50 protein-coding genes (2 of these 50 cut by a window edge) are annotated in these 56,761 nt (G+C 59.4%); 29 read left to right on the top strand and 21 right to left on the bottom strand.

Going from position 1 to position 56,761, the window contains the following annotated elements:
- Positions 1-49, top strand: partial view of an ABC transporter transmembrane domain-containing protein gene (locus tag AC1Q6D_RS19645; RefSeq protein WP_178083085.1) — the 3' end only. It extends 1,733 nt beyond the left edge of the window; the window shows 49 of its 1,782 coding nt (coding positions 1,734-1,782); its start codon lies off the left edge, out of view; its stop codon occupies positions 47-49.
- Positions 50-126: 77 nt separating this feature from the next.
- Here AC1Q6D_RS19645 and AC1Q6D_RS19650 read toward each other — a convergent pair whose 3' ends face one another.
- Positions 127-2,055 (bottom strand): transglycosylase SLT domain-containing protein, encoded by a 1,929-nt coding sequence (locus AC1Q6D_RS19650; protein ID WP_103402664.1) that lies wholly within the window; start codon positions 2,053-2,055, stop codon positions 127-129.
- Between the two features lie 214 nt (positions 2,056-2,269).
- Between AC1Q6D_RS19650 and AC1Q6D_RS19655 the strand changes: the two genes are divergently transcribed.
- Complete coding sequence (locus AC1Q6D_RS19655) at positions 2,270-4,189, top strand: ATP-binding cassette domain-containing protein (protein ID WP_047531378.1); 1,920 nt, start codon at positions 2,270-2,272, stop codon at positions 4,187-4,189.
- A 183-nt stretch (positions 4,190-4,372) separates the two neighbouring features.
- Here AC1Q6D_RS19655 and AC1Q6D_RS19660 read toward each other — a convergent pair whose 3' ends face one another.
- The gene (locus tag AC1Q6D_RS19660) at positions 4,373-4,813 is read right to left on the bottom strand and encodes a universal stress protein (protein WP_047531376.1); all 441 of its coding nucleotides are present in this window, start codon (positions 4,811-4,813) and stop codon (positions 4,373-4,375) included.
- Positions 4,814-4,916: 103 nt separating this feature from the next.
- Here AC1Q6D_RS19660 and AC1Q6D_RS19665 point away from each other — a divergent pair, with 103 nt between their 5' ends.
- The 7 genes from AC1Q6D_RS19665 (at position 4,917) to AC1Q6D_RS19695 (ending at position 13,383) form a co-directional block, all read left to right on the top strand.
- Complete coding sequence (locus AC1Q6D_RS19665) at positions 4,917-5,354, top strand: hypothetical protein (protein ID WP_103402665.1); 438 nt, start codon at positions 4,917-4,919, stop codon at positions 5,352-5,354.
- A 594-nt stretch (positions 5,355-5,948) separates the two neighbouring features.
- Positions 5,949-8,096, top strand: coding sequence for a fatty acid oxidation complex subunit alpha FadB (gene fadB, locus AC1Q6D_RS19670; RefSeq protein ID WP_047531373.1), 2,148 nt, complete (start codon positions 5,949-5,951; stop codon positions 8,094-8,096).
- Between the two features lie 29 nt (positions 8,097-8,125).
- Complete coding sequence (gene fadA / locus AC1Q6D_RS19675; RefSeq protein WP_047531371.1) at positions 8,126-9,301, top strand: acetyl-CoA C-acyltransferase FadA; 1,176 nt, start codon at positions 8,126-8,128, stop codon at positions 9,299-9,301.
- Between the two features lie 100 nt (positions 9,302-9,401).
- Positions 9,402-9,638 carry a DUF1653 domain-containing protein gene (locus tag AC1Q6D_RS19680; RefSeq protein WP_034147901.1) on the top strand — a complete coding sequence of 79 codons (237 nt, stop codon included), beginning with the start codon at positions 9,402-9,404 and terminating at the stop codon, positions 9,636-9,638.
- A gap of 113 nt (positions 9,639-9,751) precedes the next feature.
- A complete protein-coding gene (gene topA, locus AC1Q6D_RS19685; protein WP_103402666.1) occupies positions 9,752-12,379 on the top strand; it encodes a type I DNA topoisomerase in 2,628 nt (875 codons plus the stop codon).
- A gap of 151 nt (positions 12,380-12,530) precedes the next feature.
- Positions 12,531-13,055 carry a DUF6586 family protein gene (locus AC1Q6D_RS19690; RefSeq protein WP_047531367.1) on the top strand — a complete coding sequence of 175 codons (525 nt, stop codon included), beginning with the start codon at positions 12,531-12,533 and terminating at the stop codon, positions 13,053-13,055.
- A gap of 94 nt (positions 13,056-13,149) precedes the next feature.
- Positions 13,150-13,383 (top strand): hypothetical protein, encoded by a 234-nt coding sequence (locus AC1Q6D_RS19695; RefSeq protein ID WP_047538925.1) that lies wholly within the window; start codon positions 13,150-13,152, stop codon positions 13,381-13,383.
- Positions 13,384-13,476: 93 nt separating this feature from the next.
- On the opposite strand, the gene sulA is transcribed toward AC1Q6D_RS19695, so the two are convergent.
- Both sulA and lexA read right to left on the bottom strand, forming a co-directional pair.
- Positions 13,477-13,950, bottom strand: coding sequence for an SOS-induced cell division inhibitor SulA (gene sulA, locus AC1Q6D_RS19700; protein WP_047531365.1), 474 nt, complete (start codon positions 13,948-13,950; stop codon positions 13,477-13,479).
- Between the two features lie 10 nt (positions 13,951-13,960).
- The gene (gene lexA, locus AC1Q6D_RS19705; RefSeq protein ID WP_047531364.1) at positions 13,961-14,569 is read right to left on the bottom strand and encodes a transcriptional repressor LexA; all 609 of its coding nucleotides are present in this window, start codon (positions 14,567-14,569) and stop codon (positions 13,961-13,963) included.
- A 229-nt stretch (positions 14,570-14,798) separates the two neighbouring features.
- On the opposite strand from lexA, the gene AC1Q6D_RS19710 reads away from it, so the two are divergent.
- From AC1Q6D_RS19710 to AC1Q6D_RS19720, 3 genes are all read left to right on the top strand, one after another.
- The gene (locus AC1Q6D_RS19710) at positions 14,799-15,506 is read left to right on the top strand and encodes a TetR/AcrR family transcriptional regulator (RefSeq protein ID WP_047531361.1); all 708 of its coding nucleotides are present in this window, start codon (positions 14,799-14,801) and stop codon (positions 15,504-15,506) included.
- A 158-nt stretch (positions 15,507-15,664) separates the two neighbouring features.
- Entirely contained in the window at positions 15,665-16,675 is a 1,011-nt protein-coding gene (gene nagZ / locus AC1Q6D_RS19715) for a beta-N-acetylhexosaminidase (protein WP_103402667.1), read from the top strand.
- A gap of 12 nt (positions 16,676-16,687) precedes the next feature.
- A complete protein-coding gene (locus AC1Q6D_RS19720; protein WP_103402668.1) occupies positions 16,688-17,425 on the top strand; it encodes an S-methyl-5'-thioinosine phosphorylase in 738 nt (245 codons plus the stop codon).
- A gap of 115 nt (positions 17,426-17,540) precedes the next feature.
- Here the strand turns inward: AC1Q6D_RS19720 and AC1Q6D_RS19725 are convergent, their stop codons facing one another.
- From AC1Q6D_RS19725 to mfd, 3 genes are read right to left on the bottom strand one after another with little or no spacing between them, the layout of a single operon-like run.
- Positions 17,541-20,234, bottom strand: coding sequence for a DEAD/DEAH box helicase (locus AC1Q6D_RS19725; RefSeq protein WP_103402669.1), 2,694 nt, complete (start codon positions 20,232-20,234; stop codon positions 17,541-17,543).
- Positions 20,235-20,244: 10 nt separating this feature from the next.
- Positions 20,245-20,811 (bottom strand): CsiV family protein, encoded by a 567-nt coding sequence (locus tag AC1Q6D_RS19730; RefSeq protein ID WP_103402670.1) that lies wholly within the window; start codon positions 20,809-20,811, stop codon positions 20,245-20,247.
- A 10-nt stretch (positions 20,812-20,821) separates the two neighbouring features.
- On the bottom strand, positions 20,822-24,271 hold the full coding sequence (gene mfd / locus AC1Q6D_RS19735; protein WP_103402671.1) for a transcription-repair coupling factor: 3,450 nt from the start codon (positions 24,269-24,271) through the stop codon (positions 20,822-20,824).
- A gap of 364 nt (positions 24,272-24,635) precedes the next feature.
- Here mfd and AC1Q6D_RS19740 point away from each other — a divergent pair, with 364 nt between their 5' ends.
- The 5 genes from AC1Q6D_RS19740 to AC1Q6D_RS19760 all read left to right on the top strand — a co-directional run bounded on the left by AC1Q6D_RS19740 (position 24,636) and on the right by AC1Q6D_RS19760 (position 32,746).
- On the top strand, positions 24,636-26,099 hold the full coding sequence (locus AC1Q6D_RS19740; protein WP_103402672.1) for a glyceraldehyde-3-phosphate dehydrogenase: 1,464 nt from the start codon (positions 24,636-24,638) through the stop codon (positions 26,097-26,099).
- 599 nt (positions 26,100-26,698) lie between these two features.
- Positions 26,699-27,904: an HlyD family secretion protein gene (locus AC1Q6D_RS19745; protein ID WP_103402673.1), complete on the top strand. Its 1,206-nt coding sequence runs from the start codon at positions 26,699-26,701 to the stop codon at positions 27,902-27,904.
- Positions 27,901-29,145: a hypothetical protein gene (locus AC1Q6D_RS19750; RefSeq protein ID WP_103402674.1), complete on the top strand. Its 1,245-nt coding sequence runs from the start codon at positions 27,901-27,903 to the stop codon at positions 29,143-29,145. The genes AC1Q6D_RS19745 and AC1Q6D_RS19750 overlap by 4 nt, the downstream gene beginning before the upstream one ends.
- A 1-nt stretch (position 29,146) precedes the next feature.
- The gene (locus AC1Q6D_RS19755; RefSeq protein WP_103402675.1) at positions 29,147-31,297 is read left to right on the top strand and encodes a glycosyltransferase family 2 protein; all 2,151 of its coding nucleotides are present in this window, start codon (positions 29,147-29,149) and stop codon (positions 31,295-31,297) included.
- A gap of 9 nt (positions 31,298-31,306) precedes the next feature.
- The gene (locus tag AC1Q6D_RS19760; RefSeq protein ID WP_103402676.1) at positions 31,307-32,746 is read left to right on the top strand and encodes an efflux transporter outer membrane subunit; all 1,440 of its coding nucleotides are present in this window, start codon (positions 31,307-31,309) and stop codon (positions 32,744-32,746) included.
- Between the two features lie 102 nt (positions 32,747-32,848).
- Here the strand turns inward: AC1Q6D_RS19760 and AC1Q6D_RS19765 are convergent, their stop codons facing one another.
- On the bottom strand, positions 32,849-34,147 hold the full coding sequence (locus AC1Q6D_RS19765) for an MFS transporter (protein WP_047531340.1): 1,299 nt from the start codon (positions 34,145-34,147) through the stop codon (positions 32,849-32,851).
- A 276-nt stretch (positions 34,148-34,423) separates the two neighbouring features.
- Between AC1Q6D_RS19765 and AC1Q6D_RS19770 the strand changes: the two genes are divergently transcribed.
- Complete coding sequence (locus tag AC1Q6D_RS19770; protein ID WP_178083086.1) at positions 34,424-35,449, top strand: FAD:protein FMN transferase; 1,026 nt, start codon at positions 34,424-34,426, stop codon at positions 35,447-35,449.
- A 207-nt stretch (positions 35,450-35,656) separates the two neighbouring features.
- Complete coding sequence (gene sthA / locus AC1Q6D_RS19775) at positions 35,657-37,051, top strand: Si-specific NAD(P)(+) transhydrogenase (RefSeq protein ID WP_047531336.1); 1,395 nt, start codon at positions 35,657-35,659, stop codon at positions 37,049-37,051.
- Positions 37,052-37,093: 42 nt separating this feature from the next.
- Here the strand turns inward: sthA and AC1Q6D_RS19780 are convergent, their stop codons facing one another.
- Positions 37,094-37,816 (bottom strand): glycerophosphodiester phosphodiesterase, encoded by a 723-nt coding sequence (locus AC1Q6D_RS19780; protein WP_047531334.1) that lies wholly within the window; start codon positions 37,814-37,816, stop codon positions 37,094-37,096.
- 14 nt (positions 37,817-37,830) lie between these two features.
- Positions 37,831-38,412 carry a PilZ domain-containing protein gene (locus AC1Q6D_RS19785; RefSeq protein ID WP_103402677.1) on the bottom strand — a complete coding sequence of 194 codons (582 nt, stop codon included), beginning with the start codon at positions 38,410-38,412 and terminating at the stop codon, positions 37,831-37,833.
- Positions 38,413-38,506: 94 nt separating this feature from the next.
- Here AC1Q6D_RS19785 and AC1Q6D_RS19790 point away from each other — a divergent pair, with 94 nt between their 5' ends.
- The 3 genes from AC1Q6D_RS19790 (at position 38,507) to AC1Q6D_RS19800 (ending at position 41,759) form a co-directional block, all read left to right on the top strand.
- Positions 38,507-39,757 carry a lipoprotein-releasing ABC transporter permease subunit gene (locus AC1Q6D_RS19790; RefSeq protein WP_103402678.1) on the top strand — a complete coding sequence of 417 codons (1,251 nt, stop codon included), beginning with the start codon at positions 38,507-38,509 and terminating at the stop codon, positions 39,755-39,757.
- Positions 39,758-39,764: 7 nt separating this feature from the next.
- Positions 39,765-40,448, top strand: coding sequence for a lipoprotein-releasing ABC transporter ATP-binding protein LolD (lolD, locus tag AC1Q6D_RS19795; protein ID WP_178083087.1), 684 nt, complete (start codon positions 39,765-39,767; stop codon positions 40,446-40,448).
- Between the two features lie 66 nt (positions 40,449-40,514).
- Positions 40,515-41,759 (top strand): lipoprotein-releasing ABC transporter permease subunit, encoded by a 1,245-nt coding sequence (locus AC1Q6D_RS19800; RefSeq protein ID WP_047531327.1) that lies wholly within the window; start codon positions 40,515-40,517, stop codon positions 41,757-41,759.
- Between the two features lie 104 nt (positions 41,760-41,863).
- Here AC1Q6D_RS19800 and AC1Q6D_RS19805 read toward each other — a convergent pair whose 3' ends face one another.
- Positions 41,864-43,213 (bottom strand): heavy metal sensor histidine kinase, encoded by a 1,350-nt coding sequence (locus AC1Q6D_RS19805; RefSeq protein WP_103402680.1) that lies wholly within the window; start codon positions 43,211-43,213, stop codon positions 41,864-41,866.
- Positions 43,213-43,893 carry a heavy metal response regulator transcription factor gene (locus tag AC1Q6D_RS19810; RefSeq protein WP_047531323.1) on the bottom strand — a complete coding sequence of 227 codons (681 nt, stop codon included), beginning with the start codon at positions 43,891-43,893 and terminating at the stop codon, positions 43,213-43,215. Before AC1Q6D_RS19810 ends, AC1Q6D_RS19805 begins: the two co-directional genes overlap by 1 nt.
- A 155-nt stretch (positions 43,894-44,048) precedes the next feature.
- Here AC1Q6D_RS19810 and copI point away from each other — a divergent pair, with 155 nt between their 5' ends.
- Both copI and queF read left to right on the top strand, forming a co-directional pair.
- Positions 44,049-44,585 (top strand): copper-resistant cuproprotein CopI, encoded by a 537-nt coding sequence (copI, locus tag AC1Q6D_RS19815; protein WP_103402681.1) that lies wholly within the window; start codon positions 44,049-44,051, stop codon positions 44,583-44,585.
- Positions 44,586-44,646: 61 nt separating this feature from the next.
- The gene (gene queF / locus AC1Q6D_RS19820) at positions 44,647-45,477 is read left to right on the top strand and encodes an NADPH-dependent 7-cyano-7-deazaguanine reductase QueF (protein WP_103402682.1); all 831 of its coding nucleotides are present in this window, start codon (positions 44,647-44,649) and stop codon (positions 45,475-45,477) included.
- Between the two features lie 46 nt (positions 45,478-45,523).
- On the opposite strand, the gene AC1Q6D_RS19825 is transcribed toward queF, so the two are convergent.
- Both AC1Q6D_RS19825 and pcrP read right to left on the bottom strand, forming a co-directional pair.
- A complete protein-coding gene (locus AC1Q6D_RS19825) occupies positions 45,524-45,787 on the bottom strand; it encodes a DUF4404 family protein (RefSeq protein WP_103402683.1) in 264 nt (87 codons plus the stop codon).
- 109 nt (positions 45,788-45,896) lie between these two features.
- Positions 45,897-46,517: an HAD superfamily inactivated hydrolase PcrP gene (gene pcrP / locus AC1Q6D_RS19830; protein WP_103402684.1), complete on the bottom strand. Its 621-nt coding sequence runs from the start codon at positions 46,515-46,517 to the stop codon at positions 45,897-45,899.
- 201 nt (positions 46,518-46,718) lie between these two features.
- Between pcrP and AC1Q6D_RS19835 the strand changes: the two genes are divergently transcribed.
- Positions 46,719-47,408, top strand: coding sequence for an MlaA family lipoprotein (locus tag AC1Q6D_RS19835; RefSeq protein ID WP_103402685.1), 690 nt, complete (start codon positions 46,719-46,721; stop codon positions 47,406-47,408).
- Positions 47,409-47,472: 64 nt separating this feature from the next.
- Here the strand turns inward: AC1Q6D_RS19835 and AC1Q6D_RS19840 are convergent, their stop codons facing one another.
- Positions 47,473-47,772, bottom strand: coding sequence for a PilZ domain-containing protein (locus tag AC1Q6D_RS19840; protein ID WP_103402686.1), 300 nt, complete (start codon positions 47,770-47,772; stop codon positions 47,473-47,475).
- Between the two features lie 275 nt (positions 47,773-48,047).
- Here AC1Q6D_RS19840 and rssB point away from each other — a divergent pair, with 275 nt between their 5' ends.
- Complete coding sequence (rssB, locus tag AC1Q6D_RS19845) at positions 48,048-49,229, top strand: two-component system response regulator RssB (protein ID WP_047531309.1); 1,182 nt, start codon at positions 48,048-48,050, stop codon at positions 49,227-49,229.
- Complete coding sequence (rssC, locus tag AC1Q6D_RS19850) at positions 49,229-49,711, top strand: anti-sigma factor antagonist RssC (protein ID WP_047531307.1); 483 nt, start codon at positions 49,229-49,231, stop codon at positions 49,709-49,711. The genes rssB and rssC overlap by 1 nt, the downstream gene beginning before the upstream one ends.
- A 96-nt stretch (positions 49,712-49,807) precedes the next feature.
- On the opposite strand, the gene tal is transcribed toward rssC, so the two are convergent.
- Positions 49,808-50,734, bottom strand: a complete 927-nt coding sequence (tal, locus tag AC1Q6D_RS19855; RefSeq protein WP_103402687.1) for a transaldolase — start codon at positions 50,732-50,734, stop codon at positions 49,808-49,810.
- 177 nt (positions 50,735-50,911) lie between these two features.
- A complete protein-coding gene (gene dusA, locus AC1Q6D_RS19860) occupies positions 50,912-51,907 on the bottom strand; it encodes a tRNA dihydrouridine(20/20a) synthase DusA (RefSeq protein WP_103402688.1) in 996 nt (331 codons plus the stop codon).
- A 602-nt stretch (positions 51,908-52,509) separates the two neighbouring features.
- Here dusA and AC1Q6D_RS19865 point away from each other — a divergent pair.
- Positions 52,510-52,731: a hypothetical protein gene (locus AC1Q6D_RS19865; protein ID WP_047531303.1), complete on the top strand. Its 222-nt coding sequence runs from the start codon at positions 52,510-52,512 to the stop codon at positions 52,729-52,731.
- A gap of 144 nt (positions 52,732-52,875) precedes the next feature.
- Here AC1Q6D_RS19865 and AC1Q6D_RS19870 read toward each other — a convergent pair whose 3' ends face one another.
- The 4 genes from AC1Q6D_RS19870 to AC1Q6D_RS19885 all read right to left on the bottom strand — a co-directional run bounded on the left by AC1Q6D_RS19870 (position 52,876) and on the right by AC1Q6D_RS19885 (position 55,385).
- Positions 52,876-53,640, bottom strand: coding sequence for a transporter substrate-binding domain-containing protein (locus AC1Q6D_RS19870; RefSeq protein WP_371919873.1), 765 nt, complete (start codon positions 53,638-53,640; stop codon positions 52,876-52,878).
- Positions 53,641-53,818: 178 nt separating this feature from the next.
- On the bottom strand, positions 53,819-54,088 hold the full coding sequence (locus AC1Q6D_RS19875; RefSeq protein ID WP_047531299.1) for a heavy-metal-associated domain-containing protein: 270 nt from the start codon (positions 54,086-54,088) through the stop codon (positions 53,819-53,821).
- 112 nt (positions 54,089-54,200) lie between these two features.
- On the bottom strand, positions 54,201-54,593 hold the full coding sequence (locus AC1Q6D_RS19880; protein ID WP_103402690.1) for a hypothetical protein: 393 nt from the start codon (positions 54,591-54,593) through the stop codon (positions 54,201-54,203).
- 87 nt (positions 54,594-54,680) lie between these two features.
- Positions 54,681-55,385 (bottom strand): murein L,D-transpeptidase catalytic domain family protein, encoded by a 705-nt coding sequence (locus AC1Q6D_RS19885; protein WP_103402691.1) that lies wholly within the window; start codon positions 55,383-55,385, stop codon positions 54,681-54,683.
- Between the two features lie 83 nt (positions 55,386-55,468).
- On the opposite strand from AC1Q6D_RS19885, the gene AC1Q6D_RS19890 reads away from it, so the two are divergent.
- A protein-coding gene (locus AC1Q6D_RS19890; RefSeq protein WP_103402692.1) for a L,D-transpeptidase family protein crosses the window boundary here: on the top strand, positions 55,469-56,761 show its 5' portion. Its footprint extends 459 nt past the window's final position; the window shows 1,293 of its 1,752 coding nt (coding positions 1-1,293); the start codon lies at positions 55,469-55,471; its stop codon lies beyond the right edge, outside the window.

Below are 56,761 nucleotides of genomic sequence, written 5' to 3' on the forward strand. Positions count from 1 at the left end.
GCTGGCGGCGTTGCAGTTCAGTGATGGCAAGGCACTGGTCGAGCTCTAGGGGCTGGCTTGCCAGCGAAAGCGGTGCATCACGTGCACCGCGTTTCGCCATTCGTCAGTACGTCGACGCCCACACGATCATTGATCGTCGAAGTACCGCTCGTGCCAATCCACCAACGGTTGCGGTGAGTTGAGTTTCTGGCCGTAGATCACCGAATAAGACAGCACGTTCTGTACATACTGACGGGTTTCGTCAAAGGGGATGCTTTCCACCCATACGTCGAAACTCAGGTGGTCGGCGCCGCGCAGCCACTGGCGTACACGGCCGGGGCCGGCGTTGTAGGCGGCGGAGGCGAGGACGCGGTTGCCGTTGAATTGACTGTGGACCTGGCTCAGGTACGCGGCACCGAGCTGGATGTTCTTGTCCGGCTCCAGCAACTGCTGCGGCGAGGCAAAGGGAATGCTGAACTTGCGCGCAGTTTCCTTGGCGGTCCCGGGCATCAGTTGCATCAAGCCCGACGCGCCGACACCGGAGCGCGCGTCGTCCATGAAGGCGCTTTCCTGGCGAGTGATGGCGAATACCCAGCTCGAATGCAGGCCACGGTTTCTGGCTTCACGCACCAGGGATTCGCGGTGCGCCATCGGGAAGCGGATGTCCAGGTCGTCCCAATACTGAGCCTGACTGATTGTACGGATCGCCGGGAAATACCATTTCAGGTCGTAGGCCAGTTTGGCCTGGGCAACCATTTCCTCGCGACTGAAGTGGCGGCTGACGTGGTACCACTCGCGACGGCCGTCGACAATCTGCCCGCGGGCATGAAACTCCAGGGCTCGGCGAATACCGGGGGTGTTGCGCACTTTGTTGATCGTCGCCTGGCTCAGCACCAGCGGTTTGTTGACCAGTGAATAGGGCGATTGCGAACGATCGGCGGCGAGGAAACCATAAAAGTCGCGTTCGCGGGCGAGGGTTTTATAGAGCGTCTGCGCTTCAGGGTTCTGCGGTTGTGCCAGTTCCAGGCTGCGGGCCTGCCAGTAGCGCCAGCGGTTGGTGGTGGCCAGGTCTTGCGGCAGGCGACGGGTCAGTTGATAGGCGTCGTCCCAGCGGGCCAGGCGCAGCAGCAGGCGCAAGCGCCATTCGGAAACGGTGTTGTCCCGCAGTTCGGGGTCGTACTTGGTCATCACGTCCAGCGCGCGACTGTCGAAGCGGCGCGCGAGTGTCAGGCCGATTTCACGGGCAATCGCCACTTTTTCGTCACGGGAAAAGTGCATGCTGCTGGCATAGCCATCGAGCAGATCCATGGCCTTGTCCGGATCCTGGCGGGCGAGGCGGCGCAGGCCAAGGCTGACGATGTCCGACATCGGTTCGTCGGCCGGCGTGAAACGCGACGGCTGATTGAGCAGCTCGGGCTTTTGCGCCACATCGATCAACAAGCGACCGCGAGGGGCGAGGGTGGTCAGGCCGTTGGCCAGGCTGCTGGCCAGCGGGTAGTTGCGCGACTGGGCGGCAAGCTTGGCGCGCTCCCAGCGTTTTTGCTCTGTCAACTGACCTTCGGCGGCCCACATGCCGAACAGTGCATCACAGGCGGCCGGCAGGGATTTGCCTGTCAGCCAGAGTTTGTTGGTGTTGGCGTAACCTTCGGACTTGAGGTTATGGCTGATCTGATACTGCGCATTCAGGCAGTCCAGTTCGGTGAAGTTCATCTTGGGGTCGTAATATTTGACGAACGTCTGCCAATCGCCGCGATCGGCCATCCAGCGCAGCCAACGCAATTTCATCCAATTGGCTTGTGGCAGGTCGCCATGCTCGGCGAGGAATTTTTCAATTTCGTCATTGCTCGCGGTTTTCAGGCGCGCGGTCAGTTCGTCATAGGCCAGGTAGGGTTCCAGCGGGTAATCGCTGAGGGCCTGGCTGTAGCGGAAATAAGGACCGCTATCGCCCTTGGCCAGGGCACGTTTGGCTTCGTCGTAATATTGGCGCTGGGTAGACAGGTCTACCGCCTGGGCGGAGTTAACGGCAGCGGCAGACAGTAAAAGACATGAAAAAAGCTTGAAAATGCGACTGCGCATGGGACATCCGGGCAGAGAAATCATGAACAAGTGCAGACAATGCCAACACTTAATTAACTGTAGCTTAGCCTTTTGCCAGCAGGGGACGAAAGCTTTGCCCACCTGTCTGTATAAGTTCGCAACATTTGTTGTGCAGAGTGCTTCGACAGTGAAATTGCCGGCCTTCTGAGGCCTCAAGTCAGGTAGAATGCGCGCCCGGTTTTTGGAGAAGCTCATGACCCTGCTCAAATTCAGCGATGTGTCCCTTGCTTTCGGCGCTATGCCGTTGTTGGACAAGGTGTCCTGGCAGATCGCCCGTGGAGAGCGGGTGTGCATCATCGGCCGCAACGGCACTGGCAAGTCCAGCATGATGAAGCTCGTCAAGGGCGACCAGAAGCCCGATGACGGCTCCGTTTGGCGCGCACCCGGGCTCAAGATCGGCGAATTGCCGCAAGAATTGCCGGTAGCCGACGAGCGGACCGTGTTCGACGTGGTGGCCGAAGGCCTGGACGGCGTGGGCGCATTGCTCGCCGAATATCACCACCTGAGCCAGAACATCGTCACTGACGCCGACCTGGACAAGCTGATGCACGTCCAGCACGATCTCGAGGCCCGCGACGGCTGGCGTCTGCAGACCCTGGTCGACAGCACCCTCAGCCGCCTGCAATTGCCCGCCGACAAGACCCTCGCCGAGTTGTCCGGCGGCTGGCGTCGTCGCGTGCTGCTGGCCCAGGCACTGGTTTCCGAACCTGACCTGCTGCTGCTCGACGAACCGACCAACCACCTGGACATCGGTGCGATCGCCTGGCTCGAAGAAGCGCTCAAGGACTTCCAGGGCGCCGTGCTCTTCATCACGCACGACCGTTCCTTCCTGCAAAACCTCGCGACCCGAATCCTCGAGCTGGATCGCGGTGGCTTGATCGACTGGAACGGCGACTACGCCAGTTTCCTCGTGCACAAAGAGGCTGAGCTGGCCGCCGAGGCGACCGCCAACGCACTGTTCGACAAGCGTCTGGCTCAGGAAGAAGTGTGGATTCGCCAGGGCATCAAGGCTCGTCGCACCCGTAACGAAGGTCGCGTGCGCGCCCTGAAGGCGTTGCGTGTCGAGCGCAGCGAACGTCGTGAGCGTACCGGCAAGGCCAATATCCAGTTGGAAACGGCCGACAAGTCTGGCAAGCAGGTGATGGTCCTCGAAAATGTGAGCTTCGCTCACCCGGGCGGCCCGTTCCTGATCAAGGATTTCTCGATGGTGCTGCAACGCGGCGACCGCATCGGTCTGCTGGGTGCCAACGGTACCGGCAAGACCACGCTGCTGAAACTGATGCTCAGCGGCTTGCAGCCCACCAGCGGCAAGGTGGAAGAAGGCACGAAGATCGATGTCGCCTACTTCGACCAGTTGCGCCATCAACTGGACCTGGAAAAAACCGTGATCGATAACGTCGCTGAAGGTCGCGACTTCATCGACATCGACGGCCAGAGCCGCCATGTCCTGAGCTACCTCGGCGATTTCCTGTTCAGCCCGCAGCGTGCCCGTACGCCGGTCAAGGCGCTGTCCGGTGGTGAGCGTGCCCGTCTGTTGCTGGCCAAACTGTTCAGCAAGCCGGCGAACCTGCTGGTCCTCGACGAACCGACCAACGACCTCGACGTCGAAACCCTCGAACTGCTGGAAGAGGTCTTGCTGACCTTTAACGGCACCGTGCTGATGGTCAGCCACGACCGGGCATTCCTCGATAACGTGGTGACCAGCACCCTGGTTTTCGAAGGTGAAGGCAAGGTTCGCGAATACGTCGGTGGTTATCAGGACTGGCTGCGTCAAGGCGGCTCGCCGCGCCTGTTGGGCGTGACCGAGAGCAAGTCCGGCAAGGCCGACCTGAACTCAGCCGTCGTCAAAGCCGAACCTGCGCCCGTCGCGGTGGCGGTCGAAGCGCCGGTGGCGAAGAAAAAGCTCAGCTACAAATTGCAGCGTGAGCTGGAAGCTTTGCCGGGGCAGATCGAAGCCATGGAGCAGCAGATCGCTACCGTCGAGGCGCAGATGGCTGATGCTGGTTTCTACCTGCGTCCGGCCGCTGAAACCGCTGCGGTGATCGCTCAATTGGCGCAGTTGCAGGCTGAACTCGACGTGATGGTCGAGCGTTGGGCCGAGCTGGATGCCTGATTGATCCTGCAATGAAAAGGCCCGGCTTCATTCGCATGAACGCCGGGCTTTTCATATGCCGTGCTGAATATCCTGTAGGAGCGAGCTTGCTCGCGATGAATCCGGGAGCTCCGCGGGGTGTCAGGCTTTTCGCGTTACCGTTGACGACCCTCGCGAGCGAGCTTGCTCCTACAGGAGGTGTTGTCAGCTTTTGTTTTGCAGGCGCACTGCCAGTACATCGCAAGGCGCACCGTGCAGTACATCGTTGGCGGTTGAGCCCAGCAGCAGTGCCAGGCCGTGTCGCCCGTGACTGCCGACCACGATAATGTCGCACCCTTGCTCCTTGGCCAGGTGGTGAATTTCCTGGCGTGGCTGGCCGTAGGTCAGGTGGCTGTACTCCCTGGACAGCTCCGGGTATTTCACGATCAACCGGTCAAGACGCTCTTTGGCCTGATCGAACTGCTGTTGTTGCAGTTGTGACAGGTCCATCGGCACGTCACCGCCAAAGGCCATGGCCATCGGCTCGACAATGTGCACCAGGGACAATTTCGCACTATTGCTCACTGCCAGTTCGCGAGCACGGTGGATTACAGGGTCGCACTCTTCGGTTAGGTCTACAGCGACCAGAATGTGGTGGTAGGGCATGAGGTGCTCTCCTGAGGGTTGCAATATTGATAAGTATGGCTGGTTTCAAGCGTATTGGTTTCAAAGTGACTGAATACGCTCATCAAGAATCGGGAGTACAGATATGACGGTCTGGATAGTGGTGTCAATCCTGCTGGTGGTACTCAGTCCGCTGGCATGGTTGCGACCGTCTCGCCACCAGAGTGGCCGCATGGCCCTGCGCATGGAGGCGCGACGCATCGGGTTGGCGATGCAGCTGGCGCCGCAGGAATGGCCGCACTGGCTTTGCCAGGAGCCGCCCAACCCTTGTGCGCAGTACCACAGGCCGCGGCGTGGCAATAAACCGGCGTGCTGGAGTTACTGGCAGAAATCACCGGGTGTCTGGGTGAATCAGTGGCAGGAAGTCTGTGAGGATCGGTCACTGCTCAATCATTTCGAAAAATTGCCAGACAATGTCTACAAGGTCGAGGCCGATAAACAAATGATCGCCCTGTATTGGGGCGAGAAGGGCGAAGCCGAGGTATTGCAACATATCGATGCCACCCTCAAAGCTCTGGCCTGAAACACAATCCATGCAGGAGCGAGCCTGCTCGCGATGAACCTGAGAGCGCCACGGGGTGTCAGGTTCATCGCTGGCAGCCTGGCTCCCACAGTTTTTTATGCAGGCAATAAAAAGCCCGACAACATCATCGGGCGGGTTGGCCAGGCAGGCCGGTAAATTCGGTGTGGGCTGATCTTACGCTGGGCGTTCGCCAAAAGCGTTCACATTTTTATCCTGAGTCTCGCCAGCGTAGCTCGTTAAACGCGGGCTGCCGCGAATTAGGGCGACTTTTCTAATGATTGATCCTATGAATGACTTCACATGCTTCGGCGTGTTGAAGGTCTTCGCAGTACGGAAATGACCGGAAAGTCGCGTTTCAACCCCCTGTTTCGGGCGATTGACAATTGTCGGAAATTCCGTGAAGGTGACGTACCCAAATCAAACGGGCGTATGAATTGAGCGTTTGTATTTCAGATCGCTCCTACAGAATCCCGACTATCGCGTTGGCGGGTGTGTCGGGTGGATAGGCGTAGCATCGACGTTTAACGTCCCTGCCGAGCCATTCGCCTGCGTCCGACGTGTACTGTTCAGCTTCCATATCGTGGAGATCAGTTGATGATTTACGAAGGTAAAGCCATCACGGTTAAGGCTCTTGAAAGTGGCATCGTCGAACTGAAATTCGACCTCAAGGGTGAGTCCGTCAACAAGTTCAACCGTCTAACCCTGAACGAACTGCGTCAGGCCGTAGACACCATCAAGGCAGATGCTTCGATCAAGGGTGTGATCGTCAGCAGTGGCAAGGACGTCTTCATCGTCGGCGCCGACATCACCGAATTTGTCGACAACTTCAAGCTGCCGGATGCAGAGCTTGTTGCTGGCAACCTCGAAGCCAACAAAATTTTCAGCGATTTCGAAGACCTCAACGTCCCGACCGTCGCCGCGATCAACGGCATCGCTCTGGGTGGCGGTCTGGAAATGTGCCTGGCAGCGGACTACCGCGTCATGTCCACCAAGGCCAAGATCGGTTTGCCTGAAGTCAAGCTGGGCATCTACCCGGGCTTCGGCGGTACCGTTCGCCTGCCGCGCCTGATCGGTGCCGACAACGCCATCGAGTGGATCGCCGCCGGCAAGGAAAACCGTCCGGAAGACGCGCTGAAAGTTGGCGCCGTCGATGCCGTGGTGGCGCCTGAAAAACTGCAGGAAGCTGCGCTGGAACTGATCAAGCGCGCCATTTCCGGCGAGTTCGATTACAAGGCCAAGCGCCAGCCGAAGCTGGAAAAACTGAAGCTGAACGCGATCGAGCAAATGATGGCTTTCGAAACCGCCAAAGGTTTCGTGGCCGGCCAGGCTGGCCCGAACTACCCGGCGCCGGTCGAAGCGATCAAGACCATCCAGAAAGCCGCGAACTTCGGTCGCGACAAGGCTCTGGAAGTCGAAGCGGCCGGTTTCGTGAAGCTGGCCAAGACCTCTGCTGCGCAGAGCTTGATCGGCCTGTTCCTGAACGATCAGGAGCTGAAGAAAAAGGCCAAGGCCTACGACGAAATCGCCAAGGACGTGAAGCAGGCTGCCGTACTCGGCGCCGGCATCATGGGTGGCGGTATCGCCTATCAGTCGGCGTCCAAAGGCACGCCGATCCTGATGAAGGACATCAACGAGCACGGTATCGAGCAGGGGCTGGCCGAAGCCGCCAAGCTGCTGGTTGGCCGCGTTGAGAAAGGCCGCATGACCGCCGCGAAAATGGCTGAAGTGCTCAACGGCATTCGTCCGACGCTGTCTTACGGTGACTTCGGTCACGTTGACCTGGTGGTTGAAGCGGTCGTCGAGAACCCGAAGGTCAAGCAAGCCGTTCTGGCTGAAGTCGAAGACCAGGTCAAAGAGGACACCATCCTCGCCTCGAACACCTCGACCATTTCCATCAGCCTGTTGGCCAAGGCCCTCAAGCGTCCGGAAAACTTCGTCGGCATGCACTTCTTCAACCCGGTGCACATGATGCCGCTGGTCGAAGTGATCCGTGGCGAGAAGTCCAGCGAGCTGGCCGTTGCCACCACCGTTGCCTACGCCAAGAAAATGGGCAAGAACCCGATCGTGGTCAACGACTGCCCGGGCTTCCTGGTCAACCGTGTCCTGTTCCCGTACTTTGGCGGTTTCGCCAAGTTGGTCAGCGCCGGTGTGGACTTCGTCCGTATCGACAAGGTCATGGAAAAATTCGGCTGGCCTATGGGCCCGGCCTACCTGATGGACGTCGTCGGCATCGACACCGGCCACCACGGCCGTGATGTGATGGCTGAAGGTTTCCCGGACCGCATGAAAGACGACCGTCGTTCGGCCGTTGACGTGCTTTACGAAGCCAAGCGCCTGGGCCAGAAGAACGGCAAGGGCTTCTACGCCTACGAGACCGACAAGAAGGGCAAGCAGAAGAAGGTCGCCGATCCGTCGGTCCTGGAAGTGCTCAAGCCAATCGTGTTCGAACAGCGCGAAGTCACCGACGAAGACATCATCAACTGGATGATGATCCCGCTGTGCCTGGAAACTGTGCGTTGCCTGGAAGACGGCATCGTCGAAACCGCTGCCGAAGCCGACATGGGTCTGGTCTACGGTATTGGTTTCCCTCCATTCCGTGGCGGTGCGCTGCGCTATATCGATTCGATCGGTGTTGCAGCGTTCGTTGCCCTGGCTGACCAGTACGCTGATTTGGGCGCGCTGTACCACCCGACCGCGAAGCTGCGCGAAATGGCCAAAAACGGCCAGAGCTTTTTCGGTTAAGCGCCCCCAACTAGAGTGAGAGTGAACTTATGAGCTTGAATCCTAGAGACGTCGTGATTGTCGACTTCGGTCGTACTCCGATGGGCCGCTCCAAGGGCGGCATGCACCGCAACACCCGCGCCGAAGACATGTCGGCGCACCTGATCAGCAAACTGCTGGAACGCAACGTCAAGGTCGACCCGAACGAAGTCGAAGACGTGATCTGGGGCTGTGTGAACCAGACCCTGGAACAGGGCTGGAACATCGCCCGCATGGCGTCGCTGATGACCCAGATCCCGCACACCTCGGCTGGCCAGACCGTCAGCCGTCTGTGCGGCTCGTCGATGAGCGCGCTGCACACTGCCGCGCAAGCGATCATGACCGGTAATGGTGACGTGTTCGTCGTTGGCGGCGTCGAGCATATGGGTCACGTGAGCATGATGCACGGTGTCGATCCGAACCCGCACATGTCCCTGTACGCGGCGAAAGCCTCGGGCATGATGGGCCTGACCGCTGAAATGCTGGGCAAAATGCACGGCATCACTCGCGAGCAGCAGGATGCTTTCGGCATGCGTTCCCACCAACTCGCCCATAAGGCGACCGTGGAAGGCAAGTTCAAAGACGAAATCATCCCGATGCAGGGCTACGACGAGAACGGTTTCCTGAAACTGTTCGACTACGACGAAACCATTCGTCCGGAAACTACCCTGGAAAGTCTGGCGGCCCTAAAGCCGGCCTTCAATCCAAAGGGCGGTACCGTGACGGCGGGTACTTCGTCGCAGATCACTGATGGTGCTTCGTGCATGATCGTGATGTCGGCGCAGCGCGCACAGGATCTGGGTATCCAGCCTATGGCGGTGATTCGCTCGATGGCAGTGGCAGGTGTGGATCCGGCGATCATGGGCTATGGTCCAGTACCGGCCACACAGAAAGCACTGAAGCGCGCGGGCCTCGGCATCAACGATATCGACTTCTTCGAGCTCAACGAAGCTTTCGCCGCACAGGCCTTGCCCGTGTTGAAAGATCTGAAAGTGCTCGACAAGATGAACGAGAAGGTTAACCTGCACGGCGGCGCGATCGCCCTGGGTCACCCGTTCGGTTGTTCCGGTGCGCGTATCTCCGGCACTTTGCTCAATGTAATGAAGCAAAATGGCGGCACCTTCGGGGTAGCGACCATGTGCATTGGTCTCGGCCAAGGCATCTCCACCGTCTTTGAACGCGTTTAAGCGTCTCGCTGACGGAAGCCGGGGCCAAGTGCCCCGGTTTTTTGTTTTTTCGAGTTTATTTTTATTTTTATTTTGAAATGATTTGAGTGGGGGCCGAAGCATGCCGATACAACCTGGGCTCTACCAACATTACAAAGGTCCGCAGTACCGTGTATTCAGTGTTGCACGGCACTCGGAAACCGAAGAAGAAGTGGTCTTCTACCAAGCCCTGTATGGCGATTACGGCTTTTGGGTGCGTCCCTTGAGCATGTTCCTGGAGTCGGTCGAAGTTGACGGCGAGCAGGTGCCACGCTTTGCTTTGGTGCAAGCCGAACCGAGTGTTTTTTCCAAGCCATAAGCTGAGTGCGCGCAAAACCCTGCGCTTGACCTCACCTTGTAGCCACTATATATAGCGGTGCCGCGTCAGGCGCCAACGCCTTTCACTTCTAGAATTCAGGAATTTTCTGATCCATGGGCAAATCGCTGGTCATTGTGGAATCCCCGGCTAAGGCCAAGACCATCAACAAGTATCTGGGTAACCAATACGTGGTGAAGTCGAGTATCGGCCATATCCGAGACCTGCCCACCAGCGGTTCGGCTAGCGCCAGCAAAGAGCCAGCCGCCAAGCGCGGCAAGGCCGCTGCGGGTGAAGCGCCGGCACTGTCGCCGAAAGAAAAGGCGCGCAAGCAGCTGGTCGCTCGCATGGGGGTCGATCCCGATCATGGCTGGAAAGCCAAGTACGAGATCCTTCCAGGCAAGGAAAAGGTCATCGAAGAGCTGCGCCGGCTCGCCAAGGATGCTGACACCATCTATCTCGCAACCGACTTGGATCGCGAGGGGGAAGCCATTGCCTGGCACCTGCGCGAAGCCATCGGTGGTGACGACAGCCGCTACAAGCGCGTGGTGTTCAACGAAATTACCAAGAAGGCGATTCAGGAAGCTTTCTCCCAGCCGGGCGAACTGGACATCGATCGCGTGAATGCCCAGCAGGCCCGTCGTTTCCTCGACCGCGTCGTGGGTTACATGGTGTCGCCACTGCTGTGGGCCAAGATTGCCCGTGGCCTGTCCGCCGGTCGTGTGCAGTCGGTTGCCGTGAAACTGGTGGTCGAGCGTGAGCGTGAGATCCGCGCGTTCATCCCGGAAGAATATTGGGAAGTTCACGCTGACCTCGGCACCGCCAAGGGTGCAACCGTGCGTTTCGATGTCGCCCGCGAGAAGGGCGAAGCCTTCAAGCCGCTCAACGAAGCCCAGGCCATGGCCGCGCTGGAGAAGCTCAAGGCTTCCAGCTACAGCATCGTCAAGCGCGAAGACAAGCCGACCAGCAGCAAGCCGTCGGCTCCGTTCATCACCTCCACCCTGCAGCAGGCCGCGAGCAACCGCCTGGGCTTCGGTGTGAAGAAAACCATGATGATGGCCCAGCGTCTGTATGAAGCCGGCTACATCACTTATATGCGTACCGACTCCACCAACCTCTCGGCTGACGCCGTGGCGATGGCGCGTACTTATATTGAAGGCGAGTTCGGCAAGAAGTACCTGCCGGAAACGCCGAACGTCTATAGCAGCAAGGAAGGCGCACAAGAGGCTCACGAAGCGATTCGTCCGTCCGACGCCAACACCGAGCCAAGCAAGCTCTCGGGCATGGAACGTGACGCCGAGCGCCTCTACGAGCTGATCTGGCGCCAGTTCCTGGCTTGTCAGATGCTGCCGGCCCAATACCTGTCGACCACGGTCACCGTCGGTGCCGGTGACTTCGAGTTGCGTGCCAAGGGCCGTATCCTCAAGTTCGACGGTTACACCCGCGTCATGCCGCAAATCGCCAAGCCGGGCGATGATGACGTACTGCCGGACATGGGCCAGGGCGACGCGATGAAGCTGATCAAGCTTGATCCGACCCAGCACTTCACCAAACCGCCGGCGCGTTATTCGGAAGCCAGCCTGGTAAAGGAAATGGAAAAACGCGGCATCGGTCGTCCTTCGACCTATGCGGCGATCATTTCGACCATTCAGGACCGCGGGTACGTGGCGCTGCACAACCGTCGTTTCTATTCGGAAAAGATGGGTGACATCGTCACCGAACGTCTGGCCGAAAGCTTCTCCAACCTGATGGACTACGGTTTCACAGCCGGCATGGAAGAGAACCTCGATGACGTGGCCCAGGGCGAACGCGACTGGAAAAACGTGCTCGACGAGTTTTACGGCGACTTCAAGAAAAAACTCGAATTGGCCGAAAGCCCGGAAAACGGCATGCGGGCCAACCAGCCGGTGATGACCGATATTCCGTGCACGACCTGCGGTCGCCCGATGCAGATTCGTACTGCATCGACCGGTGTGTTCCTCGGTTGCTCGGGCTACAGCCTGCCACCGAAAGAGCGCTGCAAGGCCACCGTCAACCTGGTTCCCGGCGATGAAATCGCCGCGGACGACGAGGGTGAGTCGGAGTCTCTGGTGTTGCGCGGCAAGCATCGTTGCCCAATCTGCAGCACGGCGATGGACGCTTACCTGCTCGACGAGAAGCGCAAGCTGCACATCTGCGGTAACAACCCGGATTGCGCTGGCTACGAAATCGAAGAGGGCACCTACCGCATCAAGGGCTACGAAGGTCCGAGCCTGGAGTGCGACAAGTGCGGCAGCGAGATGCAGCTCAAGACCGGCCGTTTCGGCAAGTTCTTCGGTTGCACCAACTCGACGTGCAAGAACACTCGCAAACTGCTGAAAAGTGGTGATGCGGCGCCGCCGAAGATGGATCCGGTGAAGATGCCTGAGCTGAAATGCGAAAAGGTCAACGACACCTACATCCTGCGCGACGGTGCGTCCGGTCTGTTCCTGGCGGCCAGCCAGTTCCCGAAAAACCGCGAAACTCGTGCGCCACTGGTCATGGAAATCTTGCCGCACAAGGATGAGATCGATCCGAAGTATCACTTCCTCTGCGAAGCGCCGAAGAAGGATCCGGACGGCCTCCCGGCAGTGATTCGTTACAGCCGCAAGACCAAAGAGCAATATGTGCAGACAGAGGTCGACGGCAAGCCAACTGGCTGGAAAGCGTTCTACGACGGTGGCAAGTGGAAGGTCGAGGACAAGCGACCGGCTGCGAAGGCATAAAATCGCAAGACATTGCAGGAACGAACTCGCTCGCGATGAGCGTGAGAGCAGCGCGGGCATTCTGAAGGCCCGCGTCATCGTTGGCGTCCATCGCGAGCTCGCTCCTGCATGACCTGCCTGAAGCAATTATTTCGTTGTGGAGACTGCCGTCATGGCCAATGAGCTCTATACCCGTACCAATCAAAAGATTTATTTCGCCGGACTGTCTCTGGAGGCGCTCGCCAGGGCCGAAGAGGGGCGGGCGATGAACTCTCTCGCGCTGATTCAGGCCGGTCGTGAGTCGGCGCTGTTTCACCTGTACGGTGCGCTGCTGGGTTTGTGTCACGAGATCGCCGGTTTCTACCGTTTGCCTCAGGCCAATGCGTCTCGGGCCGAATCGTTGCTGACTCGCGAAGTCCTGGACACCATTGCTATTCCTGAGCTGGCCGAGATGATCGAGCTGGCGAACAACCCGCAAACCTGGCTGGCCAAGTTGCTGGCGGCCCATCAAGCACTGTTTCAGCCTCCGCGGGCGCCGCACAAGCCGAAAGGGGATGTGACGCAGCCGCTGATTCTCGCGGTGAATCTGGACGAGGAAGAGGCGCCGGACGAGTTGAACCGCGAAGAACTGGAAAGCTGGCGTCAGAACCTGAAAGGGTTGGCAATTCGGTTTCGTGACGGTTTGAATGAGTGCTGACAGAAACGCTTTTGCGATGGCATCTGGTCAAGATCCCGAGCGAAGCCTGACCGATGCCTATATAATCCCCGCCTTTCGTGGAGAACAGACCTTTATGCCAACGTCCTTTCTAGAAATTGTCGAGTTACCAGACGGCCGTATCGAGCTTCGCAGGGCTGAGGACGAGGGTTCTCTGGTTACTTTGGATTTCTCCGAGGACGCAAAAGCGTTCCTGCAAGGCCAGCACGTGGAAGTCGCCAAGGCGATGCTGAGCGTCGGTGTTCAGATGGCCGGGCGGCTGGTTGAAGGCGAACTCGACAAGGAAGAGGGGCCGCGGGTCCTTCATTGATCCCGCCCGTCGGTTTTTCAGGATGTACTTACAGATCGGCTTCTCTGTCCCTGGAGAAGCCTCGCGCCATTCAAGGCGCGTCATGTTTATCAGTTAACCCAGTCGAATGTTCAGGCTTTGAGCGTCCCCGGTCCGGGCAGCGCTGATCAACTGTTGTCGCGAGTTGGCGGTCAGCGTATTGAGCCAACTGACAACTGTATGGCTGCGACCCAGGCGTAGGGCTTCGCAGGCCAGTTGTTGAGCGCTCTGGGTGCCGCGCGGTTGCAGCAGCAGAATACGTTCGCGGTTAAGGCCGGCGTCCCGCAGCCAAGCCTGGGTCAGGCTGGCAGGCGGGGCGATCAGCGTCAGCCAGCGCGCATCCTGATCCTGGCTCAACTCCCTGAGGATTGGCGCCAGAAGGTTCAGGCAATTCCCGGCTGCACCACGCAGAGACAACTCACTGAAGACCTCGGGTTCGGCGCTCCATGGCGACTCGACCACTTCCTTCAGGATCGGCGCCAATGGCTGCGCCATGAACGCTTCGAACAACGGCAGTTGGGCTTGCTGTGATGTATGTGGGAACTGCATAAAGCCTCCTTTAGCGGCGAATGACGCCGACACTCAAGCCTTCGATCACCAGTTCCTGATCTTTAAGGTTCACTTCGATTGGGGCGAATTCAGGGTTTTCGGCGATCAGCCAGACTTTGCTGCCATCGCGCTTGAAACGCTTGACGGTCACTTCGTCGCCGATCCGTGCGACCACGATCTGGCCGTTACGGGCTTCACGGGTGGTGTGCACGGCCAGCAGGTCGCCGTCGAAAATACCCACGTCTTTCATGCTCATGCCATGAACTCGCAACAGGTAGTCGGCGCGGGGATGGAAGAACGAAGGATTGATGTTGCAGGATTCCTCGACGTGTTGCTGAGCGAGGATCGGTGCGCCAGCGGCCACGCGGCCGATGATCGGCAGGCTGGAGTCGTCGGCCTTGGCCTCGAACCCGGGAATGCGAATCCCGCGGGAAGCACCAGGCGTCATTTCGATTGCGCCTTTGCGGGCAAGCGCCTTGAGGTGCTCTTCTGCCGCGTTTGGCGATTTGAAACCCAGTTCCTGAGCGATTTCCGCACGGGTTGGCGGGTAGCCGTTGTCTTCTAGGCAGCGTTTGATGAAGGCCAGAATCTCTGCTTGGCGTGGCGTCAGCTTTAGCATAATGATCGCTCTGTCTTTTTATACAGTGACTGGGATTATATACAGTGAAACGGTCTTGGCAATGCCCCTTTTCTGGCACGGCGCCAGACGGTCGATCAGCCAGCTGATTGAAGCTGTCTGGTTGTATGGTTAAATGTATGACTGACCATTCCCGAAACGAACCGCCAGACTTGACAACACGTAGACTGAAACGTATGTTTCAAACAAGTGTTTGTCAGGCGGAGTAGTCATGGCCCAGTCGGAAACCGTAGAACGCATTCTTGATGCTGCCGAGCAGTTGTTCGCGGAAAAAGGTTTCGCCGAAACCTCGTTGCGTCTGATTACCAGCAAGGCCGGTGTCAATCTGGCTGCGGTGAATTATCACTTCGGGTCAAAAAAAGCGCTGATCCAGGCGGTCTTTTCCCGTTTTCTAGGGCCGTTCTGCATCAGTCTCGATAAGGAGCTGGAGCGGCGCCAGGCCAAGCCAGAGAGCAAGGCGACACTTGAGGAGTTGCTTGAAATCCTCGTCGAGCAGGCTCTCGTCGTACAGCCACGCAGTGGCAACGATCTCTCTATCTTCATGCGTTTGCTGGGGCTGGCCTTCAGTCAGAGCCAGGGGCATTTGCGTCGTTATCTGGAAGACATGTACGGCAAGGTGTTTCGCCGCTACATGATGCTGGTTAACGAAGCCGCACCGCGTATTCCGCCGATCGAACTGTTCTGGCGCGTGCACTTCATGCTGGGTGCCGCTGCGTTCAGCATGTCCGGCATCAAGGCCTTGCGCGCCATCGCCGAAACCGACTTCGGGGTGAACACCTCCATCGAGCAGGTCATGCGACTGATGGTGCCGTTCCTGGCGGCCGGCATGCGTGCCGAGTCCGGTGTCACCGATACGGCCATGGCCAGCGCGCAGTTGCGTCCGCGTAGCAAGTCGACACCGGTTGCCGCCAAGGTTTAACCCTGCACGGGTGGGCGCGGCAGCTGACATCCGCTAAGCTAGCCGCCCATGCCGACTCTCGTTCTGAATCCGTTCCCCACTGAAATCGCCGACCTGCCGGGCACTGGTCATGGCGGCGAATTCGTGCGAGCCGGATTTTTCGTTATCAAGGAATCTCTATGACTGCTGGCCTGCAAGGCTCGTTGATGGTGGACGTCGCCGGTACCTGGCTGACGGCTGAAGATCGCCAATTGCTGCGTCAACCCGAGGTGGGTGGCCTGATTATTTTCGCTCGCAACATTGAGCATCCGCGTCAGGTCCGCGAGTTGAGTGCCGCCATCCGTGCCATCCGCCCTGATTTGTTGTTGGCGGTGGATCAGGAAGGCGGGCGCGTTCAACGTCTGCGCCAGGGCTTCGTGCGTCTGCCGGCGATGCGTGCCATTGCCGATAATCCGAATGCTGAATACCTGGCCGAGCAGTGTGGCTGGATCATGGCGACCGAAGTGTTGGCTGTTGGTCTGGATCTGAGCTTCGCGCCGGTACTTGACCTCGACTACCAGCGCAGCGCCGTGGTCGGCACCCGTTCGTTCGAAGGCGACCCCCAACGTGCGGCGCTGCTGGCTGGTGCATTCATTCGTGGCATGAACAGTGCGGGCATGGCTGCCACCGGCAAGCATTTTCCCGGTCACGGTTGGGCCGAGGCCGATTCCCATGTCGCGATTCCAAACGACGAGCGCAGTCTCGACGAAATCCGCGCCAACGACCTGGTGCCGTTCGCCAGGCTGAGCAAGCAACTGGCAGCGGTCATGCCGGCACACGTCATCTATCCGCAAGTCGATTCCAAGCCTGCCGGTTTCTCCCGGCGCTGGTTGCAGGACATTTTGCGCGGTGAACTGCAATTCGACGGTGTGATCTTCAGTGATGATCTGTCCATGGCGGGTGCCCATGTCGTGGGGGATGCCGCCAGCCGTATCGAAGCGGCATTGAGCGCCGGGTGCGACATGGGCCTGGTGTGCAACGATCGCGCGGCCGCCGAGCTGGCCCTGAGCGCCGCGCAACGCCTGAAGGTCAAGCCGTCCGCGCGCATTGCGCGGATGCGCGGTCAGTCGTTCGCGAACATCGAATACCGTCAGGATCCGCGTTGGCTGATCGCCGTCGGCGCGCTCAAAGACGCTCAATTGATTGATTAAGGACGGTTCGTTATGACGGTTTACGCGATTATCGGTGGTACTGGCCTGACTCAACTCGAAGGCCTGAGCATTCGTCAGTCATTGGCGGTGGACACCCCTTATGGCGCGCCTTCTGCCGAGGTGCAGATCGGTGAGTACGCGGGCAAGGAAGTATTGTTCCTTGCCCGTCATGGTCACCCGCACCGTTTTCCGCCGCATCAGGTGAACTACCGTGCCAACCTTTGGGCGCTGAAGCAGGCCGGAGCCGAGGCCATTCTCGCGGTCAACGCCGTCGGTGGCATTCATGCGGCGATGGGCACCGGGCATTTTTGCGTGCCGCATCAGTTGATCGATTACACCAGCGGTCGCGAGCACACCTACTTTGCCGATGACCTGGAGCACGTTACGCACATCGACTTCAGCTATCCCTACAGCGAATCGCTGCGTCAGGAGTTGATCGCGGCGCTGGCTGCAGAAGGTGTCGGTTACAGCAGTCATGGCGTGTATGCCTGCACCCAGGGGCCGCGACTGGAAACCGTGGCCGAGATCGCGCGTCTGGAGCGTGACGGGTGTGACATCGTCGGCATGACGGGTATGCCGGAAGCAGCCCTGGCTCGTGAGCTGGAGCTGGATTACGCCTGTCTGGCGCTGGTGGTGAATCCGGCAGCGGGCAAGTCGACGGCGGTGATCACCATGGTGGAGATCGAGCAGGCGTTGCATGACGGGATGGGCAAGGTGAAGTCGACGTTGGCGCGGGTGCTCAAGGGCTGAGTCAGGCTTGGCGCCGAGTCGCTTCCATCGCGGGCAAGCCCGCTCCCACATGGTTATCACCGCGCCTGTGGGAGCGAGCCTGCTCGCGATAGCGATCTGTCAGGCGCCGCAGATCTCAGCGCTTTTCGAGTTTATCCGGTAAGGGCGCGAACAACGCCTCGATATCATCGCTCTGCAGTTTCCAGTCCCCGGCCTGACGCCCATCCAGTACGCCCGCCGCGAGATCGGATTTTTCCTTCTGCAGATGCTGAATCTTCTCTTCCACCGTGCCGCGCGCAATCAGCTTGTAGACGAACACCGGTTTCTCCTGGCCGATGCGATAGGCGCGGTCGGTGGCCTGGTTTTCTGTCGCTGGGTTCCACCACGGATCGTAATGAATCACCGTGTCTGCTTCCGTCAGGTTGAGGCCCACGCCACCGGCTTTCAGGCTGATCAGAAAAATCTGACGTTTGCCGCTCTGAAATTCCTTTACTGGCGTGCGTCGATCGCGGGTCTGTCCGGTCAACAGGGCGTAGGTCACACCGCGTTTGTTCAGTTCATCTTCGATCAGCGACAGCATCGAAGTGAATTGCGAGAACAGCAGAATCCGCCGTCCTTCCTCAAACAGCTCTTCGAGCATTTCCATCAGGCTGTCGAGTTTGCCCGACGTACTGCCACGTGCCGGCAGGGTGGCGTCGTTGACCAGGCGTAAATCGCAGCACACCTGGCGCAGTTTCAGTAGCGCCTCGAGGATGATGATCTGGCTGCGCGCCACGCCTTTGCGGGTGATCTCGTCGCGAACTTTCTTGTCCATGGCCAGGCGCATCGTTTCATAAACGTCGCGCTGGGCTTCGTTGAGCTCGACCCAGTGGATGATCTCGGTTTTCGGTGGCAACTCGGTCGCCACCTGTTCCTTGGTGCGACGTAACAGGAAGGGTTTGATCCGAGCATTGAGGTGTTGAAGTCTGACTTCACTGGCACGTTTTTCAATCGGCACGCGGTAATCGCTGTTAAAGCTTTTGACGTCGCCCAGCCAGCCCGGCAGCAGGAAGTGAAACAGCGACCACAATTCACCCAGGTGGTTTTCCAGTGGTGTGCCGCTCAGGCACAGACGCTGGCGCGCATTCAGCTCGCGTGCGGCCTGGGCGGCCTTGCTGTTCGGATTCTTGATGTATTGCGCTTCGTCCAGCACCAGTACATGTAATGGCTGAACCGCCAGGCGTTCGACATCCTTGGGCAGCAGGGCGTAGGTGGTCAGGATCAGGTCGTAATCGGCCAGGTTGTCGAAATGCTTTTTGCGGCTGGCGCCATACAGCGCCAGCACCTTGAGCTGCGGTGTGAAATGCGCCGCTTCGTCGAGCCAGTTGGGAATCAGGCTGGTAGGCATTACCACCATGCACGGCCGGTCGAGGCGTCCGGCGTTTTTTTCGGTCAGCACATGCGCCAGGGTTTGCAGGGTTTTACCCAGGCCCATGTCGTCCGCAAGGATTCCGCCGACTTCCAGTTGCCGCAGCGACTGCATCCAGCTCAAGCCTTCCAGTTGGTAGGGGCGCAGTGTCGCATTCAAGCCGTCCGGGGCCGTGGCGGTGTAGTCCTTGATGTCCCGCAGGCGCTGGGCAAAGGTGCGGATTTGCTCGCCGCCCTCCCATAGCAGTGGCAGGTCTTCCAGCGGATTCAGGCGCGTGGCGTCGGCCTTGCTCAGGCGTAGTGTGGTTTCGCCTGGCTCTTGCAGGTAGAACTCGCCGAGGGTTGCCAGCACCGGTTTCAGGCGCCCGAAAGGCAGAGCGACTTGCAGGGGGCCGTGCTCGGAGTTTGGCCGGTTGGGAATATTCACCAGAATCAACTCATCGTCACGCCGTCGGGCGAGGCGTTCCGGGTTGAGGATTTCGGTGTGGGAGCGCATCAGGTTCAACAGGATCGGCAACAGGCTCAGCCGCTCGCCATTGACGATGATGCCGAGTTCCAGGTCAAACCAGTCGCGTTCCGGCGCCTGTTCGACCGTGGCGTACCAATCGTCCACGGCAGTCAGGTCGAATCCGAAGTCTTCGTTGATCTGCAGCTCCCAGCCCTGGGTGCGCAGCTTCGGCAGTTCATTGAGGGTGAAGGTCAGCCAGGCGCTGTCATTGACCATCTCGAACAATTCGCCCGCACTTTCCGGCAGGGCTTTGCTCTGGCGGGTGGCGACTTTGAAGCCGAGGATCCGCAGTTGTTCCCGGTAGGACTGTTCCACGTCCGGATGGCGTTTTATCCGTAGGGTCTGTGTTTCCTGGCGAATCAGGATGTCGGTGTTTTTCTGCCCGGAGACGTACTCGTCCAGATAGCTGAAGGACAGCGCCGCGCGATGCTGGATATAGCGCTGCATCTTGCCATTGCGTGGCTCGAAGGCGCTGAACTCGATGCTCGCCAGCCACAGGCGCGGCACGGGTTGCACGTTATCCACCAGTACTTGGGGCGGTGCTTTCGGGTTGCGGTTGTCCAGTACGCTTTGCAGCTTCTCCAGAAGCTCGGCGTCTTTGGCGGCGGCGGGGTAATCGAGGGTTTCCTGCACCTGAAGCAAGACCGCCGCGCAATGTTTGCAATTGTTGTGGACCGGACAAGAGCAGGTGGCATCGACCATCAGCAAAGTGCCTTTGGCTGACTCGCGCAGGCGTATGGTCTGACGATAAACGTTACCGCCAGAGCCTTCGCACGCAGCGATGATGGTCGCGTCGCCGGCCTCGACTATCCTGACGCGGTTCTCCAGGGCGTAGCGGCGGCCGCGTTCGAGGCTCTGTTCCTTGAAGCGGCTGACCCAGGAGGGTGCCAGGGGTTTGCTCAGGGTCGCGGACATAAGGACTCAATCAGTCCGGAATTTCATCGGGGGCTGGCCGAGGTGCTGGGGCGGTCAGCGAGGTGATCTTGATCAGCAGGCCAAGGTGGCCGGCGTCGAGAAAATTCAGCTGTCCATTTTTGGTGTGGCTCTGGGTTTTCAGGCGTTCACTGGCGGTGACCAGGCCATCGGCGTTGATCTGGTTGATCCAGAAGTCTGCGTCGACGTCGGTGAAGCGGCCCAGTTTCAGGCTCAGTGTGCCCTCGATCGGGAATTGGCCGAATTGATCCTTGCCCTCGCTGATCGCGACTTTGGTGGCTTGCTCGCCAAGGGTTTGTTGCCAGGCCTTGTGCAGTAACACCGTGTAGTCAGTGCTGGCGCTGAGTTTTGTCACTTCGCCATTGAGGCTCGGCGTGCGCAGGCTGTCGGGGCTGATGGACTGTGCGCCGGCGGCCCAGTCTTCCGGCGCGGCGCGACTGACGATGGCCGGCACAGCGTTTTGACGGACCAGAATCATTTCGACTTGATACAGATCGGCGGCAAACGCCGTGGGAGTGACCAGGGAAATCATCAAGGTCAGTAAGCGAAACAGGCGCATGCGGCGTCCTTCAAGCAGTTTTCGGGATGAGGCGCTCAAGCAGCGCCTCTACAGTATTAAAGCGCTCTTCTGCGCGTTCCATCGGGACCATGAATTTAAACACTGTGGCCCCTTCGAATTTGTAGCGTTTGGGCTGGCTCTGGATCAGTTTGATCAGGGTCAGCGGGTCGACCGGGGTTTGCGCCGCGAACTCGATGCGGCCACCTTGCGGACCGCCGTCGACTTTCTTGATGCCCAGCAACTCGGCCTGCAATTTCAGGGCGGTGATGCGCATCAGGTTCTTGGTCGGCTCCGGCAGCAGGCCGAAACGGTCGATCATTTCCACTTGCAGATCTTTCAGTCCTTCCTCATCGGTAGCTGAAGCGATGCGTTTGTAGAGAATCAGTCGTGCGTGGACGTCTGGCAGATAATCCTCGGGAATCAGTGCCGGCACCCGCAAGTTGACTTCCGGACCACCGCCCAGTGGTTGGTCGAGGTTCGGCTGTTCGCCCTTGCGAATTGACTTCACCGCGCGCTCGAGCATTTCCATGTACAGCGTGAAACCGACTGCCTGGATCTGTCCGCTCTGGCCATCGCCGAGCAATTCGCCGGCGCCGCGGATTTCCAGGTCATTGGTGGCGAGCACGAAACCCGCGCCGAGGTCCTGGGTGTTGGCGATCGCTTCCAGACGCTTTTCCGCGTCCGGGGTGATTTGCTGGCGCGGCGGTGTCAGCAGGTAGGCATACGCCTGGTGGTGACTGCGTCCGACCCGGCCGCGCAACTGGTGCAACTGTGCCAGGCCGAACTTGTCGGCGCGCTCGATGATGATGGTGTTGGCGCTGGGCACGTCGATGCCGGTCTCGATGATGGTCGAGGCGATCAGCACGTTGAAGCGCTTGTGGTAGAAGTCGCTCATGACCTGTTCGAGTTCGCGTTCGCGCATCTGCCCGTGACCAATGCCGATCCGTGCCTCGGGCACCAGTTCGGCGAGATCGGCGGCGCATTTCTCGATGGTCTTCACGTCGTTGTGCAGGTAGTAGACCTGGCCGCCACGCAGCAACTCGCGGAGCAGGGCTTCCTTGACCGTGCTCTTGTTCTGCTCCATGACGAAGGTCCGCACGGACAGGCGACGCGCCGGCGGCGTGGCGATGATCGACAGGTCACGCATGCCCGACACCGCCATGTTCAGCGTGCGCGGAATTGGTGTGGCGGTCAGGGTGAGAATGTCGACTTCGCTGCGCAGTGCCTTGAGCTGTTCTTTTTGGCGCACACCAAAACGGTGTTCTTCGTCGATGATCACCAACCCGAGGTTTTTGATTTTGACGTCGTCCTGCAACAACTTGTGCGTGCCGATGACGATGTCGATCTTGCCTTCGGCCAGGTCCGCCACCGCCGCATTCACTTCCTTGGTCGACTTGAAGCGGCTCATCACTTCCACGGTCACCGGCCAATCGGCGAAACGGTCGCGGAAGCTGTTGTAGTGCTGCTGGGCGAGCAGGGTGGTCGGCACCAGAATCGCCACTTGCTTGCCGCCGTGCACGGCGATGAACGCGGCGCGCATGGCCACTTCGGTCTTGCCGAAACCGACGTCGCCACACACCAGGCGGTCCATCGGTTTTGGCGCGAGCATGTCTTCGCGCACCGCTTCGATGGTGGTTTGCTGATCGGGCGTTTCTTCGAACGGGAAACCGGCGCTGAAGGTGGCGTAATCGGCTTTCGGGTCGGCGAAGGCATAGCCTTCGCGGGCGGCGCGGCGCGCATAGATGTCGAGCAATTCGGCCGCAACGTCGCGTACTTGTTCAGCGGCTTTGCGCTTGGCTTTCTGCCAGGTCTCGGAGCCGAGGCGGTGCAGCGGGGCCAAGGCATCGTCGCTGCCGGTGTAGCGGGCGATCAGATGCAGGTTGGCTACCGGTACGTAGAGCTTGGCGCCCTCGGCGTATTCCAGGGCGAGGAATTCGGCGGTCTGGCTGTCGATTTCCAGGGTGGCGAGGCCAAGGTAGCGACCGACCCCGTGATCGATATGCACCACCGGCGCGCCTTCGCGCAGTTCGGTGAGGTTCTTGATCACGGCATCGTTGTTGGCATCGGCGCGTTTTTCGCGACGACGGCGCTGCATGACGCGCTGACCGAACAGCGGGCTTTCGGCAACCAGGGCCAGGGCTGGATCGTCCAGCAGCAAGCCTTCATCGAGCGGCGCGATAGTGATCGCCAGGCGTTCCTTGCCGGCGACAAAGTCCGGCCAGCTATCGACGGTTTTCGGTCGCAGTTTCAAACGTTCCAGCAGTTCCAGCAGCACTTCGCGGCGGCCTGCGGATTCTGCGGTAAACAGCACGCGTCCGGGAAACTGGTCGAGAAAACCCGCCAGCGCCGCCAGCGGTTGGGTGGCTTTGGCTTCGATGGCCAGGTTCGGCAGTTCCCGGGCAGGGAAGCGTTCGCGACCGACGCCCGTTTCCATGTCCTGTTGACTGGCGACCACCCGTGGCCAGTTCTTCAGGCGCGCAAAGCAGTCTTCCACCGGCAGGAACAACTCGGCGGGCGGTAATAAAGGACGGGATGGGTCGACGCGCCGCTCTTCATAGCGATTGCGCACGTCGTTCCAGAAGTTTTCCGCCGCCTGTTCGATGCCTGGCAATGAGAACACTTGAGTGTCCTGGGGCAGGTAGTCGAACAGCGTTGAGGTTTCTTCGAAGAACAACGGCAGGTAGTACTCGATGCCGGCCGGGGTAATCCCGCTGCTCAAGTCCTGAAAGATCGGGCAGCGGCGGAAGTCGACGTCGAAGCGCTCGCGGAAACGTGCCTTGAAACGGGTCACGGCTTCTTTCTGCAGTGGGAATTCCTTGGCCGGTAACAACTTGACCGAATCGACCTTGTCGATGGAGCGCTGGTTCTCCGGATCGAAGGTGCGCAGGGTTTCGATTTCGTCGTCGAACAAGTCGATCCGGTAAGGCAGCTTGCTGCCCATCGGGAACAGGTCGATCAGCGAGCCGCGCACCGTGAATTCGCCATGCTCGTACACGGTATCGACGTAACGGTAGCCGGTGGCTTCAAGGCGAGTGCGCATTTGCTCGACGTCGAGCTTCTGTCCGACCTCCAGCACCAGGCTGCTGCCGAGCAGAAATTTGGTCGGTGCCAGGCGGTGCAGGGCGGTGGTGATCGGCACCACCAGCACACCGTGCGCCAGTTCGGGCAGTCGATACAGGCTGGCGATGCGCTGGGAAATGATGTCCTGGTGCGGCGAGAACAGATCGTAGGGCAGGGTTTCCCAGTCGGGGAAATGCAGCACAGGCAAATCCGGGGCGAAGAAACTCAGCTCCTGTTCCAGCCGTTCGGCGCTTTGGCTGTCGGCGGTCAGTAGCAGGGTAAAGCGCTTGGCCGCGCTGGCGGCCTCGGCGATGGCCAGGCTCAGGGCGGCACCGGGCAGGTTGCCCCAATGCTGTTTACCTGCCGCGGCAGGGAGATGCGGTAGACGCAGAACGGGCACGGAAGGTTGAGCTCCAAGCGTTGCGACAAAGTCGGTAATTGTAGCGGCCTCGGGTGCCGCCTGTCAGTTGCAGACTGTGTCTATTACGCCGGTTTGGCGAAATGTAGTGGTAAAGACAAAAAACGCCTGTTTTTTATCAAGAATTATTGAATATGTAGTGGTAAAACGAACGAGTGTTACGGAGGGTTACGCACAACGCGATGTCACCCACTGAAAAACTGAGTGGGCTGCGAGCCCCGGTTTTATTGGGCTTGCGCGAGGTGTGATTTTTTTGAGCGGAGAATTGTTACGGATCGCACGACAGGCGCGCATTGCTACGCGAGTCACTCGGCGGCATAATGTAGCCCCTTTTTTCTGCCCCTACATGTGGAAGGTTCCCGTGACTCAGAAGCCCGACCAGTGTCTTGGTGAATGGATCGACCGTGAAGCACTCGCAGAAGCGATGATTCCGCTTATCGGTCAGCTCTACCGCAATAACAACGTGGTGAGCTCGATCTATGGCCGCAGCCTGATCAATCGTTCAGTCATTGCGATTCTCAAAGCTCACCGCTTTGCTCGTCATCGTCAGTCCGACGACAGCGAGCTGTCCGTCCACGAAACATTCCCGCTGCTCAAGGCGATGAACGAGCTCAAGCTCGGCGCCGCTTCGGTAGACCTGGGCAAGCTCGCGGTCAAATTCAAGACCCAGGGCAATGGTCGCACTGTCGAGCAGTTCGTCCGTGAAGAACTGGCTGACGTGGTTGGCCAGCAGAACGCTTCCGCTCGCAAAGGCACCGACGTGGTCCTGTACGGCTTCGGTCGTATCGGCCGTCTGCTGGCGCGCATCCTGATCGAGAAAACCGGTGGTGGCGACGGCCTGCGTCTGCGCGCCATCGTTGTCCGCAAGGGCGCCGAGAACGATCTGGTCAAGCGTGCGAGCCTGCTGCGTCGTGATTCGGTTCATGGTCCGTTCGATGGCACCATCACCATTGATGAAGCCAACAACACCATCACCGCCAACGGCAACCTGATCCAGGTTATCTACGCGAAAAACCCGACTGAAGTGGATTACACCCAGTACGGCATCAAAGACGCGCTGCTGGTGGATAACACTGGCGTATGGCGTGACGCCGATGGCCTGGGCCAGCACCTGGCCTGCCCGGGTATCGACCGCGTTGTCCTGACCGCGCCTGGCAAAGGCAAGCTGAAGAACATCGTTCACGGCATCAACCATGCCGAGATCACCGCTGACGACAAGATCATTTCGGCCGCTTCCTGCACCACCAACGCCATCGTGCCGGTGCTGAAGGCCGTGAATGACAAGTTCGGCATCGTCAACGGTCACGTTGAAACGGTTCACTCGTACACCAACGACCAGAACCTGATCGACAACTTCCACAAGGGCGATCGCCGTGGCCGTAGCGCCGCGCTGAACATGGTCATCACCGAGACCGGTGCTGCCACTGCTGCTGCCAAGGCCTTGCCTGAGCTGGCCGGCAAGCTGACCGGTAACGCGATCCGCGTTCCGACGCCAAACGTGTCGATGGCCATTCTCAACCTGAACCTTGAGAAAGCCACCACCCGCGACGAGATCAACGAGTACCTGCGCCAGATGGCCATGCACTCCGATCTGCACAAGCAAATCGACTACGTCAGCTCGCAGGAAGTGGTTTCCACCGACTTCGTTGGCTCGCGCCACGCAGGCGTTGTGGACGCTGAAGCGACCATCACCCAGGACAACCGCGTTGTACTGTACGTTTGGTACGACAACGAGTTCGGCTACAGCTGCCAGGTGGTTCGCGTGATGGAAGACATGGCCGGTGTAAACCCGCCAGCATTCCCGCGCTAAGCCTTAGCGGCACATGAAAACGCCCCGACATTGTCGGGGCGTTTTTGTTTGGGCGATTGTCGTGTCCAAATCATGCGCCAATCACAAAAACTTGCGGAAACTGGCAAGCCAGATCTGCAAAGTGCCAGTACTTATATCTTTTTAATCTTTCAGCTAACAAGTTCAGAATTATCCAAAATTCGATCAAAAGTTCATTGGTGTATAAAAAATAAAAACTCTCAATGAAAATAAGTGGTTGTCGGTTCAGTGAAGTTAAATGAATTAAATGGATCCGATTTTTTCAATGGTACATATTTGACGCCATTTAATTGTCCGGCCCAAATGCTTGACACCCTTCGTGACTGAATCTAGTGTCGCCAATGTAAACGCCCGCTCTGCCACGGGCCTGTTTTGTCTCGCTACGCTTGCAGTCCAACAACTCTCCAAAAAGACAGGAATCTCATTCCTGCTCACATCACCATAAAATCAAGTAAATCTGCGTCGGCTTAGTTGCTGGCCAACCGATCGGTTTCGTTTTGCTCACCCTGCCAAAAGTGTTTCGCAGTCACGGTTTGTTATTGCCTGGCTGATATGCGGTTGGTCTATCGGGAGAGTCAGACATGGCAGAAGAACGCTCAAAGCTATTGTCACTGTTGCCACGCCTGGTGGGGTTGGGTGTCCTTGGATTTATCGTCTGGTTACTGTTGTCGACCTTGCTGATGCCACTGGTGTCCGCCTCGGCGACACGGGCGATTTTGAATGCGCCGGTGATTCTGTTGACCACTCCGATTGATGGCGTGGTGAGTTCGTTGGAGGTCAAGCCCGGCATGACTTTCAGTCAGGGCCAGAAAATCGCGGTGGTGGAAAACCCGCGAGCCAACCAGGAAACCCTGCTGACCCTGCAAACCCGGCGCCTGACCCTGGAGCAACAGTTGTCCTCGTCAACCAGTCAGGCCGAGCACGATCAGCGGTACTACGAGGAACTGGAGAAAACCAGCGAGCAGTACCAGGCCGCGTTTCACACTCGCCAGCTCTTCACTCAAAAAGCCCTGAAAGCCGAAAACAGTGCGGCCAGTGCACGGTTGATAGACGCTCAGGAAACCGTCGAGCGCAACCTCGAGTTGTTCGTCCAGGGGGCCGTGAGCGGTGCGGTGGTCGCGCAGTCGAAAGCCCAGTTGGCTTCGTTGCAGGGTGCGGCCGAATCGGTGCGCTCGCAATTGCGGATCACCGACGGTGACGTCAGTGCGGCAAGCAAGCAGGTTTACCTCGATCCCGATCAACTGCGCATGTTCGATCTCAGCGCGCAGATGACCACGCTCAAACTCAGTCTGGAGAACCAGGCTCGCAACCGCCGGGCGTATCAACAGGAACTCGACAACCTCAATCAGTTGATCGAAACCGAGCAGAACCGGGTCAAGTTGATGGCCGGCTACGACGTGGTTGCCTACTCGCCCGGTACCGTCCAGGAGTTGCTGGCGCCTCAGGGCACGCTGGTGCAGGCCGGCTCGACCTTGTTGCGCGCAACCGATTGCGGACAAAGCTACGTGATTGCGGTGTTCCCCGAGCGCATGGCCAGCAAGATCGACCGCGACAGCGTGCTCACGGTGAAAATCCGTGGGTTGAACGAACCCCTCAAGGCCAGCGTGGTGCAGTTGCTGTCCAGCACGTCGGACATTCGCGCCAACACCTACAGCGTGCCGTTCCCCTATGCCGAGCAGAATTCGGTGTACGTCGTCGGCACGTTTGCCTCAGACCTGACGGACGCCCAGCGAGCCATGACCTGCAACCCAGGGTTGTGGGCCAGTGCCGAGGTGTCGCGACCATGAACATTGTTCTTCGCGGGGGATTGAGCTTGATGCTGCTCGTCAGCGGGGTGTCTGCCATGGCGGCTCAGCCGAGGCCGCAACTGGCGGCAATGACCTGTGCGGCGCTGGATCAAGCCGTCACAGCCCTGCCGGCGGGGCCGGTGCTGGTGGCCAGTTACCCGCCGCTGGATGGGCATCCTGCGCCGATCCTGGCGTTGCGCGGCGTGGCGTTCACTTACGATAACGCGCTGGCCAGCATTGCCTTGTTTGCGTGCGGCAAGGCGGAGTCGGCGCGGCGGATCGCCGATGCACTGGTCTTCGCGACACGGCACGATCCGGAATATCAGGACGGACGCCTGCGCAATGCCTACGCCGCCGGTGCCGTGGGTTCGCCGTCGATGAAATTGCCGGGTTACTGGAGCGTCGAGCGCAATGCCTGGAATCAGGACGCGTACCAAGTCAGCAGCGCCACCGGCAATCAGGCGTGGGCAGCCCTGGCGCTGTTGGAGGCCTACCGGCAGAGCGGCGAAGCGTCTTACCTGGAGGCCGCACGAAAAGTCCTGTACTGGTCGCAGAAAAACACCTACGACGGGCAATCGCCCGCCGGTTTCAGTGGTGGCTACTACGGGTACTTTTCCAAGCAGGTCCAGCAGAACTGGAAATCCACTGAGCACAACGTTGACCTCGCCGCGGCGTGGTCGGCACTCGATGCAGTTGCACCCAATAGCGATTCGGCAGCGCAGGCGAAAATTGCCCGGCAGTTTGTCTCAAGCCAGTGGGATGCCGGGGAAGGGCGCTTCCTGATCGGCACCGGTGCCGATGGCCGGACGTCGGACCGCGAGCGATCAGGGCTCGATGCGCAGATCTGGCCCTTGATAGCCCTGCATGACCCACCCAGGGACTGGCGTCGGGTCTTTGCCTTCATCGATCACGCTCACCGTGCTGGCGAGGGGTATGGATTCAATCGCGACCCCGATGGCCTGTGGACCGAAGGCACCGCGCAAGCCGCTGCCGTGGCGCGCTTGAGTGGCTTGAGCGACAAGGCGCAGCCGCTGTGGAGCGTGCTGCTGGCCCAAGAGGCTGGCAATGGATGGCTGTACGCAACGCCGGCACCGCGCATCAGTACCGGACTGGCCATAGGCCCGGACTCGGTCACCAATGACTTTTTCTACTACCACCTGCCTCACTTGGGCGCCACAGCGTGGGCGGCGATCGCGGCCACCGGCGTCAATCCTTTTACCGGCTCTCAAGAGGCTGACTGACATGCAGGCACTGGACTCGCTGCAACTGCTGCAAATCAATTTCTGGACGCTGGCGGCGGTGGTGCTGTTCACCTGCCTGACCCACCGTGATCAATGGGCCGCGCGGGCCGGTTTCGGCGCTGTCACCGCCTTGTTGCTGATCAATTACGCGGCCTGGCGAATTCGCGACACGTTGCCCGACGGCCATTCCGGATTCGCCACGGTCTGGGCCTATGCCTTCCTGTTTTTCGAGATGTTGGCGATTGGTTACACGCTGTTCTCCATCGTCGTGATGCTCTGTCGCACGGATCACCGCAAAGAGGCCGATGCCGGTGAGCGACGTCTGCGTGCGCAAGGCAGCGCAGTACCGGCGGTGGATATCTTCATCGCCACTTACAACGAAGGCCTCGATATTCTCGAAAAAACCATCATCGCTGCCCAGGCGATCGACTACCCGAACTTCACCATCTGGGTGCTCGACGACACCCGGCGCGACTGGTTGCGCGATTACTGTGCCGAGGTGGGCGTGCAATACGCGCGGCGCCCTGACAATTCCCACGCCAAGGCCGGCAACTTGAACAACGGCTTGCGCCAGTCGGCGGCCGCCAGCAATGCGCCTTACATTCTGGTGCTCGATGCCGACTTCGCGCCGCAGCAACCGATCCTGATGCGCACGTTGGGGTTGTTCGACGACCCCAAGGTCGGCCTGGTGCAAACGCCGCAGTTTTACTACAACCCCGATCCGATCCAGCACAACCTCGGCACGTCAGCCTGCTGGGTGGATGAGCAGCGGGTGTTCTTCGATGTGTTCCAACCGGCGAAGGATGGTTGGGATGCGGCGTTTTGTGTCGGCACGTCCTTCGTGGTACGACGCGATTTGATTACCGAAGTCGGCGGTTTTCCGACCGGTTCGGTGTGCGAAGACATCTACACGACCTACCGCTTGTTGCAAAAAGGCTACGTCACCCGCTGGTTGAATGAGCGTCTGTCGATCGGTTTGTCTGCCGAAGGCCTGACCGAGTACATCAACCAGCGCGGGCGCTGGTGCCTGGGCACCATCCAGGTGGCTCTGCTCAAGGAAGGCCCACTGCGCGGCAGTGGCTATACGCTCAACGACCGGCTGCATTATGTGCATGGCCTGATGCACTGGTTTTCCAAACCGTTCATTTTGATGATGCTGGTTTCGCCGGTGCTCTACTGGTACTTCGGCATCGCCGGGTTCTACGCCAATCCGGTGGACTTCCTGGCCTTCGGCATGCCGGCGCTGATTGCCTTCTGGGGCTATGGCACCTGGGTCACCGACCGGCGCACTTTGCCGATTTTCACCGAGGTCACCCAGATCGTCGCCTCGCTGGCCGTCACCGCGACCATTGCCAGCGCCATGATCCGACCGTTCGGGCGGCCGTTCAAAGTCACCGCCAAGGGGATTGATCGCTCACGCACGATGGTGCACTGGAAGTTGTTCGGGTTCTTTTTTGCCTTGACGCTGTTTTCGCAGATCGGTGCCTACATCGCTATCAGTACCGCTGCTTCGTTTGACGGCAACATGATGTTCAATCTTTGCTGGACGGTAGTCGCGCTGATCTACAACCTGGCCACGCTGGTGGCTTGTGTCGACCGGCCACGCTTGCATGGCGAGGAACGTTTTCCATTCGATAAGGTCACGGGGTTTCGCTTCGGCGGCAAAGTCCTGCCCGGTCGCCTGGTGGACATCTCCCTCAGTGGCGCGTCCTTGACCTGCGCCTTTGCCTCCTCGATCAAACCGGGGCTGTGTGGTCAGGTGTGGGTCGACAAGCTGGGCTGGCTGGACGTGGAAGTCATGCGCAATCACGGCGACGACCGATTGGGCTTGAGGTTTGCCGACCTGGACGAAGCGCTGCGGCGGCGGTTGATCGCACGGTTGTTCAGTGATGCGTCGATCAACGTCGTCAGCAAGGCGGAGCCGGCGCAGGCCTTTGGCACGTTACTGCAGCGTTCCCTGTTGGGTGAGAAGCGTCTGGCGCCGCGTGCGCCGAAACCGGTCAAGGCGCCGTCTTACGTCTCGCCTGCACGCTGGCGGCCGGTCCGGGTTCGTTCGCGTCAACCGTCTCTGCCGTCCCTCAATGCCAGTCGCTCAAGCCTGTGGACACTGCTTCTTTCTCCCTTGCGAGCTTTGCTCGGCCAACGCTTGTAGGTGCGCGCCATGAACAGTTGCTTATCCACGTCTTGCTTCATGTCTTTGCTGCTGCTCGGTGGTTGTTCGCTGGAACCGACCTACGAGAAGCCCGATGCACCCATCGACCAGCAATGGCCGGTGAACACCGCCGGTGAGTGTTGCAAGGGCAAGCAGGCGTTCGACAAAGACTGGCGCGGTTTTGTGGTCGATGAACGACTGCGCCAGTTGATTGAAATGGCCCTGGCCAACAACCGCAGCCTGCGTCAGTTCGCGGCCAGTGTCGAAGAAGCGCGGGCCGGTTATGACAGTGCCGAGTCGGGGCTTTTTCCTACCATTGGCATCGACACTTACGCCGGGCGCAGCAAGCTGCCGCCCCTGGTGCGCACGCCTGGTGGTGGTGCCACGGCCGGCAGTATCGCCAATACGTTTCAGGCCACGGCGGGCTTTACGTCCTACGAGTTGGACTTTTTCGGCCGCCTGCGCAGTCAACGCAATGCGGCGGGGGCACGCTTCGAGGCGTCCGAGGCGGACTATCAAACGGCACGGCTGGCGCTGATCGGCGAAGTCGCCAGCACCTGGTTGAGCCTCAAGGCCAATCAGCATTTGCTGGATCTTGCGCAGAGCACCTACCAATCCCAGGACCGCTACGGCCAACTGTTGCGCAAGAGCTACAACCTCGGTTCCAGTGCCCGGATCGACGTGCACCAGGCCGACGCGCAAACCAATACGGCGGCGGTGCAGGTCAACACTTACCGCATGCAAGTGGCGCAGAACACCAATGCGCTGCGGGTGCTGGTGGGACAGCCGATACCAGTGGGGCTGCTGCCCACCGGGGCACTGGGTGAGCGGATGGCGACGCTGGATGTGCCGGCGGGATTACCCTCGGCGCTGGTTGAGCGCCGGCCGGACATCATGTCGGCCGAGGCGCAGTTGCGTGCTGCCAATGCGGATATCGGCGCGGCACGCACGGCGTACTTCCCGACCTTTTCCCTGACGTCGGCACTGGGCAGTCTGAGCGGGGACTTTTCCCGTTTGCTCAGCGGGCCGGCCGAGTTTTGGTCGTTAGCCTTGGCGGGTTCGTTGCCGTTGATCGACGGCGGTGGGCGACGGGCACAGGTGGATGCCAGCCATGCGCGCTTCGACGGTCAGGCTGCGGCGTATGAGGCCACGGTGCAGAACGCGTTTCGTGAAGCCGCCGATGCCTTGAATGCCCGGCAGGAGATGCTCACGCAAGTGGAGTTCCAGAAAAAACTGGTGGGGGATTACCAGGAAGCCTATCGGCAGTCACGCCTGCGTTTCGAGGCAGGCATGGACAGCTACTTCTCCACCATGGACGCCCAGCGTTCGTTGTTTGATGCGCAGCAGAAGTGGGCGCAGCTGGAACTGGCACGGGAGATCAATCAGGTGACGTTGTACAAGGCGCTGGGAGGCGGGTGGAGTCAGTCGTTGAAGATGGCAGATCGGTGAATCTTCGGTGTCTGGTCAGGCCTCTTCGCGAGCAGGCTCGCCCACAGGTTTTGTGGTGTTCACAAATCCTGTGGGGGAGGGCTTGCCCGCGATAGCGATCTGTCAGGCGCCGCCAGCCACTGAGGCGCGTGCGGTGCGCAGTTCATGCTTGTTGCCGCGGAACAGTACCAGCGTCGCGATCAACCCCAGCATCGCCGCAGCGCTGAGCCAGATCCCCGGTGCCGCTTTGTTGTCCAGCACATGGATCAGGTAAGTACAGGCCGCCGGGGTAAAACCGCCGAAGGTCGCCGTTGCCAGGCTGTAGGCCAGGGAGAAGCCGGTTGTACGAACTTCCACCGGCATGATCTCGGTCAGGGCCACCACCATGGCGCCGTTGTACGAGCCATAGAGGAACGACAACCAGAGTTCGACGATCAGCAGATGGCTGAAGCTCGGGTTCGCCACCAGCCACGACAATGCCGGGTAGGCGGTGAGAATCGCCAGAATGGTCGCCGCCAGCAGTAGGGGTTTGCGTCCGATCTTGTCTGACACGGAACCCATCACCGGCAGCCAGAAGAAATTCGAGAGGCCGATGCACACGGTGACCAGCAAGGCATCCATGTCCGACAAGTGCAGTTCGGCTTTGCCGAAGGTCGGGGTGTAGGCGGTGATCAGGTAGAACGACACCGTGGTCATCACCACCAGCGCCATGCCGGCGATGACGATGCCGAAATTCTGACTGATCGAACGGACAATTTCGCGCAGGGTTGGACGATGCTTGCGGGCCTGGAATTCCGGTGTTTCTTCCAGCGAACGACGTATCACGAAGATCACCGGCACGATCATGCAGCCGATCAGGAACGGAACGCGCCAGCCCCAATCACCCATTTGTTCCGGGCTGAGCCAATGGTTCAAGCCAACACCCAACAGGCCGGCGAATACCACCGCGGCTTGCTGGCTAGCGGACTGCCAACTGACGAAGAACCCTTTGCGGCCCGGCGTGGAAATTTCCGCCAGGTACACCGACACGCCACCCAGCTCCACCCCCGCCGAGAAACCTTGCAGCAGTCGACCGAACAGCACGATCAGCGGAGCGGCGACTCCGAGGGTCGCGTAGCCCGGCACGCAGGCGATCAATATCGTGCCGGCGGCCATCAAGGCCAGGGTGATGATCAGCCCTTTGCGACGACCGTGGCGGTCGATGTAGGCACCGAGAAAAATCGCCCCTAACGGGCGCATCAGGAAACCGGCCCCGAAAGTGGCCAGCGAGAGCATCAGGGATGCGAAAGCGCTATCGGCAGGGAAGAAGGTTTTGGCGATGGCCGTGGCGTAGAAGCCGTAGACCATAAAGTCGAACATCTCGAGGAAGTTGCCGCTGACAACGCGAAAAATCGCCTTGCCTTTGCCCGTATTAGAGGACATTTGAACGTACTCGCTGTTGGCTGTTTTATAGGAGATCCCTGATTCAGATGCGTCCCTTCCTGTCGCTGAAAGGCAAGGTACCTTTGGCGAGCATTTTGTAACAATATGTGTGGCGATATGGATAGGCAACCATTAATTAGCTTGCTGCTTAAACGTTTTTGCCATTACACGGTTCGAATGGCGCACTGGAGCGAATTAAGTGGGACACGCAGCGCAAAAATGTCGGGGCCTGTCGCATAATCGCTGGCCTTGGCGTTGTGCCATGAACTGTCGGGGATGCAGGGTTTGTTGAATGGGCGGCTGTTTGGTCTTGTGGCTCTGATCGTCGTGTTGTCCGCCTGCGGCAACGGCGACTCCATGGAAAGCTTTGGTGGCCCGACCATGGGCAGCACGTATTCGATCAAGTACGTGCGCCGTGCCGGTCTCCCGGTGGCGGCAGATGTTCGTGTCGAGGTGGAAAAAATCCTCGCTGACATCGATCGGCAACTGTCGACCTACCGCAGCGATTCGGATATCGAGCGCTTCAATGACCTGCCCGCCAATCGCTGTCAGAAAATGCCCGCGTCCATCCTCAAATTGATCCGCGTGGGTGAACAACTGTCGGAGCAAAGCGAAGGCTCCTACGACCTGACGGTGGAACCGCTGCTCAATCTTTGGGGGTTTGGCCCGCAGGGGCGCGAGGAAAAAGTCCCGGCTGAACAGGCGTTGGCGCAAGCGCGTCAGCGAGTCGGTTATCAACACCTGCGCATCGAGGGCGATCAGCTGTGCAAGGACGCTGCCGTCGAGGTCGACTTCAACAGCATTGCCGCCGGTTACGCGGTCGATACGATTGCCGCACGACTCGAAGCGCTGGGCATTCACGACTACCTGGCCGAAGCCACTGGCGAACTCAAGGCCGCGGGCAAGAAGCTTGACGGTTCGCCGTGGCGCATCGCCCTGGAAGAACCGCGCGATGATCAACAGGTCGCTGAGCGTATCGTCGCCGTCGACGGTTTCGGCTTGTCCACCTCCGGCGACTACCGAAATTATTTCGAGCAGGATGGGCGGCGTTACTCCCACACCTTCGATGCCCGCACCGGTGCGCCGGTCTCACATTCACTGGCATCCGTCACGGTGATTCATCCTTCAGCGTTGATGGCCGATGGCTTATCGACGCTGTTGTTGATTCTTGGCCCGGAGCGCGGTTGGGACTACGCGGAAAAACACGATATAGGCGCATTTTTTGTGATTCGTGCCGATACAGGTTTCGTCACACGTACCAGTCACGCTTTTGAGCGGGTCACGGGTGGGAAAACCGAATGATCACGGCGTTTAAAGCACTGAAGATCGACGTTGTAGCGCAGGCAAAACTAGCCTACGACGCGACCAAGGGTTAATGTGCGCGGCGTTGACGCTTCTATAGACTGTGTCCGGGTTCTGCACTGGCCCCAAATTGTTCCTTCATGCCACAGATTGGCGTGATTTAGCCGCAGGTGCCGATGGCGCCACGGCCTGTTCTGAGGAGTACGCATGGCTGTCTACAACTACGACGTGGTGGTGTTGGGTTCCGGCCCGGCGGGGGAAGGCGCGGCAATGAACGCCGCCAAAGCGGGACGCAAGGTGGCGATGGTCGATAGCCGTCGCCAGGTCGGCGGCAACTGCACTCACTTGGGCACCATCCCGTCCAAGGCACTGCGTCACTCGGTCCGGCAGATCATGCAGTTCAACACCAACCCGATGTTCCGGGCCATTGGTGAACCGCGCTGGTTCTCGTTCCCGGACGTGCTGAAAAGCGCCGAAAAAGTCATCGCCAAACAAGTCGCCTCGCGCACCGGCTACTACGCCCGTAATCGCGTCGACGTGTTCTTCGGCACCGGCAGCTTCGCCGACGAGCAAACCATCGAAGTGGTCTGCGCCAATGGCGTGGTCGAAAAACTGGTGGCCAAGCACATCATCATCGCCACCGGCTCGCGTCCGTATCGTCCGGCCGACATCGATTTCAACCACCCGCGTATCTACGATAGCGACACCATCCTCAGCCTCGGCCACACCCCGCGCAAACTGATCGTTTACGGCGCCGGCGTGATCGGTTGCGAATACGCATCGATTTTCAGTGGCCTGGGTGTACTGGTTGAGCTGGTGGACAACCGTGGTCAGTTGCTGAGCTTCCTCGACTCGGAAATTTCCCAGGCGTTGAGCTACCACTTCAGCAACAACAACATCACGGTTCGCCACAACGAAGACTACGACCGCGTCGAAGGTGTGGACAACGGCGTGATCCTGCATCTGAAGTCCGGCAAGAAGATCAAGGCCGACGCCTTGCTCTGGTGCAACGGCCGTACCGGCAACACCGATCAACTCGGTATGGAAAACATCGGCGTCAAGGTCAACAGCCGCGGCCAGATCGAAGTCGATGAGGCTTATCGCACCTGCGTGCCGAACATTTACGGCGCCGGTGACGTGATCGGCTGGCCGAGCCTGGCCAGTGCCGCCCACGACCAGGGCCGGTCGGCCGCTGGCAGCATCGTCGACAACGGCAGCTGGCGTTTCGTCAACGACGTACCGACCGGGATCTACACCATTCCGGAGATCAGTTCGATCGGCAAGAACGAGCAAGAGCTGACCCAGGCCAAAGTGCCGTACGAAGTGGGCAAGGCGTTCTTCAAGAGCATGGCGCGGGCGCAGATCGCCGGCGAGCCGCAAGGCATGCTGAAGATCCTGTTCCACCGCGAAACCCTGGAAGTGCTGGGCGTGCATTGCTTCGGTTATCAGGCGTCGGAGATCGTGCACATCGGTCAGGCGATCATGAGCCAGCCGGGCGAGCAAAATACCCTGAAGTATTTCGTCAACACCACGTTCAACTACCCGACCATGGCCGAAGCCTATCGGGTAGCGGCGTACGACGGCCTCAACCGGCTTTTTTGAGTGGCTCCGGCCGGTGGCCTGAGCCGGCCGGGGAGACCGATTTCAGCAATTCTCGAGCGTGGCAATGGCCAAACCGGGAAAGTCTGTAATCAGGCTGTCAACGCCGAAGTCAGCGAGTCTGCGCATCAGCGCAGGCTCGTTGACGGTCCATACCGACACATGCAACCCCTGACGCTGCGCCTTCTCCAGGCGTTCCGGCGTGCACAGGGTCCAGTTCAGCGCCAGAATCCCGCAGCCATAGCTTGCCGCGACCTTCAGCGGGTCGAGCCAGGCGTACTCGGCGACCAGTCCGCGGGACACGTCCGGCACCAGGTCCAGCGCAGCCTTGAGCACTTCCCGCGAGCTGGAGGTGATCGTCACCTTGTCCATCAGGCCATGGCGTTGCGCCATTTCCCGAATCGCCAGCACGGTGGTTGCCGCGCGGGTGCGTGAAGCGCTTTTGACTTCCAGTTGCCAGTGATCGAAATCGCATTCTTCGAACAGCGAGTCCAGGGTCGGGATCGGGCATGGCTTGATCCAGCCCGGGCCGCCCTTGCGCGCGTCGTAGGTCACCAGCTCCGCCGCCGTGTGCTCGACCACCTTGCCGCGACGATCGGTGGTGCGCTTGAGGGTCGGGTCGTGGATGACCATCAGTTCGCCGTCCATGGACAGGTGCAGGTCCAGTTCGCAACGGCGTACGCCGTGCTTGAGGCATTCCTGAAAGCTGGTCAGGGTGTTTTCCGGTGCTTCGCCCTTGGCGCCGCGATGGCCGTAGATGAGGGTCACGGTTCTTCCTTAAATTAATTGCCTGATTCGAGTTGTTCGCGGGCCAGGCGTCGTTCCTGGGCCTGCTTTTGCAAGATGTAGCGGGCCAGCAGTTGCCGCTGCGCGTCGGTCGGGTGTTCGAACTCGGTGCCGACGTCGTAGCTGTCGCCCTTGCGGTCGCAATGGGTGACGCGAGCGCGCAACAACAGGCCAAGGGCTTGCGGCATCAGCACCAGTTTGACCGACAGGTGTGCTCCGGTGGCAATGGGCGTGGGGTGCTGGAAGTCGATACCGCCTTCGGAGAGGATGACCGGCTGCGGTTCACCGATCTGCCCGAGTACGGTGATGGCGACCACCTGGCTCAGCAAATCGATGCGTTTGTTCTGGGATTTGAGGAACGCCGCGAGGTTGCGGTCACGCTCGCTGATCTGGCGCAACAGGTGCTGCGACTCGAATTCGCTCAGGTGCAGTTCACTGAGCACGTTGAAGAGTGGGGAAGCATCCTGCAACACTTCCTGGCCTGCGGCTTCGGGAGCGGACAGGGGCCGAATTTCCAGTGCGATCGTGTCCTCGATACGGTAGTATTCGCGGCGATCTTCTTCATCTAATGTCGACATGGCGAACCCATGGTAGCGGCGGTGGTCTGAGTGTAAAGCTGGTTATCAACCCCCGCCACAAGGACGTTCCTTTTCCCTCCGAACAAGCCCCGACATGTTCAGACCTCTCTTCGTATTTATCGGCACGCGTTATACCCGTGCAAAGCGTCGCAATCATTTTGTGTCATTCATTTCCCTGACCTCGATGATCGGACTCGCCCTCGGCGTGGTCGTGATGATCGTGGTGCTGTCGGTGATGAACGGCTTCGATCATGAGATGCGCACCCGCGTGCTGGGCATGGTGCCCCACGCGACCATCGAGTCCGGCGAGCCGATCAGCGATTGGCAAAGCCTTGCTACCAAGGTCAAGCAGAATCCGCTGGTGACGGCCGTTGCGCCGTTCACGCAAATGCAGGGGTTGCTGACCAACAACGGCAAGGTCTCGAAAGTCCTGCTCAATGCCATCGACCCGGCGCAAGAACGCCAGGTGTCGATCATTGATAACTTCATGCAGCAGGGCAAACTCGACGACCTGGTGCCGGGCGAGTTCGGCATCGTCATCGGTGACAAGGCGGCGGCCAAACTTGGCGCGGCGATCGGCGACAAGCTGACCTTCGTGGCGCCGGAAGTCACCGTGACCCCGGCCGGGATGTTTCCGCGCATGAAGCGTTTCACCGTGGTCGGCATTTTCCATGTCGGCGCCGGTGAGCTCGACGGTTACCTGGGCGTCACCAACCTGCAGGACCTGGCGCGGTTGCATCGCTGGAAGCCGGACCAGGTCCAGGGCCTGCGCCTGAAGTTCGACGACCTGTTCCAGGCGCCGCGCACCGCGTGGAGCATCGCCCGCGAACTCGGCGAAGATCGTTACTACGCCCGCGACTGGACCCGTACCCACGGCAACCTGTATCAGGCGATCCGCATGGAAAAAGCCATGATCGGCCTGTTATTGCTGCTGATCGTCGCCGTGGCCGCGTTCAACATCATTTCCACGCTGGTGATGGTGGTGAACGACAAGAAGGGCGACATCGCGATTCTGCGTACCCTCGGTGCCACGCCAGGCACGATCATGCGCACGTTCATGGTGCAAGGCACGGTCATTGGCGTGGTCGGAACGGCCATCGGTGCCGTGGTCGGGATCTTCGCCGCGCTGAATGTCAGCGCCGCGATCTCGGCGCTGGAAGGCCTGATCGGGCACAAATTCCTCAACGCCGACGTGTATTTCATCGATTACCTGCCGTCGCAGGTGCAGAGCCAGGATGTGTTGATGGTTTGCGCCGCCGCGTTGGTCCTGAGTTTCCTCGCCACCCTGTATCCAGCCTGGCGTGCCGCGCGCACCCAGCCTGCGGAGGCGCTACGTTATGAGTGAGTCGGGCATGAGTGATAAAGCAATCTTGAGCTGCCGCAACCTGGGCAAATCCTATGAGGAAGGCCCGGAGTCGGTGCAAGTGTTGGCCGGCCTGCAACTGGAGTTGCACCCGGGTGAGCGCGCGGCAATTGTCGGCACCTCGGGTTCGGGTAAAAGTACCTTGCTCAATCTGTTGGGCGGCCTCGACACGCCGACCAAAGGCAGCGTCTGGCTCGACGGTGAGGAACTGTCGGCCCTCAGCGAGAAGAATCGCGGCCTGCTGCGCAACCGCTCATTGGGTTTCGTTTATCAATTCCACCACTTGCTGCCGGAATTCACCGCGCTGGAAAACGTCTGCATGCCGCTGCTGATCGGCAAGACCGCTATCCCGGAAGCGCGCCAGCGTGCAACGGCGTTGCTGGAGCGTGTGGGGCTGGGCCATCGCCTGGAGCACAAGCCGGCGGAGTTGTCCGGTGGTGAGCGTCAGCGTGTCGCCATCGCCCGCGCCCTGGTGAACAAGCCAGGCCTGGTCATGCTCGACGAGCCGACCGGCAACCTCGACTCCCACACCGCCCAGGGCATCCAGGACTTGATGCTGGAACTCAGCACTTCGATGCGCACGGCGTTCCTGGTGGTGACCCACGACATGAACCTGGCCCGCCAGATGGATCGCGTCCTGCATTTGCAGGAAGGTTGTCTGACGCCTATCTGATTGGCTGAAACCCGGCGGGGATGAAAATCACGTCGGGTCTTTTATTTATATACGGTGCCCCAGCGAATGTTCAGACCGTTATCGATCTTTATCGGCACGCGCTATACCCGCGCCAAGCGCCGCAATCGCTTTGTTTCCTTCATCTCGATGACCTCGATGATCGGCCTCGCCCTGGGCGTGCTGGCGATGATCGTGGTGCTGTCGGTGATGAACGGCTTCCAGCGCGAAATGAGCTCTCGCATCCTCGGCATGGTGCCGCACGCCACGATCGTCGGTGTAAACCCTATCGATGATTGGCAGCCGGTAGCCGCCGCCGCGATGAAAAATCCCGAAGTGACGGCGGCCGTGCCGTTTACCGAGATGGAAGGCATGCTGTCCTATAAAGGCACGATGCAGCCAATCCAGGTCAGCGGCGTTGATCCGGCGCTGGAAGGCCAGGTGTCGATCGTCGCCAAGCACATCGTCCAGGGACGTCTCGATGCGTTGAAGCCAGGTGAGTTCGGCGTGGTGATCGGCGAAATCACCGCACGGCGCTTCCGTTTGAACGTGGGCGACAAGATCACCCTGATCGTGCCGGAGGTCAGCAATGCGCCGGGCGGTATCACCCCGCGCATGCAGCGTCTGAACGTGGTCGGCGTGTTCAAGGTGGGTGCCGAACTTGACGGCACGATGGCACTGATCCACATGGCCGACGCCGCGCAAATGCAGCATTGGGCGCCGAATCAGGTGCAGAGCGTGCGCCTGGCGGTGAAGGATCTGTACGCCGCGCCGCAGGTTTCCAGCGATATCGCCAGCGGTCTGGGGGCGGCCTACAAGGCTGACGACTGGACCCACACCCAGGGCAGCCTGTTCAGTGCGATGAAGATGGAAAAAACCATGATCGGCCTGCTGTTGCTGATGATCGTCGCAGTGGCGGCGTTCAATATCATCGCGACCCTGATCATGGTTGTGAACGACAAGGGCGCGGACATCGCGATCCTGCGCACCATCGGCGCCACGCCGCGTCAGATCATGGCGATCTTCATGGTGCAGGGCACGGTCATCGGGATTGTCGGCACCCTGATCGGTGGCGTACTCGGCGTGATCGCGGCGCTGAACGTCAGTGAAATGGTGGGTTGGATCGAGCGGGTCAGCGGGCAGCACATCTTCAGTTCCGACGTGTATTTCGTCAGCAATCTGCCGTCCGAACTTCAGGGCGGGGATGTGTTGTTGATCTGCTCGGCGGGGTTCGTGTTGAGCTTCCTGGCAACGGTTTACCCGGCGTGGCGTGCGGCGAAGATCGAGCCGGCTCATGCGTTGCGTTATTCGTAAGCGCTGAAATCGCATTCGCCGGCAAGCCGGCTCCTACAGTGTTGTGGACAACGCAAAACCCTGTGGGAGCTGGCTTGCCAGCGAAGAGGCCGGTGCTGCTAGCCTCATACCTCCTTCGGCAACTCAATCACAAACCGCGTCCAGCCGTTTTCCGATTCGCAATGAATCTTCCCGCCGTGGGCGTTGACAATCGACTGGGTAATCGCCAATCCCAATCCCGCATGCTCGCTGCTGCCTTCGTGGCGTGCAGGATCCACGCGGTAGAAGCGGTCAAACAGGCGCGGCAGCAAATCCTTTGAAATCCCGTCGCCGCTGTTTTCAACTGTCAGGCTCAGTCCTTTGGGTTGATCGATTATCTTCACCCGTACCTCGCCATCAGCGGGCGTAAACCGCAACGCATTGTCCAGTAAATTGGAAAGCGCCCGTCGCAACATGTTCCGATCACCCATCATGTGTCCGTGACCTTCGCGGTTCAGCGTCACCCGAACGTCCTCCGCCAGCGGTGCGAAAAATTCCAGTAACACATCCGCCTCTGCCGCCAGATCCAGCGCTTCGCGTTTGGGCATCAACAATCCATGGTCGGCTTTCGCCAGGTACAACATGTCGTTGACCAATTGCGCCATCCATTGCAGTTCTTCGAGGTTGCTGTGCAGCGCTTCGCGGTACTCTTCGATGGGGCGAGGGCGGGTGAGGGTGACTTGGGTGTGGGTCAGCAGGTTCGACAGCGGTGTGCGCAATTCATGGGCGATGTCGGCGGAGAACGCCGAAAGCCGTTGAAAGGCGTCGTCGAGTCTTTCGAGCATTTCGTTGAAGCTGTGGGCCATTTCCGCCAGCTCCAACGGCATGCTCTCTTCCGGCAGGCGTGCGTTGAGCGAATGCGCTGAAACACCGCGGGCTATCGTGCTCATGCGTCGTAGTGGCCGCAACCCGCTGCGTGCCGCCCAGGCGCCGAGCAGGGCGGTGGCCAGGGCCGACAGGCCGACGGTCATCCAGATCAAATGCTGCATGCGTTGCAGGAAGTGTTGGTGATGGGTGATGTCCAGCAGCAGGGTCAATTGCGGTGAGTCGGGTTTGTCGTCAAACAAGGGTGCATTCAGGACGCGGTAGTCGGTTCCATGGTCATTGATGGTCGATAACCCCGGTTTTTGCGGCAGCATGTCCGGCAGGCTTGCGGAACTGTCATACCAGCGCCGGCCGTCGCTGCCGGTGATGCGCAATGAGAGATCGGCCTGGGGGCTTAATTCATCGGCCAGTTTGACTTCACTGTCCCGCGACTGAATGTCATGCAGCGCTCGCCGCACGCCGATCAGCTTGCTGTCGAGCAACTGCTGATCAAGCTCAACGAAGTGCGCCTCGCTGGCGCGGCTGAACAACACTCCGGCGAACAACGACACCACCGCCGTGCACGCCGCGAAAAGCAGTGCCAGGCGACTGCTCAGTGAAAGTCGTGGCATCAGGCTGGACGCTCTTCGAGTACGTAACCCATGCCGCGTACGGTGTGGATCAGTTTGTTGGGGAATTCATCGTCGATTTTCAGGCGCAGGCGGCGGATCGCGACTTCGATGACGTTGGTGTCGCTGTCGAAATTCATGTCCCAGACCTGGGAGGCGATCAGCGATTTGGGCAGCACTTCGCCCTGGCGGCGAAGGAGCATTTCCAGCAAGGCGAACTCCTTGGCGGTCAGGTCGATGCGCTGGCCGCCGCGTTCGACCCGGCGGCGGATCAGGTCCAGGCGCAGGTCGGCCAGTTGCAGGCTGGTTTCCTGGGGCGTCGCGCTGCCACGCCGCAACAGGCTGCGAACCCGGGCGAGCAGTTCGGAAAAGGCGAAAGGCTTGACCAGGTAATCGTCGGCGCCGAGTTCGAGGCCGTGAACCCGGTCTTCCACGGCATCCCGCGCCGTCAGAAACAGAACCGGCGTGTCCAGGCCGGCACTGCGCACGGCCTGCAGAATCTGCCAGCCATCGCGACCTGGCAGCATCACATCGAGAATCAGCAGCGCGTAGTCGCCGCTCAACGCCAATTGCTGGCCGGTGCTGCCATCGGCCACCAGTTCGGTGTTGAAGCCGGCCTCGCTCAGGCCCTGACGCAAGTACTGGCCGGTTTTTGGTTGGTCTTCGACGATCAGCAGTTTCATGGGCGACTCGGGCTAAATGGAACGACAGCTTTATACCGTGGGCGACAACGCGGCAGGCCTAGCTGACAAAGTTGTAATCTGGCTGTCAGGTTGCGGGCAGCGGTAACAGTCTAGAGTTTTCCACAGGCTGAACCTTATCTTGTTGGAGTACGACCATGTTTTTGCGCAAATCTTTGGCATTGGCCGCTTGTGTGTTGGCACTGAGCTCACCGGTCTGGGCCGCGCCAGCGAGTACCTACGACTTCGGCCAACCGGCACCCGCGTCCAAGGCGACCCGCAGCGTCGAGGTGGTGATGGGTGACATGTCGTTCACCCCCAAGGCCATCGATATCAAGGCCGGGGAGACCATTCGCTTTGTCCTGGTGAATAAAGGTCAATTGCTGCACGAGTTCAACCTCGGTGACGCGGCGATGCATGCCAAACACCAGCAGGAAATGTTGCAGATGCAGCAAAGCGGCATGATGACGCCTACAGGCATGATGAACATGGATCACGGGTCGATGGCCGGGATGGATCACTCATCTCAAGGGCATGCCATGAAGCACGACGACCCCAACAGTGTATTGGTAGAACCGGGTAAAACCGCCGAACTGACCTGGACCTTCAGCAAAGCCGCCAACCTGGAATTTGCCTGCAACGTCCCCGGTCATTACCAGGCCGGCATGGTAGGTAAATTGACAGTCAGTCAGTAAGCACTCAAAGGCGGGAACAAAGGCTGGTAGAATCCGCTGATTCTTCAGTCAGGTTTCCGCCATGCATCCCGCAGCCGAACACTCGCCGCTGGGCAAATCCAGCGAATACATCGCCACCTACACGCCGTCCTTGCTGTTCCCGATTCCGCGTACTGCGAAGTGGGCCGAGCTGGGCCTGACGGCTGAAACCCTGCCGTACAAGGGCGTGGACTTCTGGAACTGCTTTGAACTGTCGTGGCTGTTGCCGTCGGGCAAGCCGGTGGTGGCCATCGGTGAGTTCAGCATTCCGGCGGATTCGCCGAACATCATTGAGTCGAAGTCGTTCAAGCTGTACCTCAACTCCCTGAACCAGACACCGTTCGCCGACACGGCGAGCCTCGAAGCGACGCTGGTCAAAGACCTGTCCGCCGCCGCCGGCAAACCGGTCGGCGTGCGTATTCGCAGCCTGAAAGATGTCGAGGCCGAAGGCGTCGTGGCGTTGCCCGGTGTGTGCATCGATGAGCTGGATATCAGTGTCAGCAACTACGAGCATCCACGTCCGGAACTGCTGCGGTGCGATGAAAGCCGCATTGTGGAGGAGAGCGTGCACAGCCATCTGCTCAAGTCCAACTGTCCGGTCACCCGTCAGCCTGACTGGGGTAGCGTGACGGTGGAATACCGTGGCGCGGCGCTGGATCATGCGAGCTTGCTGGAATACATCGTCAGCTTCCGTCAGCACTCGGATTTCCACGAACAGTGCGTGGAACGCATCTTCCTTGACCTGCAGCGCTTGCTGAAACCGGAGAAGTTGACGGTTTATGCGCGTTACGTTCGTCGTGGCGGACTGGATATCAACCCGTATCGCAGTACTGAAGAGGTGCAGTTGCCGAACCATCGTCTGGTCCGTCAATGACGATCTAATGCAGGAGCGAGCAAGCTCGCTCCTGCAAGGCTCTTTTTCAGATCCCCATGTTGCCCAAGGCTTGCGCGATGTTGCGCAGGGTGCCGGCCAGGGTCGGGTGTTCGAGTTCGAAGCGTTCCACCGCCAGATTGACGCCATCGGCGAGGTTGACATCCTTGGTCTTGGTTTCGAGTTCAAGTTCAAGCTGGATCTGTTGCATCAGCTTGTGCAGGTCTTCGCGTTCGACTTCGGTCAGCGGAGGATTCTTTTCCAATTGCTCGCGCAGGACATTGAGCTGTTCTTGCAGTTCGCGGGCAGGCATTGCGTTCTTCCTTTTATCGATTGGCATTGGCATAGACCGCGATGGCGCGCCAAAGGTCTATGGCTGACCTTTAGATTAATCCACTCCCGCCTAACCTGCATGATCTCGATCAGGGCTTTTCGCCTTTGAGCCGGCGCAGGCTGATATCGGCCAGGCAGGTGTCGAGCTCACCCAGGTGATCGATCACCGAATGCACGCCCAGGGCGAAAAGCTGCATCGTTGCCTTGCCGCGTTTCAAATCGCGCTCTTGAGGCGACAGCGCCTGCCATTCAATGGGCGACATCCCGCAAAGCGAGCCGCAGGACGCCAGGCCGATCGTCCACAGGCCGGCATTGAGCCCGGCTTGCAGCAAGCGCGGTTCGCCGCTGACCAGCACGCAGCCATCCAGCTTCTCGACGTTCAGCGCCATCAACGCTTGCCAGCAGGTGTGCGGCGCCGGCCAAGGATTGATTGTTTCGAGGTGTTGCGAAGGTTTGATCCATTCCGGCAGGGCGGCGGCCAACGGAAGGCTGAGGGAGGAGGGCAGTTCGTCGAGCCAGGCGCAGGGAATCTGTTGATGCTGCAAGCTGCGCAGGCTCTTCAGGGCGCCGGGCGTGACCTCGGCGTGCTCGGCCGCGTGGCCACCGTTCAGGCGCGTACGGGCGCCGAAATCCACCAGGCAGCCACTGAGGCCGAACAGCACGGCGGTCAGGCGCGGCGCAGGTTGAGGTGAGGTTTCAGCGTGCGGCATGTCAACGTCCCTGAAATAGCCTCAAGGCTAAGCGACGACGGTGACAGTTGAGTGACATGGGTGTGAATGGCTCGCAATCGATGCAGAATCATCTGCGGCGCCAGTGGCCTGATGATGCCTAAAGCAGTCTTTCCGTCTTATACTGATGGTCTTTCCGCCGGGCCAATGCGTCCGTGTCAGTACAATCCAAGGAGTTTTTCTATGCGCTGGAGCAATCATCTAGCTCAGCTTTGTGTGTGCGCCAGCGCGTTGCTGGTTCCGTTCGTTGCCCAGGCAGCGTCGGAAGACGATCCTTGGGAAAGCATCAACCGCCCGATCTACAGGTTCAACGACGTACTCGACACCTATGCGCTGAAGCCTTTGGCCCAGGGCTATCAGTACGTGACGCCGCAGTTTGTCGAAGACGGCATTCATAACTTCTTCCAGAACATCGGTGATGTGCGCAACCTGGCCAACGACCTGCTGCAAGCCAAGCCAGCCGCCGCCGGTGTCGATACTGCACGCCTGATTTTCAACACCACCTTCGGCCTGTTGGGTTTCATCGATGTCGGCACCAAGATGGGCTTGCATCGCAATGATGAAGACTTCGGCCAGACGCTTGGTTATTGGGGCGTGGGCAGTGGTCCTTATGTGATGCTGCCGTTCTTCGGCCCGAGCACCTTGCGTGACGCGCCCTCGAAATTCGTCGACACCTACACTGGCGCTTACCGCTATGTGGATGACGTGCCGGTGCGTAACTCGTTCTTCGTCCTGGATGTCACTGACACCCGCGCCAACCTGCTGTCGAGCGAGAAATTGATCACTGGCGACAAGTACACCTTCATCCGTAACGCGTACTTGCAGAACCGCGAATTCAAGGTCAAGGACGGTCAGGTCGAAGACGATTTTTAAATCCTGACCGATAAAACAAAAAAGCGGCCGTCATCGGGCCGCTTTTTTTTCGCCTGGAGCGACGTTATTTCATTCTCAATATTGTAAGACCGAGTTTCTGATTGCCGTCTTCCGGTTCTTTCACCCACACCACCTCGGTGTCGGCTTCGAGCCCTTTCAACGCTTCATGCTCGGATTCGATGCGTACAAGTAGCCGGTCACCGACCCTGAACGAGCGCTGCGCCTGAAGCTGCATGCCACTGCTGGAAAGGTCAATACAGACGGCTGGCACCTCATCCCCCTCATGAATCAGCGACACATCGGCATCGACCCGCATGCGGATGTAATCGCGCTTTTCGCTATAGTCTCGACGGGTTTGGCTCATGGGATTGATCCTTCCATTGGGTTACGGTTTTGACGGTTCTTATAACTCTCGGTGATTTGACAAGTGTAGACCTCAAGCGACCATCGGCGTGAGCTTGAAACGCCTCGCGGATGGGAGTACCGTCTGCGCCTTAGAAGGGCACCTCTGGTGTACATGCGTGTAGGGCAAATGCTCGAAAACAGTGCGACAGAGAGGCTAGAAAGCGAATCCAGTAGTTTGAGCCGGGCCAAAGCCCGAGCCGCTACGCCAACCTAATTCTGGCGCCGTTTGCCCACATGCCAAAAACCAGTGCCACGCTGCTGATAATCGATGATGACGAGGTAGTGCGCGCGAGCCTCGCCGCCTATTTGGAAGACAGTGGTTTCAGCGTCTTGCAGGCCAGCAATGGCCAGCAGGGCCTTCAGGTATTCGAGCAAGACAAGCCCGACTTGGTGATCTGCGATCTGCGCATGCCGCAGATGGGCGGGCTCGAACTCATCCGCCAGGTGACCGAGCTGTCGCCGCAAACGCCGGTGATCGTGGTGTCGGGCGCCGGTGTGATGAACGACGCGGTCGAAGCGTTGCGCCTGGGCGCAGCGGATTACCTGATCAAGCCTCTCGAAGATCTGGCCGTGCTCGAGCACTCTGTGCGTCGGGCCCTTGATCGTGCGCGCCTGCTGCTGGAAAACCAGCGCTACCGCGAGAAGCTGGAGAAGGCCAACCGTGAGCTCGCCGCCAGTCTGAACCTGCTCCAGGAAGACCAGAACGCCGGTCGCCAGGTGCAGATGAACATGCTGCCGGTCAGCCCCTGGACCATCGACGAGTTCAAGTTTGCTCACCAGATCATCCCGTCGCTGTACCTGTCGGGTGATTTCGTCGACTATTTCCGCGTCGACGAGCGCCGGGTGGCGTTCTACCTGGCGGACGTTTCCGGGCATGGCGCCTCTTCAGCCTTCGTCACCGTGCTGTTGAAGTTCATGACCACGCGCCTGCTGTTCGAGTCCAAGCGCAGCGGTACATTGCCGGAATTCAAGCCTTCAGAGGTTCTTGGTCATATCAACCGGGGCCTGATCAGTTGTAAGCTGGGAAAACACGTCACAATGGTCGGTGGAGTCATCGACGAGGAGACAGGTTTGTTGACCTATAGCATCGGTGGTCATTTGCCGTTGCCAGTGTTGTACACACCCGACAGTGTTCGTTATCTGGAAGGGCGTGGCCTGCCCGTGGGCCTCTTCAATGAAGCCACCTACGAAGACCACGTGCTGGAACTGCCACCGACCTTCAGCCTGACGCTGATGTCCGATGGCATTCTGGACCTTTTGCCAGAACCCACACTCAAAGAAAAAGAAGCTGCATTGCCCCAACGGGTCAAGGCGGCGGGCGGCAGCCTGGATGGTCTGCGGCAGGTTTTTGGATTGGCCACGCTAGGGGAGATGCCGGATGATATCGCCCTGTTGGTGTTGAGCAGGAATCTTTAATGAGTACCGGTAGAATCCAGTTCGCCGAGCAGGACGGCACCTTCGTCCTCAAGTTCGTCGGTGAAGTTCGCCTGACCCTGTGTTCGGCGTTGGATGCGACTATTGATCGGATCTTCACGGCGTTGAATTTCAACACCATCGTGATCGACCTGACTGAAACCCGCAGCATCGACAGCACCACCCTTGGCCTTCTGGCCAAGCTGTCGATTCTCTCGCGGCAAAAGGTTGGTCTGCTGCCGACCGTCGTCACCACCCACGAAGACATCACCCGGTTGCTGCAGTCCATGGGCTTCGAGCAAGTGTTCAACATCGTTGACAAGCCCGTGCCGTGCCCGGAATGCCTGGACGACCTGCCGGATCAGGACCAGTCGGAAGAAGTGGTGCGAATCAAGGTGCTGGAAGCGCACAAGATCCTCATGGGGCTGAACGACCATAATCGCGAAGCGTTCCATGATTTGGTGAATGCGTTGGAGCGGCATTGATCCCCTGAGGCCCTTGCGAAGCCAACCTATTGCCTGATGCGCAAAAAAAAAGGGCGAACCCAACGGTTCGCCCTTTTTTACGTGCGCTGAACTAGATCACAGCTTGGCTTGCAGCAGCGCCTCAAGTTTCTCCTGGTCGCGGGCGAACTGACGAATACCTTCAGCCAGTTTCTCGGTCGCCATCGCGTCCTCGTTGGACAGCCAGCGGAACTGCGCTTCATTCAGGCTCAAACGTGCTTCACCGGCATGCCCTGGCGCCAGTTTGCGCTCCAGCTTGCCAGTGTCCGCCGCCAGCTTGTCGATCAGGTCCGGGCTGATGGTCAGACGGTCGCAGCCGGCCAGTTGTTCGATCTGGCCCAGGTTGCGGAAGCTCGCGCCCATCACGACGGTTTTGTAGCCGTTGGCCTTGTAGTAGTTGTAGATGCGCGTCACCGACTGCACGCCCGGATCTTCCGCACCGGTGTAGTCGTTGCCGTTGGCTTTCTTGTACCAGTCGTAGATACGGCCCACGAACGGCGAAATAAGGAACACCCCGGCGTCAGCGCAAGCAGCCGCCTGAGCGAAGGAGAACAGCAGGGTCAGGTTGGTCTGGATGCCTTCCTTTTCCAGAATCTCCGCCGCGCGGATGCCTTCCCAGGTGGAGGCGATCTTGATCAACACGCGGTCGCGGCCGATGCCGGCCTTTTCGTACAGTTCGATCAGACGATGCGCGCGCTTCAATACGGCGTCAGTGTCGAACGACAGGCGCGCATCCACCTCGGTGGAAATGCGCCCCGGGATCACTTTCAGGATTTCTTGGCCCACTGCAACGCCAAACCGGTCGCTGGCCAGGCCCACATCACCCTTGCAGTCGTTGACGCAAGCATTCAGCAATTCAGCGTAAGCAGGAATCGCCGCCGCTTTGAGCAGCAAGGAAGGGTTGGTGGTGGCGTCTACCGGTTTAACCCGAGCGATTGCTTCGAAGTCGCCGGTGTCGGCAACGACGGTGGTCATTTGTTTGAGTTGTTCCAGCTTGGAAGTCATGGGCGTGCTCTGTCCTATGGGTCTGATGACATTACCCGAGCGCTGACAGCCACTCAAGGGTGCATACGTGTATCGATGGCCTCAGCGGCAACAACCTGAAGCGGATGTTTGAAAGGCGGGGCGCGGTATCGGTAAATACGATGCCAAAACAGACCACAGGTTCAAAGCAACCGACCGTCAGCGCCCTTCAAGCAACGCCGCCGCCTGATCCAGCAACGCCAGCGGGTCTTTGGCCTTGTGGATATCCACCGACAGCAACTGCCGGAATTTGCGCGCACCCGGAAACCCGGTGCCCAGGCCTAGCACATGCCGGGTAATGTGGTGCATCGAACCGCCGGCATCGATGTGCGCAGCAATATACGGCCGCAATTGCGCCAACGCCTCGGCACGACTGATCACCGGCGCCTTGCTGCCGAACAACTGCTGGTCCACCTCGGCCATTACATAAGGGTTGTGATACGCCTCACGACCCAGCATCACACCGTCGAACGTCTGCAAATGCTCGTGACAGGCTTCCAGCGTCTTGATGCCGCCGTTGAGAATGATCTCCAGCTCCGGAAAATCCGCCTTCAACCGCGCCGCCACGTCATAACGCAGGGGCGGAATGTCGCGGTTCTCCTTCGGCGACAACCCCTCCAGAATCGCGATCCGCGCATGCACGGTAAAACTGGTGCACCCGGCATCCCGAACCGTCCCCACGAAATCACACAACTCTTCGTAACTGTCCCGCCCATTGATGCCGATGCGATGCTTCACCGTCACCGGAATCGACACCGCATCCCGCATCGCCTTCACACAATCAGCCACCAACTGCGGATGCCCCATCAGGCACGCACCGATCATGTTGTTCTGCACCCGATCACTCGGGCACCCGACATTCAGGTTCACCTCGTCGTACCCGTGGTCCTGGGCCATGCGGGCGCAGGCGGCCAGATCCAGCGGAACGCTGCCACCGAGCTGAAGCGCGAGCGGATGCTCGGCTTCGTTATGGCGCAAGAAACGCTCGTGATCGCCATTGAGCAGAGCACCGGTGGTGACCATTTCGGTGTAGAGAAGGGCGTTTTTTGAGAGTAGGCGCAGGAAGAAACGGCAATGGCGGTCGGTCCAATCCATCATCGGCGCGACGGAAAAGCGACGGGAGAGCGGGGCAGGCTTGGCGTTGGTTACGGACATTGGGGATCTGGAGTCGGTGAGGCTGGGAGGTGGGGGAGTTTAACAGGATTGGGCTATTCGCTGAGATTCACGTTCGAGGTAATGCAACCGCGCCTTGTGAACTTCCACGCCGTTGATGCCATATCGCAAATGTTGGAAATCTCCCTCAACTCGCGTCGACATTGCCCATATTGTAAGTTCCCTATCCAAGCCGATACCCTTCTACAGTCGCTGCAAAATCAGCGACAAGGGTGTGGAAGCCCTTCACAAGATCTAGACGCACAAGGCGACACCTGAATTTAAGCAGGCGCTTTTTTCATGTCTGCTGTTAAATTATGGCGGCTGTGCGCGGGGCACTTTCGGGTGCGCCGGGTTCCTAGATCCCCGGTCTTCCACACCTACGCACAGCTGCCACCCATCATGTGGAAGTGATGCTGGCAGTTCCTTTATCAATTCTAGGAACGATACTGATGAAGAAGATCACTTCTTTTTTCATTCAGAAACCGCACTAGCTGAACCAACGCTGTAACCAACAAAAGTTTCATAATCCCCGACACACCTGCGGCCTAGGATGAACGGACAAGACCAAGCCTCCGCTTACCCACCCCACAGGAACCCGAAAAATGATCTCAAACCTCTTCAAAGTCTCGCTCATCGCCGGTGCTTTGCTGTTGAGCGCCTGTTCGGGTGTAACGTCTCATGAAACGTATTCGGCCGAATCCGTGCCGTCCGCTGGCTTTGGTCCGGGGCCTACCAACAGCAACCCCAACAAGATGAATTTCCATGGTAATGCGCTGAGCAATAGCTTCGGCGAGTACAGCTCGGGTTTGCTGCACGACGACTGAGAATGTCCTGCTTGACGTCCGTCGGAGTCGGTTTGCTGGTGATTGCGATGTCGGGGTCAACATCGTTGTTGCCTGTTAAATCGCCTTCGCCGGCAAGCCGGCTCCTACAGGGGGGTGTTTTTTGCGGTGGGCAGGTGTGACGCGTTACTTCGCGTCAGGCACTGCCAGCCACTGCCGCAGAATCTTCTGGTAATTGCCTGTCGCCTTGGCCAGGTGCAGCCACTGATCGACGTATAGTTTCCAGGTCATGTCGTCGCGGGGCAGTAGGTAGGCTTTTTCGCCGTATTGCATGTATTGCGTCGGGTTGACTGCGCACAGTCCCGGTTTGAGTTTCTGCTGGTACAGCGCTTCCGAGGCGTCGGTGATCATCACGTCAGCCTTCTTGTCCAGCAGCTCCTGGAAAATGCTCACGTTGTCGTGCAGTTGCAACTGCGTCTTGGGCAGCAATGCGTGAACGAAGGCTTCGTTGGTGCCGCCGGCCGGTTCGACCAGGCGAACCGAGGGTTGGTTGATCTGCTCGAGGGTCTGGTACTGCGCCTGGTCTTCGCAGCGCACCAGCGGGATTTTGCCGTCGACGTCCAGCGTGGTGCTGAAGAAGGCCTTTTTCTGCCGCTCGAGCGTGACCGAGATACCGCCCATGCCGATGTCGCATTTGCCGGCGAGCATGTCCGGCATCAGGGTTTTCCAGGTGGTGGGCACCCACTCGACCTTGACACCGAGGCTGTCGGCCAGGGAGCGGGCCATGGCGATGTCGATCCCGGCGTATTCGCCGTCTTCGCCTTTGGAGGTGTAGGGTTTGTAGTCGCCCGTCGTGCAGACGCGCAGTTGGCCTTGCTGGATGACGCTATCCAGGTGGGAGGTGCCTTCCGCCGACGCACCAAGGGAGAGAGCGAGCAGGCCGCTGAGCATTATCGCGCTTTGTGGGATTTTCATTTTTTCGGGCTTTTGTGAGGGTCGAAGAGGACTGAGTGTAGTGAACCCGTCTCTTTGCTGTCATTGGCAACAAAAAGGGCGTTCCACTTCTGTGGAACGCCCTTGTTCAAGTGCGGTTGCCGTCTGGATGATCGGATTGACAGGCGACGCGGTTTTAGTGACAGCAGCAACCTGAACCGCCGCAGCCAGGCTTTTTCTTCGAGCCTTCGCAATGATCTTCTGTCTTCACGCTGGCCGGGTAGCCGGCGTCCTTCAGTGCCGACAGAAGAACATCGCTTTCGGCATTCCCGGTGACCTTGACTCGACCGGACGCTAAATCGACGTTGACCTCACCCACTCCAGCGAGCGGTTGCAGTGCAGCGGTGATGTGTTTGACGCAGCTACCGCAGCTCATGCCTTCAACTTGCAGTTCGGTACCGTTCATTGCGTAAACCTCTTTGAGCGTGAGTAGCGGGCAGTGCCTGCCAGCGCTGTGATGACGTGAGGTGATGTTTGGCCTTGCCACGATGGCAAGGTCAAGCGCGGTTCTCGGGAGGCTATTGCCCCATCGGCATCTTCATCATGCTCGATTGCTGATCCATCATTTTCATCATCATGTCCATCATCTGGTTCGAGCGGTCCTGGCCACCGGCCATGCCTTTGCCCATCCCCATGCCTTGGCAATGGCCGTGCATCATGCCCATGCCGCCGCGCATCGCGTCCATGCCTTCCTGCATGGCGATCTGACGTTCAGCCGGGGTTTTGGCAGCGGCCATTTTATCGTGGGCGGCCTGCATTTTTTGCATCTGCTCGCTCAACGCCTTGTCTTGCGGGGTGGCGGTGGCCGATGCGGTTGGCGAGGTGTTGGCGGGCGGTTCATCCGCCGCCAAAGCGATCAACGGGCTGCTGATGAGCAGTGCGGCGACGAGTGATGTGAAGTGCTTGTGCATGGCCGTGTACCCTGACGGAGGAAGTGTTCTGAGCTTATTCCTCGGCGAGTGGCTGCCATTGATTCATATCAAACGATGCCATTTTGATTACTGGCGTTTAGTGGCCTGTTCTGACGACGCCACGGTGCCGCTCCCACAATTAATGTAGGAAGAAGACTTCAGCCAACGCTGATCCGGGTAGTAGGAAAACAGCAGTTGCCCATCTTTCATCGAGTCGATCAGCCGATGGGCAATCGCCGGCCTGACCGCCGGGCAACCCAGGCTTCTGCCGATGCGGCCGTTGGCGCGTGCCAGGACCGGGCTGACGTACGGTGCGCCATGAATGACGATTGCTCGCTCGAACGCGTTATCGTTGAAGCCTGGCTCCAGGCCTTCCATGCGTAATGAGTAACCGTTCGAGCCGAGGTAGCTTTCTTGCGTACGGAACAGGCCCAAGCTAGTGGCGTAACTTTCATTCTGGTTAGAGAATTGGGTGGCCATGTTTTCGCCGCTGTTGCGGCCGTGGGCGACGAGTTCGTGAAAGAGCAGTTTGCGTTTTTTCAGATCGAACACCCACAGGCGTTGTTCGGTCGAAGGCAGTGAGTAATCGATCACTGCCAGTCTCTGCGCCGGGGCTGCGCCTTGGGCGCGGGTGCATTGAGTGGCGCGTACCGCCAGGGCGATGACTTTGGCATTGGCATTTGGCGCGGCTTTGGCCAGAGCGATTTCAAGTGAATCAGCGTAGGCTGCTGGCAGGAAAGCCGACGTCAACAGCAGGGCTGTGAGCGGGAGGCCAAAGCGATGTAGCGCCATAAGTCAGTCTCATCAGGAATAGTTCGAGTCTAGCAGCGAATAGGACGCTAGCCTTTTGATTTGCAGGAGATTAAGGATTATCCATGGGGCAATTAACAAGGTTATTCGTCATAAGCCGCGTATTTTTTATGGTCTTTCTGATCAGCGGCACGGCACTCGGTGAAACTTCGGCAATCATGCCGGAAACTCCGCCAATCGTGGTTCAGGGCGCCGGGCCCAATGATGTCGTTGGCCAAGCCATACAAGCGGTGCTCGAACCCCTGCAATCGGCCTTTCCTCCGTTGCTCACTGCGCGCAGGCATCAGCGGCTGGATATCAATCGGGTCGTCCTGGATTTCTATTCCCATCGCAACTATCGCGCGGCGTGGACGGATGGGCGCGATGTCGCCCAGTTGCTGAAGAGCCTCAACGACACGCAAATCGACGGTCTGGTCCCGCAGGATTTCCGGATTGCCGAACTGGAGCAGGCGCGACTGGCGTTGCAGGCTACCGCGCCGACCCCCGCGCAATCGGCGGCGTTCGACCTGGCGGCAACCCGTACCTACATCACGGCGCTACTGCAGTTGCGACGCGGTAAAGTCGACCCGTCACGGCTGGACTTCCACTGGAACTTCGACCCCGTCGGTGTCGATCCTCGCGAGGACATGAACAGCTTCTTCGCCGCACTCGATGCCCACGATGTCGCCCGGGCCTTCGCCCAGGCGCCGCCGCAGGAAACGGTTTATCGCAACATGCGTGAAAGCCTGGCGCAGCTGCGCAAGGTTCGGGACGCTGGCGGTTGGCCGAAAGTGGCCGAAGGGCAGTCGCTCAAACCCGGCATGGACGGTGTGGCGGTCGCACAGTTGCGTGCCCGTTTGGTGGCCGCGGGCTACCTGGCCCCGGCCAAGGGCAAGCGAAGCGACTACGACGACAGTGTCATTGCCGCTGTGAAGAAGTATCAGACTGAACAGTACCTGGGCGCCGATGGCGTGGCGGGGAAGACGACGCTGGAGGCATTGAATGTGCCTGTTGAAGCGCGGATCGATCAGGTCCGGGTGAACATGGAGCGGGCGCGTTGGTTGCTCTACAAGCTGCAGGGCACCTTTGTGGTCGTCGACATCGCCGGGTACAAGGTCGCGCTGTACCGTGATGGCCAGCCGATCTGGCGCTCCCGGGTACAGGTCGGCAAGCCGTTTCGCAGCACGCCGGTGTTTCAGTCCGAGATTACCTACGTGACGTTCAACCCGACCTGGACCGTGCCGCCGACGATTCTGGTCCAGGATATGTTGCCCAAGATTCAACAGAATCCCGGCTACCTGGCCGCCAACCGGATCCGCGTGCTCGATCGCCAGGGCAATGTGCTCGAACCGTCAACCGTCGACTGGTCCAGCGCAAAG

This window comes from Pseudomonas sp. MT92 (assembly GCF_058792515.1).

Bases quoted from the DNA above. Each gene is read 5' to 3' on its own strand.
- AC1Q6D_RS19650 (WP_103402664.1), bottom strand. From the start codon at position 2,055: ATGCGCAGTCGCATTTTCAAGCTTTTTTCATGTCTTTTACTGTCTGCC.
- AC1Q6D_RS19655 (WP_047531378.1), top strand. From the start codon at position 2,270: ATGACCCTGCTCAAATTCAGCGATGTGTCCCTTGCTTTCGGCGCTATG.
- AC1Q6D_RS19660 (WP_047531376.1), bottom strand. From the start codon at position 4,813: ATGCCCTACCACCACATTCTGGTCGCTGTAGACCTAACCGAAGAGTGC.
- AC1Q6D_RS19665 (WP_103402665.1), top strand. From the start codon at position 4,917: ATGACGGTCTGGATAGTGGTGTCAATCCTGCTGGTGGTACTCAGTCCG.
- fadB (WP_047531373.1), top strand. From the start codon at position 5,949: ATGATTTACGAAGGTAAAGCCATCACGGTTAAGGCTCTTGAAAGTGGC.
- fadA (WP_047531371.1), top strand. From the start codon at position 8,126: ATGAGCTTGAATCCTAGAGACGTCGTGATTGTCGACTTCGGTCGTACT.
- AC1Q6D_RS19680 (WP_034147901.1), top strand. From the start codon at position 9,402: ATGCCGATACAACCTGGGCTCTACCAACATTACAAAGGTCCGCAGTAC.
- topA (WP_103402666.1), top strand. From the start codon at position 9,752: ATGGGCAAATCGCTGGTCATTGTGGAATCCCCGGCTAAGGCCAAGACC.
- AC1Q6D_RS19690 (WP_047531367.1), top strand. From the start codon at position 12,531: ATGGCCAATGAGCTCTATACCCGTACCAATCAAAAGATTTATTTCGCC.
- AC1Q6D_RS19695 (WP_047538925.1), top strand. From the start codon at position 13,150: ATGCCAACGTCCTTTCTAGAAATTGTCGAGTTACCAGACGGCCGTATC.
- sulA (WP_047531365.1), bottom strand. From the start codon at position 13,950: ATGCAGTTCCCACATACATCACAGCAAGCCCAACTGCCGTTGTTCGAA.
- lexA (WP_047531364.1), bottom strand. From the start codon at position 14,569: ATGCTAAAGCTGACGCCACGCCAAGCAGAGATTCTGGCCTTCATCAAA.
- AC1Q6D_RS19710 (WP_047531361.1), top strand. From the start codon at position 14,799: ATGGCCCAGTCGGAAACCGTAGAACGCATTCTTGATGCTGCCGAGCAG.
- nagZ (WP_103402667.1), top strand. From the start codon at position 15,665: ATGACTGCTGGCCTGCAAGGCTCGTTGATGGTGGACGTCGCCGGTACC.
- AC1Q6D_RS19720 (WP_103402668.1), top strand. From the start codon at position 16,688: ATGACGGTTTACGCGATTATCGGTGGTACTGGCCTGACTCAACTCGAA.
- AC1Q6D_RS19725 (WP_103402669.1), bottom strand. From the start codon at position 20,234: ATGTCCGCGACCCTGAGCAAACCCCTGGCACCCTCCTGGGTCAGCCGC.
- AC1Q6D_RS19730 (WP_103402670.1), bottom strand. From the start codon at position 20,811: ATGCGCCTGTTTCGCTTACTGACCTTGATGATTTCCCTGGTCACTCCC.
- AC1Q6D_RS19740 (WP_103402672.1), top strand. From the start codon at position 24,636: ATGTGGAAGGTTCCCGTGACTCAGAAGCCCGACCAGTGTCTTGGTGAA.
- AC1Q6D_RS19745 (WP_103402673.1), top strand. From the start codon at position 26,699: ATGGCAGAAGAACGCTCAAAGCTATTGTCACTGTTGCCACGCCTGGTG.
- AC1Q6D_RS19750 (WP_103402674.1), top strand. From the start codon at position 27,901: ATGAACATTGTTCTTCGCGGGGGATTGAGCTTGATGCTGCTCGTCAGC.
- AC1Q6D_RS19755 (WP_103402675.1), top strand. From the start codon at position 29,147: ATGCAGGCACTGGACTCGCTGCAACTGCTGCAAATCAATTTCTGGACG.
- AC1Q6D_RS19760 (WP_103402676.1), top strand. From the start codon at position 31,307: ATGAACAGTTGCTTATCCACGTCTTGCTTCATGTCTTTGCTGCTGCTC.
- AC1Q6D_RS19765 (WP_047531340.1), bottom strand. From the start codon at position 34,147: ATGTCCTCTAATACGGGCAAAGGCAAGGCGATTTTTCGCGTTGTCAGC.
- AC1Q6D_RS19770 (WP_178083086.1), top strand. From the start codon at position 34,424: ATGCAGGGTTTGTTGAATGGGCGGCTGTTTGGTCTTGTGGCTCTGATC.
- sthA (WP_047531336.1), top strand. From the start codon at position 35,657: ATGGCTGTCTACAACTACGACGTGGTGGTGTTGGGTTCCGGCCCGGCG.
- AC1Q6D_RS19785 (WP_103402677.1), bottom strand. From the start codon at position 38,412: ATGTCGACATTAGATGAAGAAGATCGCCGCGAATACTACCGTATCGAG.
- AC1Q6D_RS19790 (WP_103402678.1), top strand. From the start codon at position 38,507: ATGTTCAGACCTCTCTTCGTATTTATCGGCACGCGTTATACCCGTGCA.
- lolD (WP_178083087.1), top strand. From the start codon at position 39,765: ATGAGTGATAAAGCAATCTTGAGCTGCCGCAACCTGGGCAAATCCTAT.
- AC1Q6D_RS19800 (WP_047531327.1), top strand. From the start codon at position 40,515: ATGTTCAGACCGTTATCGATCTTTATCGGCACGCGCTATACCCGCGCC.
- AC1Q6D_RS19805 (WP_103402680.1), bottom strand. From the start codon at position 43,213: ATGCCACGACTTTCACTGAGCAGTCGCCTGGCACTGCTTTTCGCGGCG.
- AC1Q6D_RS19810 (WP_047531323.1), bottom strand. From the start codon at position 43,893: ATGAAACTGCTGATCGTCGAAGACCAACCAAAAACCGGCCAGTACTTG.
- copI (WP_103402681.1), top strand. From the start codon at position 44,049: ATGTTTTTGCGCAAATCTTTGGCATTGGCCGCTTGTGTGTTGGCACTG.
- queF (WP_103402682.1), top strand. From the start codon at position 44,647: ATGCATCCCGCAGCCGAACACTCGCCGCTGGGCAAATCCAGCGAATAC.
- AC1Q6D_RS19825 (WP_103402683.1), bottom strand. From the start codon at position 45,787: ATGCCTGCCCGCGAACTGCAAGAACAGCTCAATGTCCTGCGCGAGCAA.
- pcrP (WP_103402684.1), bottom strand. From the start codon at position 46,517: ATGCCGCACGCTGAAACCTCACCTCAACCTGCGCCGCGCCTGACCGCC.
- AC1Q6D_RS19835 (WP_103402685.1), top strand. From the start codon at position 46,719: ATGCGCTGGAGCAATCATCTAGCTCAGCTTTGTGTGTGCGCCAGCGCG.
- AC1Q6D_RS19840 (WP_103402686.1), bottom strand. From the start codon at position 47,772: ATGAGCCAAACCCGTCGAGACTATAGCGAAAAGCGCGATTACATCCGC.
- rssB (WP_047531309.1), top strand. From the start codon at position 48,048: ATGCCAAAAACCAGTGCCACGCTGCTGATAATCGATGATGACGAGGTA.
- rssC (WP_047531307.1), top strand. From the start codon at position 49,229: ATGAGTACCGGTAGAATCCAGTTCGCCGAGCAGGACGGCACCTTCGTC.
- tal (WP_103402687.1), bottom strand. From the start codon at position 50,734: ATGACTTCCAAGCTGGAACAACTCAAACAAATGACCACCGTCGTTGCC.
- dusA (WP_103402688.1), bottom strand. From the start codon at position 51,907: ATGTCCGTAACCAACGCCAAGCCTGCCCCGCTCTCCCGTCGCTTTTCC.
- AC1Q6D_RS19865 (WP_047531303.1), top strand. From the start codon at position 52,510: ATGATCTCAAACCTCTTCAAAGTCTCGCTCATCGCCGGTGCTTTGCTG.
- AC1Q6D_RS19870 (WP_371919873.1), bottom strand. From the start codon at position 53,640: ATGCTCAGCGGCCTGCTCGCTCTCTCCCTTGGTGCGTCGGCGGAAGGC.
- AC1Q6D_RS19875 (WP_047531299.1), bottom strand. From the start codon at position 54,088: ATGAACGGTACCGAACTGCAAGTTGAAGGCATGAGCTGCGGTAGCTGC.
- AC1Q6D_RS19880 (WP_103402690.1), bottom strand. From the start codon at position 54,593: ATGCACAAGCACTTCACATCACTCGTCGCCGCACTGCTCATCAGCAGC.
- AC1Q6D_RS19885 (WP_103402691.1), bottom strand. From the start codon at position 55,385: ATGGCGCTACATCGCTTTGGCCTCCCGCTCACAGCCCTGCTGTTGACG.